57 protein-coding genes and 3 pseudogenes (1 of these 60 running past the window's edge) are annotated in these 56,221 nt (G+C 67.8%); 21 read left to right on the top strand and 39 right to left on the bottom strand.

Translation table 11 applies throughout. From position 1 onward, the window contains the following. Together QGN30_RS05540 and QGN30_RS05535 are read left to right on the top strand one after the other, a co-directional pair. Window positions 1–251: the 3' portion of an FAS1-like dehydratase domain-containing protein gene (locus QGN30_RS05540; protein WP_009955042.1), read on the top strand. Its footprint begins 271 nt before the window's first position; only the last 251 of its 522 coding nucleotides appear in the window; its start codon lies beyond the left edge, outside the window; its stop codon occupies window positions 249–251. Beyond that, window positions 252–1,178, top strand: coding sequence for a cyclopropane mycolic acid synthase family methyltransferase (locus QGN30_RS05535; RefSeq protein WP_008261174.1), 927 nt, complete (start codon window positions 252–254; stop codon window positions 1,176–1,178). Between the two features lie 79 nt (window positions 1,179–1,257). On the opposite strand, the gene QGN30_RS05530 is transcribed toward QGN30_RS05535, so the two are convergent. From QGN30_RS05530 to QGN30_RS05490, 9 genes are all read right to left on the bottom strand, one after another. After that, window positions 1,258–2,346, bottom strand: coding sequence for a lysophospholipid acyltransferase family protein (locus QGN30_RS05530; protein WP_172417540.1), 1,089 nt, complete (start codon window positions 2,344–2,346; stop codon window positions 1,258–1,260). Further along, complete coding sequence (locus QGN30_RS05525) at window positions 2,328–3,455, bottom strand: SDR family oxidoreductase (protein WP_014385867.1); 1,128 nt, start codon at window positions 3,453–3,455, stop codon at window positions 2,328–2,330. Before QGN30_RS05525 ends, QGN30_RS05530 begins: the two co-directional genes overlap by 19 nt. Window positions 3,456–3,562: 107 nt before the next feature. After that, entirely contained in the window at window positions 3,563–3,664 is a 102-nt protein-coding gene (locus QGN30_RS05520; RefSeq protein WP_003402602.1) for a 30S ribosomal protein bS22, read from the bottom strand. Window positions 3,665–3,810: 146 nt separating this feature from the next. Next, complete coding sequence (locus QGN30_RS05515) at window positions 3,811–4,068, bottom strand: cell division/environmental response transcriptional regulator (protein ID WP_026071177.1); 258 nt, start codon at window positions 4,066–4,068, stop codon at window positions 3,811–3,813. 139 nt (window positions 4,069–4,207) lie between these two features. After that, entirely contained in the window at window positions 4,208–5,083 is an 876-nt protein-coding gene (gene proC / locus QGN30_RS05510) for a pyrroline-5-carboxylate reductase (protein WP_172417541.1), read from the bottom strand. 27 nt (window positions 5,084–5,110) lie between these two features. Beyond that, the gene (locus QGN30_RS05505) at window positions 5,111–6,004 is read right to left on the bottom strand and encodes a thioesterase family protein (RefSeq protein WP_008261191.1); all 894 of its coding nucleotides are present in this window, start codon (window positions 6,002–6,004) and stop codon (window positions 5,111–5,113) included. Window positions 6,005–6,029: 25 nt separating this feature from the next. Continuing rightward, window positions 6,030–6,872, bottom strand: a complete 843-nt coding sequence (locus tag QGN30_RS05500) for a sugar phosphate isomerase/epimerase family protein (RefSeq protein ID WP_020188428.1) — start codon at window positions 6,870–6,872, stop codon at window positions 6,030–6,032. Between the two features lie 15 nt (window positions 6,873–6,887). Next, window positions 6,888–7,844 (bottom strand): hypothetical protein, encoded by a 957-nt coding sequence (locus QGN30_RS05495; protein ID WP_038537716.1) that lies wholly within the window; start codon window positions 7,842–7,844, stop codon window positions 6,888–6,890. Then, entirely contained in the window at window positions 7,841–8,857 is a 1,017-nt protein-coding gene (locus QGN30_RS05490) for a Ppx/GppA phosphatase family protein (protein ID WP_008261202.1), read from the bottom strand. Before QGN30_RS05490 ends, QGN30_RS05495 begins: the two co-directional genes overlap by 4 nt. 119 nt (window positions 8,858–8,976) lie before the next feature. On the opposite strand from QGN30_RS05490, the gene QGN30_RS05485 reads away from it, so the two are divergent. Next, window positions 8,977–9,780: a hypothetical protein gene (locus QGN30_RS05485; RefSeq protein ID WP_326566554.1), complete on the top strand. Its 804-nt coding sequence runs from the start codon at window positions 8,977–8,979 to the stop codon at window positions 9,778–9,780. Between the two features lie 3 nt (window positions 9,781–9,783). On the opposite strand, the gene regX is transcribed toward QGN30_RS05485, so the two are convergent. From regX to QGN30_RS05455, 6 genes and pseudogenes are all read right to left on the bottom strand, one after another. Next, the gene (regX, locus tag QGN30_RS05480) at window positions 9,784–10,467 is read right to left on the bottom strand and encodes a two-component sensory transduction protein RegX (RefSeq protein WP_008261205.1); all 684 of its coding nucleotides are present in this window, start codon (window positions 10,465–10,467) and stop codon (window positions 9,784–9,786) included. A 90-nt stretch (window positions 10,468–10,557) separates the two neighbouring features. Then, complete coding sequence (locus QGN30_RS05475) at window positions 10,558–11,787, bottom strand: sensor histidine kinase (RefSeq protein WP_008261206.1); 1,230 nt, start codon at window positions 11,785–11,787, stop codon at window positions 10,558–10,560. A gap of 153 nt (window positions 11,788–11,940) precedes the next feature. Further along, the gene (locus tag QGN30_RS05470) at window positions 11,941–12,690 is read right to left on the bottom strand and encodes a phosphoglyceromutase (protein WP_014942982.1); all 750 of its coding nucleotides are present in this window, start codon (window positions 12,688–12,690) and stop codon (window positions 11,941–11,943) included. 130 nt (window positions 12,691–12,820) lie between these two features. Beyond that, window positions 12,821–13,361, bottom strand: a pseudogene (locus QGN30_RS05465) (YbjN domain-containing protein); the annotation flags it as partial. Continuing rightward, a complete protein-coding gene (gene mshA / locus QGN30_RS05460) occupies window positions 13,358–14,632 on the bottom strand; it encodes a D-inositol-3-phosphate glycosyltransferase (protein WP_014383354.1) in 1,275 nt (424 codons plus the stop codon). The gene mshA and the pseudogene QGN30_RS05465, both read right to left, overlap by 4 nt. Window positions 14,633–14,654: 22 nt before the next feature. Beyond that, a complete protein-coding gene (locus QGN30_RS05455) occupies window positions 14,655–15,905 on the bottom strand; it encodes an ROK family transcriptional regulator (protein WP_196771132.1) in 1,251 nt (416 codons plus the stop codon). A 260-nt stretch (window positions 15,906–16,165) separates the two neighbouring features. On the opposite strand from QGN30_RS05455, the gene QGN30_RS05450 reads away from it, so the two are divergent. Continuing rightward, complete coding sequence (locus tag QGN30_RS05450) at window positions 16,166–16,915, top strand: SDR family oxidoreductase (protein ID WP_038537724.1); 750 nt, start codon at window positions 16,166–16,168, stop codon at window positions 16,913–16,915. Here the strand turns inward: QGN30_RS05450 and QGN30_RS05445 are convergent. Both QGN30_RS05445 and QGN30_RS05440 read right to left on the bottom strand, forming a co-directional pair. Further along, the gene (locus QGN30_RS05445) at window positions 16,899–18,272 is read right to left on the bottom strand and encodes a L,D-transpeptidase (RefSeq protein WP_170320630.1); all 1,374 of its coding nucleotides are present in this window, start codon (window positions 18,270–18,272) and stop codon (window positions 16,899–16,901) included. The genes QGN30_RS05450 and QGN30_RS05445 overlap by 17 nt on opposite strands. Window positions 18,273–18,304: 32 nt before the next feature. Next, the gene (locus QGN30_RS05440) at window positions 18,305–19,423 is read right to left on the bottom strand and encodes a UDP-N-acetylmuramate dehydrogenase (protein ID WP_038537727.1); all 1,119 of its coding nucleotides are present in this window, start codon (window positions 19,421–19,423) and stop codon (window positions 18,305–18,307) included. Between the two features lie 26 nt (window positions 19,424–19,449). Here QGN30_RS05440 and QGN30_RS05435 point away from each other — a divergent pair, with 26 nt between their 5' ends. From QGN30_RS05435 to QGN30_RS05425, 3 genes are read left to right on the top strand one after another with little or no spacing between them, the layout of a single operon-like run. After that, window positions 19,450–19,974 (top strand): DUF2505 domain-containing protein, encoded by a 525-nt coding sequence (locus QGN30_RS05435; protein WP_038537729.1) that lies wholly within the window; start codon window positions 19,450–19,452, stop codon window positions 19,972–19,974. A gap of 34 nt (window positions 19,975–20,008) precedes the next feature. Beyond that, complete coding sequence (locus QGN30_RS05430; protein ID WP_038537732.1) at window positions 20,009–20,836, top strand: carbon-nitrogen hydrolase family protein; 828 nt, start codon at window positions 20,009–20,011, stop codon at window positions 20,834–20,836. Then, complete coding sequence (locus QGN30_RS05425; protein ID WP_026071176.1) at window positions 20,833–21,888, top strand: LmeA family phospholipid-binding protein; 1,056 nt, start codon at window positions 20,833–20,835, stop codon at window positions 21,886–21,888. Before QGN30_RS05430 ends, QGN30_RS05425 begins: the two co-directional genes overlap by 4 nt. Before the next feature lie 19 nt (window positions 21,889–21,907). Here the strand turns inward: QGN30_RS05425 and deoC are convergent, their stop codons facing one another. The 6 genes and pseudogenes from deoC to QGN30_RS05395 all read right to left on the bottom strand — a co-directional run bounded on the left by deoC (window position 21,908) and on the right by QGN30_RS05395 (window position 26,076). After that, window positions 21,908–22,585, bottom strand: coding sequence for a deoxyribose-phosphate aldolase (gene deoC / locus QGN30_RS05420; protein ID WP_038537736.1), 678 nt, complete (start codon window positions 22,583–22,585; stop codon window positions 21,908–21,910). Beyond that, window positions 22,582–22,986 (bottom strand): DUF2599 domain-containing protein, encoded by a 405-nt coding sequence (locus QGN30_RS05415; RefSeq protein ID WP_009953534.1) that lies wholly within the window; start codon window positions 22,984–22,986, stop codon window positions 22,582–22,584. Before QGN30_RS05415 ends, deoC begins: the two co-directional genes overlap by 4 nt. A gap of 4 nt (window positions 22,987–22,990) precedes the next feature. Beyond that, complete coding sequence (locus QGN30_RS05410) at window positions 22,991–23,278, bottom strand: DUF2516 family protein (RefSeq protein ID WP_008261234.1); 288 nt, start codon at window positions 23,276–23,278, stop codon at window positions 22,991–22,993. A gap of 87 nt (window positions 23,279–23,365) precedes the next feature. Then, window positions 23,366–23,983 carry a heparin-binding hemagglutinin HbhA gene (gene hbhA, locus QGN30_RS05405; protein WP_008261246.1) on the bottom strand — a complete coding sequence of 206 codons (618 nt, stop codon included), beginning with the start codon at window positions 23,981–23,983 and terminating at the stop codon, window positions 23,366–23,368. A 189-nt stretch (window positions 23,984–24,172) separates the two neighbouring features. Then, a pseudogene (locus QGN30_RS05400) lies at window positions 24,173–24,611 on the bottom strand (helix-turn-helix domain-containing protein). An 82-nt stretch (window positions 24,612–24,693) separates the two neighbouring features. Beyond that, complete coding sequence (locus tag QGN30_RS05395; protein ID WP_089152225.1) at window positions 24,694–26,076, bottom strand: DUF445 domain-containing protein; 1,383 nt, start codon at window positions 26,074–26,076, stop codon at window positions 24,694–24,696. Between the two features lie 177 nt (window positions 26,077–26,253). On the opposite strand from QGN30_RS05395, the gene QGN30_RS05390 reads away from it, so the two are divergent. Further along, window positions 26,254–26,940 carry a TetR/AcrR family transcriptional regulator gene (locus QGN30_RS05390; RefSeq protein ID WP_026071174.1) on the top strand — a complete coding sequence of 229 codons (687 nt, stop codon included), beginning with the start codon at window positions 26,254–26,256 and terminating at the stop codon, window positions 26,938–26,940. A gap of 181 nt (window positions 26,941–27,121) precedes the next feature. Continuing rightward, complete coding sequence (pcaA, locus tag QGN30_RS05385) at window positions 27,122–27,988, top strand: cyclopropane mycolic acid synthase PcaA (RefSeq protein ID WP_008261257.1); 867 nt, start codon at window positions 27,122–27,124, stop codon at window positions 27,986–27,988. Window positions 27,989–28,048: 60 nt separating this feature from the next. On the opposite strand, the gene QGN30_RS05380 is transcribed toward pcaA, so the two are convergent. From QGN30_RS05380 to QGN30_RS05365, 4 genes are all read right to left on the bottom strand, one after another. Continuing rightward, complete coding sequence (locus QGN30_RS05380; RefSeq protein WP_038537744.1) at window positions 28,049–28,909, bottom strand: cyclopropane mycolic acid synthase family methyltransferase; 861 nt, start codon at window positions 28,907–28,909, stop codon at window positions 28,049–28,051. 99 nt (window positions 28,910–29,008) lie between these two features. After that, window positions 29,009–29,872, bottom strand: coding sequence for a 3-hydroxybutyryl-CoA dehydrogenase (locus QGN30_RS05375; protein ID WP_038537747.1), 864 nt, complete (start codon window positions 29,870–29,872; stop codon window positions 29,009–29,011). Between the two features lie 376 nt (window positions 29,873–30,248). After that, window positions 30,249–31,535, bottom strand: a complete 1,287-nt coding sequence (aceA, locus tag QGN30_RS05370) for an isocitrate lyase (protein WP_008261263.1) — start codon at window positions 31,533–31,535, stop codon at window positions 30,249–30,251. A gap of 268 nt (window positions 31,536–31,803) precedes the next feature. Continuing rightward, window positions 31,804–32,601, bottom strand: a complete 798-nt coding sequence (locus QGN30_RS05365; RefSeq protein WP_008261265.1) for an acyl-[acyl-carrier-protein] thioesterase — start codon at window positions 32,599–32,601, stop codon at window positions 31,804–31,806. A gap of 158 nt (window positions 32,602–32,759) precedes the next feature. Here QGN30_RS05365 and ramB point away from each other — a divergent pair, with 158 nt between their 5' ends. Both ramB and QGN30_RS05355 read left to right on the top strand, forming a co-directional pair. Next, on the top strand, window positions 32,760–34,175 hold the full coding sequence (ramB, locus tag QGN30_RS05360; protein ID WP_008261266.1) for an acetate metabolism transcriptional regulator RamB: 1,416 nt from the start codon (window positions 32,760–32,762) through the stop codon (window positions 34,173–34,175). Further along, on the top strand, window positions 34,172–34,732 hold the full coding sequence (locus tag QGN30_RS05355; protein WP_014383363.1) for a carboxymuconolactone decarboxylase family protein: 561 nt from the start codon (window positions 34,172–34,174) through the stop codon (window positions 34,730–34,732). Before ramB ends, QGN30_RS05355 begins: the two co-directional genes overlap by 4 nt. Here the strand turns inward: QGN30_RS05355 and QGN30_RS05350 are convergent. The 6 genes from QGN30_RS05350 to exaC all read right to left on the bottom strand — a co-directional run bounded on the left by QGN30_RS05350 (window position 34,727) and on the right by exaC (window position 39,479). Continuing rightward, window positions 34,727–35,008, bottom strand: coding sequence for a hypothetical protein (locus QGN30_RS05350; RefSeq protein ID WP_248923249.1), 282 nt, complete (start codon window positions 35,006–35,008; stop codon window positions 34,727–34,729). The genes QGN30_RS05355 and QGN30_RS05350 overlap by 6 nt on opposite strands. A gap of 7 nt (window positions 35,009–35,015) precedes the next feature. Next, on the bottom strand, window positions 35,016–36,413 hold the full coding sequence (gene lpdA / locus QGN30_RS05345; protein WP_014383364.1) for a dihydrolipoyl dehydrogenase: 1,398 nt from the start codon (window positions 36,411–36,413) through the stop codon (window positions 35,016–35,018). Between the two features lie 144 nt (window positions 36,414–36,557). After that, a complete protein-coding gene (locus tag QGN30_RS05340; RefSeq protein ID WP_038537751.1) occupies window positions 36,558–37,130 on the bottom strand; it encodes a hypothetical protein in 573 nt (190 codons plus the stop codon). Then, window positions 37,123–37,401 carry a putative holin gene (locus QGN30_RS05335; RefSeq protein ID WP_026071173.1) on the bottom strand — a complete coding sequence of 93 codons (279 nt, stop codon included), beginning with the start codon at window positions 37,399–37,401 and terminating at the stop codon, window positions 37,123–37,125. Before QGN30_RS05335 ends, QGN30_RS05340 begins: the two co-directional genes overlap by 8 nt. A 19-nt stretch (window positions 37,402–37,420) precedes the next feature. Further along, the gene (locus tag QGN30_RS05330; RefSeq protein WP_051475351.1) at window positions 37,421–37,927 is read right to left on the bottom strand and encodes a DUF779 domain-containing protein; all 507 of its coding nucleotides are present in this window, start codon (window positions 37,925–37,927) and stop codon (window positions 37,421–37,423) included. A 28-nt stretch (window positions 37,928–37,955) separates the two neighbouring features. Then, window positions 37,956–39,479 carry an acetaldehyde dehydrogenase ExaC gene (gene exaC, locus QGN30_RS05325; protein ID WP_038537753.1) on the bottom strand — a complete coding sequence of 508 codons (1,524 nt, stop codon included), beginning with the start codon at window positions 39,477–39,479 and terminating at the stop codon, window positions 37,956–37,958. A gap of 65 nt (window positions 39,480–39,544) precedes the next feature. Between exaC and QGN30_RS05320 the strand changes: the two genes are divergently transcribed. The 6 genes from QGN30_RS05320 to nrdF all read left to right on the top strand — a co-directional run bounded on the left by QGN30_RS05320 (window position 39,545) and on the right by nrdF (window position 45,359). After that, window positions 39,545–41,725, top strand: coding sequence for a prolyl oligopeptidase family serine peptidase (locus tag QGN30_RS05320; protein ID WP_248923250.1), 2,181 nt, complete (start codon window positions 39,545–39,547; stop codon window positions 41,723–41,725). 10 nt (window positions 41,726–41,735) lie between these two features. Continuing rightward, window positions 41,736–42,047 carry a hypothetical protein gene (locus tag QGN30_RS05315; RefSeq protein WP_008261279.1) on the top strand — a complete coding sequence of 104 codons (312 nt, stop codon included), beginning with the start codon at window positions 41,736–41,738 and terminating at the stop codon, window positions 42,045–42,047. 7 nt (window positions 42,048–42,054) lie between these two features. Continuing rightward, window positions 42,055–42,966 (top strand): crotonase/enoyl-CoA hydratase family protein, encoded by a 912-nt coding sequence (locus QGN30_RS05310; RefSeq protein WP_008261283.1) that lies wholly within the window; start codon window positions 42,055–42,057, stop codon window positions 42,964–42,966. Between the two features lie 79 nt (window positions 42,967–43,045). Continuing rightward, on the top strand, window positions 43,046–43,498 hold the full coding sequence (locus QGN30_RS05305) for a DUF5078 domain-containing protein (RefSeq protein WP_014383367.1): 453 nt from the start codon (window positions 43,046–43,048) through the stop codon (window positions 43,496–43,498). 248 nt (window positions 43,499–43,746) lie between these two features. Continuing rightward, a complete protein-coding gene (locus QGN30_RS05300; protein WP_009953519.1) occupies window positions 43,747–44,394 on the top strand; it encodes a superoxide dismutase in 648 nt (215 codons plus the stop codon). Beyond that, on the top strand, window positions 44,391–45,359 hold the full coding sequence (nrdF, locus tag QGN30_RS05295; protein WP_038537756.1) for a class 1b ribonucleoside-diphosphate reductase subunit beta: 969 nt from the start codon (window positions 44,391–44,393) through the stop codon (window positions 45,357–45,359). The genes QGN30_RS05300 and nrdF overlap by 4 nt, the downstream gene beginning before the upstream one ends. Window positions 45,360–45,392: 33 nt before the next feature. Here nrdF and QGN30_RS05290 read toward each other — a convergent pair whose 3' ends face one another. From QGN30_RS05290 to QGN30_RS05280, 3 genes are all read right to left on the bottom strand, one after another. Continuing rightward, window positions 45,393–48,323 carry an MMPL/RND family transporter gene (locus QGN30_RS05290; protein WP_009953516.1) on the bottom strand — a complete coding sequence of 977 codons (2,931 nt, stop codon included), beginning with the start codon at window positions 48,321–48,323 and terminating at the stop codon, window positions 45,393–45,395. Then, window positions 48,320–48,868 carry an MmpS family transport accessory protein gene (locus tag QGN30_RS05285; protein ID WP_008261293.1) on the bottom strand — a complete coding sequence of 183 codons (549 nt, stop codon included), beginning with the start codon at window positions 48,866–48,868 and terminating at the stop codon, window positions 48,320–48,322. Before QGN30_RS05285 ends, QGN30_RS05290 begins: the two co-directional genes overlap by 4 nt. A 77-nt stretch (window positions 48,869–48,945) precedes the next feature. Beyond that, window positions 48,946–49,632, bottom strand: coding sequence for a TetR family transcriptional regulator (locus tag QGN30_RS05280; RefSeq protein WP_085976859.1), 687 nt, complete (start codon window positions 49,630–49,632; stop codon window positions 48,946–48,948). 112 nt (window positions 49,633–49,744) lie between these two features. Here QGN30_RS05280 and QGN30_RS05275 point away from each other — a divergent pair, with 112 nt between their 5' ends. After that, on the top strand, window positions 49,745–51,487 hold the full coding sequence (locus tag QGN30_RS05275) for a cytochrome c biogenesis protein DipZ (RefSeq protein ID WP_038537759.1): 1,743 nt from the start codon (window positions 49,745–49,747) through the stop codon (window positions 51,485–51,487). 9 nt (window positions 51,488–51,496) lie between these two features. Here QGN30_RS05275 and QGN30_RS05270 read toward each other — a convergent pair whose 3' ends face one another. Genes QGN30_RS05270 through QGN30_RS05260 form a run of 3 tightly spaced genes read right to left on the bottom strand, consistent with a single transcriptional unit; the run spans window position 51,497 to window position 53,262 of the window. After that, entirely contained in the window at window positions 51,497–52,351 is an 855-nt protein-coding gene (locus tag QGN30_RS05270) for a hypothetical protein (RefSeq protein WP_248923251.1), read from the bottom strand. Window positions 52,352–52,361: 10 nt separating this feature from the next. Then, the gene (locus tag QGN30_RS05265) at window positions 52,362–52,880 is read right to left on the bottom strand and encodes a mycothiol transferase (RefSeq protein WP_009953511.1); all 519 of its coding nucleotides are present in this window, start codon (window positions 52,878–52,880) and stop codon (window positions 52,362–52,364) included. Between the two features lie 10 nt (window positions 52,881–52,890). Then, window positions 52,891–53,262, bottom strand: a complete 372-nt coding sequence (locus tag QGN30_RS05260; protein ID WP_008261301.1) for a VOC family protein — start codon at window positions 53,260–53,262, stop codon at window positions 52,891–52,893. A 47-nt stretch (window positions 53,263–53,309) separates the two neighbouring features. On the opposite strand from QGN30_RS05260, the gene QGN30_RS05255 reads away from it, so the two are divergent. The 3 genes and pseudogenes from QGN30_RS05255 (at window position 53,310) to QGN30_RS05245 (ending at window position 56,164) form a co-directional block, all read left to right on the top strand. Then, window positions 53,310–55,040 carry an N-acyl-D-amino-acid deacylase family protein gene (locus QGN30_RS05255; RefSeq protein WP_248923252.1) on the top strand — a complete coding sequence of 577 codons (1,731 nt, stop codon included), beginning with the start codon at window positions 53,310–53,312 and terminating at the stop codon, window positions 55,038–55,040. Between the two features lie 39 nt (window positions 55,041–55,079). After that, window positions 55,080–55,592, top strand: a pseudogene (locus tag QGN30_RS05250) (PPE family protein); the annotation flags it as partial. Between the two features lie 170 nt (window positions 55,593–55,762). Then, entirely contained in the window at window positions 55,763–56,164 is a 402-nt protein-coding gene (locus QGN30_RS05245; protein ID WP_008261307.1) for a hypothetical protein, read from the top strand. Window positions 56,165–56,221 lie beyond the last annotated feature (57 nt).

Raw genomic sequence — 56,221 nt, 5'->3', positions numbered from 1 at the left:
ACCAGAAGTTCAAGTTCCACCGCCCGATCCTGGCTCACGATAGGCTTTTCTTCGACACCTACCTAGACTCGGTGATCGAGTCCCACGGCACCGTGCTGGCGGAAATCCGCAGCGAAGTGACCGATGCCGATGGAAAGCCGATCGTCACCAGCGTTGTCACAATGCTGGGGGAAGCCGCAAGCCAAGCCGAGACCGAGGCAACCGCCGCGGCGGTCGCATCAATATCCGCAGGAAAGTTAGGGGCGTTGTAAATGTCACTACAGGGGGAAACCGGAACGCAGCTGCACCCGCCGGTCGAGGCGGTGCGATCGCACTACGACAAGTCGAACGAGTTCTTCAAGCTGTGGCTTGACCCGTCGATGACCTACAGCTGCGGTTACTTCGACGAAAACCCGGACCCACAGAATCTGACCAAGACGCTGGAAGAGGCGCAGTACGCCAAGCGCAAGCTCGCGCTGGACAAGCTGAACCTCGAGCCCGGCATGACGCTGCTCGACATCGGCAGCGGCTGGGGCTCGACGATGCGGCACGCGGTGGCGGAGTACGACGTCAACGTAATCGGGTTGACGCTGAGCGAGAACCAGTACGCCCACTGCGTGGCCGAGTTCGACAAGATGGACAGCCCCCGCCGTAAAGAGGTGCGGATCCAGGGCTGGGAGGAATTCCCCGGCGACGTGCCGATCGACCGGATCGTGTCGCTGGGCGCGTTCGAGCACTTCGCCGACGGCGCCGGTGACGCCGGGTACGAGCGCTACGCCACCTTCTTCAAGAAGTACTACGACCTGCTGCCCGACGACGGCCGCATGCTGCTGCACTCGATCGTGGTCCCCACCCGCGAAGAGGGCAACGCGATGGGCCTGAAGGTCAACATGACCCTGCTGCGGTTCATCAGCTTCATCCTGAAGGAGATCTACCCCGGCGGAAAGCTGCCCCAGGTCGACCTGGTTGACAAGTACGCGACGGACGCGGGTTTCAAGATCGAGCGACACCACTTCATCGGCAAGAACTACGTGCCGACCCTGACCGCCTGGGGCGATGCGCTCGAAGCGCACAAGGAAGAGGCGATCGCCCTCAAGGGGCAGGAGACCTACGACATCTACCTGAAGTACCTGAGGGGCTGCTCGGATCTGTTCCGCGACGGCTACACCAACGTCTGCCAGTTCACCATGGTGAAGTAGTCGACTACTTCAAAGGTCAACGCCGCCACGGGTTTCCGTGGTGGCGTTTCCTTTTGGGCGCGCCGCCGTTCAGCCGAAGTCAGCCGAAGAAGATGTTGCGACGGCCGGCCAGCAACCGGTAGAGCGTCTGCTGGATCGTCTCGCGCACCTGATCGGTCAGCTCAAAAGTGACCATCGGGTCGTCGGCGTCGGAGGCCGCGTAGTCGTCGGTGTAGATCGGCTCACCGAAGGCGATGTGCCATTTCGACGGCAGCGGCACCAGGCCCATGGGCCCGGCCAACGGGAACAGCGGAGTGATCGGGAAGTACGGCAGCCCGAACAGCCGTGCCAGCAACTTGACGTCGGTCAGCATCGGGTAGATCTCTTCGGAACCGATGATCGAGCAGGGGATGATCGGCGCCTTGGTCCGCAGCGCGGCGGTGACGAATCCGCCGCGGCCGAACCGCTGCAGCCGGTAGCGGTCCTCGAAGCGCTTCCCCAGCCCCTTGTAGCCCTCGGGGAACACGGCGGTGAGCTCGCCGGCGGCGAGCAGCCGGTGCGCGTCCGTCGTGCAGGCCATGGTGTGGCCGGCCTTGCGGGCCGCTTCGCCCACCACGGGCAGGTCGAACACCATGTCGGCGGCGAGCAGTCGCAGCTCGCGGTGCGCGGGGTGCTCGTCGTGCACGGCCACCGACAGCATCAGCCCGTCGAACGGCAGCACCCCGGCGTGATTGGCGACCACCAGCGCGGCGCCGTCAGCGGGCAGGTTCTCGATCCCGCTCACCTCGACCCGGAACCACGACCGGAAGAACACCCGCAACAACGGCCGGACGATCGCGCTGTTGAAGTGCGGATCGAAACCGAACTCGTCGACGCTGTAGTCACCCGTCAGCCGCTGGCGGAGGAATGCGGCCACCGACGCGACGCGCTGCGCCAGCTCATTCAGCGGCGCCTCGCCGGGCGATGCCCCCGTGGCACGGCGGTGCTCGTCGATTTCGCGAACCACCGCGGCGATCTGCTCCGCCGAGGCGCGGCCGCGCGGATCGGTCAGTAACGAGGGGTGCTGGCGGGCCGACTCTGCCCTCTGGTCGGCTCTCCGACGCGCTGCGACACGGCCCCGATTCGTATGCAGTGGAATGACATTCGCTCTGGTTTCACCCGCCACGATACCTACCTGACCCCACCCCACGGAATTGGATTTCGGCTACCCCAGCGCTGGGCTAGAGATATGGCGCGACTCTCCAAGGAGCGTACCCGATATGGGTCGATTATGGGAGTCAGGCCTCGGCCGCGAACATAGTCGTCAAAGGCCTCCGCCGTCGTCCATTTCGGCTGGTAGTTGAGTTCCGAGCGCATCCGGCTCGTGTCCATGACGCGGCCGTAACTCAAATAATCGAACTGATCGCGACTGATCTCGTTGTAGCGATTGGCGCGGCGCAACGAGTCCAGGGCCCAGACGCCGAAACCCGGTACGGGCAAAGGGATTCGGCCCGCCCGACGGATCGCCTGCGACAGCATGATGATCCCGTCGGCGCCGATGTTGAAGGTTCCCGCCTTGCCGGCCATGGCCGCGCGCTCCAGCGCGCCGAGGGCGTCCTGCTCGTGCAACAACTGCAGCCGGGCGTCGCGGCCGAACATCGTCGGCACCAAAGGCCCGGCGAGATAACGCGACAGCGTGGTGTCCATCGCCGGGCCGATCATGTTGGCCAGCCGCAAGATCGTCACGGCGATGTCGGGCCGGCGCCGCCCCAATCCGCGCGCATAGGCCTCGATGTCGAGGCTGTCCTTGGCGAAACCGTCGCGGAACAGACGACGGCTGGTGCTGTCCTCGGTGAACATCACCGGATCGTGGGCGCTCGAGCCGTACACCTCCGACGTCGACTTGAGCACCACGCGGCGCACCGAGGGCGCCTTTTGACAGGCCGCGAACAGCTGCATCGCGCCCATCACGTTGATTTCTTTCAACGCCGCGGTGCCGCCGGACCGCGGAGCGTACGACGCGGCCGCCGCGTGCACCACCGTGTCGACGTCGCCGTTGCGAATCACCTTGGCAATGAAGGGGTTACGGATGTCGGCGCGGACGAACTCGGCGCGCCCCATCCGGCGCAGCATGTCCTTGCTGGGGGCGATCGCGTCCACCGCGATGACCCCTTTGATCATCGGGTTCTGCGCGAGCCGAGCCGTCAGGTAGCCGCCCAGAAACCGGCAGGCACCGGTGACCAGCACGATTTTGGGGTAATGCGCCGCGTTGCCGGCGGTGTCGTCCGGCCCGGTGTTCTCCCCATTCGACCCATCCACCCGGTCAGCCTAGCGGTCGGCGGGACGGCGGCACTATGGCGCGAAGCGACCAGTTAGGGCCTTTTTACGGTGACCTTATGGCGGCCTTAGGAAGGCCGCCGCGGGAGTTACTTGCCGAGTTTTCTGCGCTGCACCCGGGTGCGACGCAGCAGCTTGCGGTGCTTCTTCTTCGACATACGCTTGCGCCGCTTCTTGATTACTGAACCCATGAACTCCGCTATCTAGACCGAGACCTGCTTCAAAGATTGGACCCGGACACTTTACCCAGCCGGACGCACCCAACGCCAAACCGCGTCGCGTGATCGCCGCCGAGCCGCGAAGCCAGGTGCCGCCCGCGAGCGGCCACCGGTTCGGGTCAGCCCGCGTCGAAGTAGGACGTCTCCAGCATGTCGTGGACGGCCTTGGCGTGCACCCGGAAGGACCGACCCACCCGGACCGCGGGTAGTTCGCCGTTGTGCACCAACCGGTAGACCGTCATCTTGGAGACCCGCATCAACGCGGCCACCTCGGCGACGGTGAGAAATTGCGTCCTGCCCTGCTGGCCATCGACGGAACCGGTGTCCCGCGGCTTACCTGCAGAATCTCGCGTTGATGGCCCATTCGTAGACGTCATCGCTACCCAATCGTGTCAGGCACGCGCATGCCAGCGGCTTCCCCTCCGCTGGCACCGACACGTGCTTACAAAGAGGAGAATAGCGGGACTGATGGGGTTACTGGTACTGGTGGGGGACAATCAGTTCAAAAATCTTGGATTACTCTGATGTAATTCTTAGCTGCTCAGAGCGCATTTTGGCGGCCTGAACCGCCGCATCCACGGCCGCTCGCAGGCCTCCCCGTTCCAGCTCACGCAGGGCCGCCGCGGTGGTGCCGCCGGGGGACGTCACGGTCGCCCGCAGCTGCGTCGCGGTGGCGTCCACCCGCATCCCGGGCGCCTCGGCCTCGGAAAGCCGGCGATCGGCGTCCATCCGTTCCAGCAGCATCGCCGCCGCGCCTGCCATGGTCTGCGCGGTCAGATCGCCCGCCACCTCGCGGCTCAGCCCCGCCGCAACGCCGGCGTCGATGAGCGCCTCGACCATCAGGAAGAAATACGCGGGACCCGAGCCCGACAGCGCGGTGACGGCGTCCATTTGGCCCTCGGGGACGCTCAGCACCCCGCCGACGGAATCGAACAGGGCCGAGACGCCCTCCAGCTGCGGCGGGGTGACGAACCTGCCCTTGGCCAGGGCCGTGACGCCCGCGCCGACCAGCGCCGCGGTGTTGGGCATTGCCCGCACCACCGGCGTCCCGGCCGGAAGTTTGGCTTCGAAGTAGGCGATGGTGACGCCGGCCGCGACCGTGACGAAGACCTGCTCGGCGGTATCGCTCTCCGCCTCGGCGGCCGCCCGGGCGACCTCCGACATCACCGACTCCACGTCGGCGGGCTTCACCGCGACCACGACGAACGACGCGTTTTCCACCGCCTCGGCCACCGAGGTGATCAGCACTGAATAGGTGTCGGCCAGATACTTGGCGCGCTCGGGCACCCGCTCGACCACCACCAGGTCCTTGACCTGCCGGCCCGCGCGCAGCAGACCCGACAGCAGTGCCTCCCCGATGCTGCCGCCACCGATGATCGCGATTCTTGCCATGCCGGACAGCATCGCAGACACCGCCGGCTAGCGAGCGGCAGGGACCAACGCCAGCTGGCGGGCCTGCACCACCAGGCGCCCGAGGCTGTCGACGACCGTGTGGTCCTCGTCGAACCAGTCGTGCCCGATCTCGGTGCAGGTCGCGATGATGCGCAGCCAGCCGTCGGCGGGCAGCCCCCGCAGGAAGGCGGTGAGCTGGATGGTGGGCGCCCAACCGGTGCGGTCCACGGCGAAGGTCACCGGCGCCGACAGGTCGCCGCACATGAGAGCGAACAGCGCGTCCGGGGCCACGCCGCGGGGGCGTGCCCACATCTGGATCACCGGCGGGCGCCCGTCGTCGCGGACCTGCATCGTCGACAACACCGGCCGCACGTCGCAACCCTCGCCCAGGTGCACCAGGCCGGCCAGCGGATGCCCGGGGCCGATCGGCTCGATGTCGTCGGGTGGTTCGGGCGTCATCAGGTCGGCCACCGGGTTGGCCGACAGCAACGGCTTCACGGCGCCGTCGACCGGCCTGCTCGATGACCCGGCTCCTCCTCGGGCCGCTTCACGGCCCGCATCGTCGACCGGGTAATGCTCGGGCTCGCCGAGGTTGACCACGGCGTGCACCGCGGTGCGGTCACCCTGGGTGAGCTCGACGTCCACGACGCTGATCCGGCGGCCGCGCTTGCGGATCGACGTGACCAACTGCACCGGCCCCGGATCGGGCGCCCACAGGAAGCTCGCGGACACGGCGACCGGTTGCAGGTCCGGTCCGGCCGGCTGTCCGCCGCAGGCGGTGCGCGCGGCGTTGGCGCACAGGGCCAGCATCGCGCCGCCGTGCACCTTGGGACCGATGGTCCAGCGCTTGTCGAGCTCTCCTTCGTAAACGCCGGAACCGGCCTCCCGCAACGACATTGCGGTGGTGAATAACGCGTTCATGGACTTTTGCGGGTCTCCTGAATCATCAGCGCAGCAGATGCGTGCGGGCGAACTGCAGCGACTCGGCGAGCATGGCTTCGCGCTCATTGGCTGAGCGCGCGCTGGACGTCGACACCTCCAGGATGACGTGCCCGGCGAACTGGCCGCCGGCCAGCATCTGGCACACCTCGGCGGTGGGTTGGGTGCCGCGCCCGGGCACCAGGTGCTCGTCGGCGGGCAGACCGTTACCGTCGCACAGGTGCAGGTGGACCAGGCCGGCACCCATCCGCTGGGCCATGTCCAGCGAGTCGGTGCCCGCCGTCGCGGTGTGGGACAGGTCCAGCGTGTAGTGCGCGTGGTTGCCGTCGAGCGGGTCGTAGGAGGGCGCGAACGCCGAAATCGCCGGGCCGGGGCCGCCCCCGCGCCGGCGCATCCGTTCCAGCGACTGGCCGGCCCCGAAGAGCCGGTCCGCCCGGAACGGGAACATGTTCTCCACCGCGACCATCACGTCGCTCGAGGCTTCCAGCTTCGCCACCTGCTCGCTGAACCCCTCGGCGTAGCGCCGCTGCCAGCGAAACGGCGGATGCACGACGACGGTCTGCGCGCCCAGCTGTTCGGCGACGCGCACGCTGCGGTCCAGCTTGGGGATCGGGTTGGGGCCCCACACCCGTTGCGAGATCAGCAGGCACGGCGCGTGCACCGACAGCACCGGCACGCGATAGCGCCTGGACAGCTTCTTGACCGCCGCGACGTCCTGGCTCGCCGATTCGGCCCAGACCATCAGCTCGACGCCGTCGTAGCCGAGCCGGGCCGCGTACTCGAAGGCGGCCTCGGCCCGCAACGGGTACACCGAAGCCGTGGAGAGGCCGACTTTGATGGCTGGGCGCACTGGATGTGGGCGCCGCTAGCCCGACTGCAACGACAGCGCCAGGGGCCCCAGGGTGATCAGCGCACCCACCGCGACCGCGATCAACGTGCTGGCGATGTCCTCGGTTTTGCGGACCACCCGAACCCCGACCACCAGGCCGAGGATGACCAGCACCGAGAGCACCAGCGCCACGATGCTGTTCCAGCGCCACAGTTGGTCGAAGGCCACGAACAGCCCGCCGCCGAACGCGACCGCCAGGATCGACTGCAGCACAACCACGGCGCTGCGCCACAGCGCGTCGAGCCTGCCCTCCGCCGGGTGAGCGTCGGCGCCCTCCGCATGAGCGTCCTCGTCCTCGAGGCCGAGCAATCCGGTGTCGAGCGACCCCGCGCGCGCGGCGTCCCCGTCCTCGTCCAGATCCTCGTCCAGCGAGCCCGAGGACCGCAGGTAGGAGCGCACGTAGGCGGAGTCCTCCAGCGCGGGTTCGGCTTCACGCACGTCGGAATCCATCACGTCGACGGGGATGTCGGCGTAATGGTCCATCGGATCAGGACTCATGTCCTCGGCGCCGGAGGGCTCCTCGGGCCGGGCGGTCCCGTTGGCCAAGGGCCGCGGGTATGCGCTGCGCTCGGGGCCCGGCACCCGCTTGGGCTGCGGCGGCGACTTGGGCCAGCGCGGCTCGGGCTCGGACCAGTAGGCGGTCTTGGGCTTGTCTTCTGTCACCGGCTCGGCGGCGACGTCCTCGGTGGGCGAATCGGCGGGTTCGACGGCCTCGATGGTGTCGGTAGCGCCGTGTTCGGCGTCGTCGTCGTCGCGGACCACCGGGATTTCGCCGGTGAGCTCGGCGACGGTCACCGCGTCGCTGTCACCGCGGCGACGGCGGCGCCGCCGGGTGACCGCCGGGGCACCGATGGTTCCGTTTCTGGCCAGCAATTCGGCCACCGAGATCGGCCGAGTGCCCGGGCTCTCGGTCTCGGAGTGCGGTCCGGTCATGGTTTGTCGCCTCTCGATCGGTGCTGATTCCGATCAACTACCTGACCTCCAGCATTACGCACCGACGGGCCCATGAGGGCGGTTCCGTCGGCTTCACTGTCGAGTTTGCGCAGAATGAGACCTTCCCGTAATGCCCACGGGCAAATATCCACCACTTCGATCGACAGCGCTCGCATGCTCGCCTCCGCCACCAGCGCACCCGCCACGATCTGCGGGGCGCGCTCGGCGCTCACTCCTTCCAGTTCCGCCCGGTCGGCGGTCGTCATCCTAGAGATGAAAGATATGAGTTGCCTGAGGCCGTTTGCTGTCAGCGTCCTCTTGACCCGCGGTCCGGCGCCCGACGGGGCCGCGCCGGTGAGCCGCGCCAGCGAGCGGAACGTCTTCGACGACGCCACCGCCAGGTCGGGACTGCCGGCGTCGAGGATCTTCGCGCTGGCCTCGGCGAGTTCGGCGTCCAGCCAATCCCGCAGCATCGCCACCCGGCGCCGCCCGGGCGGATCGTCGGGCAACCACTCGCGGGTCAGCCGGCCGGCGCCCAGCGGCAGCGACATCGCGACTTCGGGCTCCTCGTCCAGGCCGCTGGACATCTCCAGCGAGCCGCCACCGATGTCGAGGTTGATGATCCGCCCCGCGCTCCACCCGTACCAGCGGCGCACCGCCAAAAAGGTCAGCCGCGACTCGTCGACTCCGGTCAGCACCCGCAACTCGACGCCGGTCTCCTTGCGCACCCGGCTCAGCACGTCGTCGGAGTTGCCGGCATCACGGACCGCCGAGGTGGCGAAGGCCATCAGCTCCTCGCAGCCCGAACTGTCGGCGATCTTGGCGAATTCGTCGATTGTGGAGATCAGCTTCTCGGCACCACGTTTGGTGATCTTGCCGGCGCTGTCGGTGGCCTCGGCCAGCCGCAGGGTGGCCTTCGTCGAACTCATCGGCGTCGGATGACCGCCCCGGTGGGCATCGACCACCAGGAGATGCACCGTGTTGCTGCCCACGTCGAGAACGCCCAATCGCACGTAGACAACCTAACGGGGCGTCGCCGGCAGGCTTTTGCGCGACCCGGTTAACCCACCGTGATCACGGCCATACGGGCCGCGAGTGTCAGCGGCGCGGCCGCGCCGAAATGTGGTCTAACGTGGACTTCGTGGCGAATTCGCACCCAGAACCCGGACAGCCGGGCCACGAGGTCGAACTGGATTTCGCCCGCGAATGGGTGGAGTTCTACGACCCCGACAACCCCGAGCACCTGATCGCCGCCGACCTGACCTGGCTGCTCTCGCGGTGGACGTGTGTCTTCGGCACACCCGCCTGCCAGGGCACGGTGGAGGGCCGCCCCGACGACGGATGTTGCTCACACGGCGCGTTCTTGTCCGACGACGACGACCGCGCCCGCCTCGACGACGCGGTGAAAAAGCTGACCGCCGCCGACTGGCAGTATCGCGAAAAAGGCTTGGGCCGCAAGGGATATCTGGAGCTCGACGAGCATGAGGGCCAGCCCCAGTACCGCACCCGCAAGCACAAGGACGCGTGCATTTTCCTCAACCGGCCCGGCTTCGCGGGCGGCGTCGGCTGCGCGCTGCACAGCAAGGCCCTCAAGCTCGGTGTGCCGCCGCTGACCATGAAGCCGGATGTCTGCTGGCAGTTGCCGATCCGTCGCAGCCAGGAGTGGGTGACCCGGCCCGACGGCACCGAGATCCTCAAGACCTGGGTCACCGAATACGACCGCCGCGGCTGGGGTTCCGGGGGCGCCGACCTGCACTGGTACTGCACCGGCGACCCAGCCGCCCACGTCGGCGCCAAGCAGGTGTGGGAAAGCCTGGCCGACGAACTCACCGAACTGCTGGGCGGCAAGGCCTACGCGGAGCTGGCCGCAATGTGCAAGCGCCGCAGCAAGTTAGGACTCATCGCGGTGCACCCGGCGACTCGCATCGCCGAGTAGCCGCTAGCCCTCCAGCTTGTAGCCCAGGCCCCGCACCGTCACCAGGTGCACCGGGTTGGCCGGGTCGGCTTCGATCTTGGACCGCAGGCGCTTGACGTGGACGTCGAGCGTCTTGGTGTCGCCGACGTAGTCCGCGCCCCATACCCGGTCGATCAGCTGCCCGCGGGTCAGCACCCGGCCACTGTTGCGCATCAGGTACTCGAGCAGGTCGAATTCCTTGAGCGGCAAGGTGATCGTGTCGCCGTTGACCGACACGACGTGGCGTTCGACGTCCATCCGCACCGGGCCCGACTCGAGCACGCCATCGCTGATCTCGGAGTCGTCCTCGCCGCCGCGGCGCAACACCGCCCGGATCCGCGCGATCAGCTCGCGCGCCGAATAGGGCTTGGTCACATAGTCATCCGCGCCCAGCTCGAGACCCACGACCTTGTCGATCTCGCTATCGCGGGCGGTCACCATGATCACCGGCACGCTGGAACGCGCCCGCAGTTGCTTGCAGACGTCGGTGCCAGACATTCCGGGCAGCATCAGGTCAAGTAGGACGATGTCGGCGCCGGCGCGGTCAAACTCGGCGAGCGCCGCCGACCCGTCGGTCACCACGGTGGCCTCAAAGCCTTCCTTGCGGAGCAGGAACGCCAGCGGATCGGCCAGCGACTCCTCGTCCTCCACGATCAGCACACTGGTCATCAGCGCGATTCCTCCTCATCGCTACGCTCTGCATCGTCATACGCGCGGGTCATCAGCGCGATTCCTCCTCGGCATCGTCGTACGCGCGGGTCATCGACTTAGTTCTTCCTCTCGTTGGGACCTGTCGGGCCGCACGTCGCGACCCTGCGCTTGCTCGGATTCGCCCTCGTCTCGAGGAGACGGCTTGGCCGCGGGAATGGACAGCGTGAATGTCGATCCGGTTCCCGGCTTGCTCCACACGCCGATGGTGCCGTTGTGGTTAGCCGCGACGTGTTTGACGATGGCCAGGCCCAGCCCGCTGCCGCCGGTGGCCCGCGAACGCGCCTTGTCGCCCCGGAAGAAACGCTCGAAGACCCGCTCCTGGTCTTCCAGGGCGATCCCGATCCCGCGATCCGTGACGGCGATCTCGACGTTCTCGCCGCGGCGGCGACGGCTGATCGACACCGGCGAACCCGGCGGCGAATAGGCGATCGCGTTGGAAACCAGGTTGGCCAGCGCGGTGGTCAACAGCGTTTCGTCGCCGAGCACCCGCAACCCGCTGGGGGCGTCGGTGCGGACCGCGATCTTGGTGTTCTCCGCGGCCACCTTGTGACGCGAAATCGCTTCGCTCACAACCTTATCGACGTCGACGTCGACGACGTTGGGCAGCGGTTCGGCGCCCTGCAGCCGGGACAGCTCGATCAGTTCGGCGACCATGTCCCCCAAACGGTTGGCTTCGACGAGCACCTTCTCGGCGAACCGCCGCACGGTTTCGGAGTCGTCGGCCGAGGCCAGCAGGGCCTCGGCGAGCAGGGCCATCGCACCCACCGGGGTCTTGAGCTCGTGGCTGACGTTGGCGACGAAGTCGCGCCGGGTCGCTTCCATCCGCGCGTAGTCGGACTGGTCGTGGGCGAAGACCACGGCGAACCGGCGGTCCTCTTCGCTGAGCAACCGGGCCTGCCCGTGCACCGATAGCCCGGACCGGGCGCCCGTCCGTTTCGAGGGCTGCAGGTCGAACTCGACATCGACACCGGTCAGCGCCTGCTGCGCCGCCTCCCAGGCCTGGTCATCGAGCTGACGATCGCGCACCAGGCCGAGCTCCTTGGCCCGGTCGTTGAGGTAGACGACGTCGCGGTGGACGTCCACCACCGCCGCGCCCACCGGCATCAGCGCCACGATGCATTCCAGCATCTGCCCGACGGTGATCCCGGTCCATTCGGTGCTCACCCGCTGCCGGCGCTGCATCGCGCGCGGCGACAGTCGGACCCCGACCGCCACTCCTGCGGCCAGCGCCAGCACGGACAACACCCCGGCCAGCAACAGCGCCGAGAACACAGTCACATAGCAAATCCTACAAATCTTCCTGAACGCTGCCCTAGCAGAACGAGGCCAAAATCGGACAAGTCACACCTTGCGTCACAGGTGTTCCGCTCCCGTTCACGTGATGTTTGGCTAACGGGGCGTTCGCGCGACGGATTGCGCCGGGCGCAAAGGTCAGCCGCGGCCCTGGCCGGCGACCGCGGCGGCACCGGCGGCGGCCGCCTCGGGGTCCAGATAGGTGCCGCCGGGCACCACCGGGCGCAGGTCGGCGTCCAGGTCGTAGCGCAGCGGGATGCCGGTCGGGATGTTCAGGCCCACGATGTCGTCGTCGGACATCCGATCGAGGTGCTTGACCAGGGCCCGCAGCGAGTTGCCGTGCGCGACGATCAGCACCGTCTTGCCGCTGCGCAGGTCCGGGACGATGACGTCGGTGAAATACGGCAGGAAACGGACGACCACGTCGGCGAGGCACTCGGTCAGCGGCCCGCCGCCGATGTCGGCGTAGCGGGGATCGGTGTCCTGGCTGTAGGTGCTGCCCTTCTCGATCGGCGGGGGCGGCGTGTCGTAGCTGCGTCGCCAGGCCATGAACTGGTCGTCGCCGTAGCGCGCCTTGGTCTCGGCCTTGTCCAGGCCCTGCAGCGCCCCGTAATGGCGTTCGTTGAGCCGCCAGGTGCGCCGCACCGGGATCCACAGCCGGTCGGCGGCGTCCAGCGCCAGGTGCGCGGTGGAGATGGCCCGGCGCAGCAGCGACGTGTAGAGGACGTCGGGCAACAGATTGTGTTCGGCCAGCAGCTCGCCGCTGCGCACCGCCTCGGTGCGGCCCCTGTCGGTCAGCCCGACGTCCACCCAACCGGTGAACAGGTTCAGCGAATTCCATTCGCTTTCACCGTGGCGGAGCAGGATCAGCGTGGCGGAGTCACCCATGCCGGTTAGTCTCTCACGCGCTCATTCAGCGGTCGTCGTCGTCCGCATCGTCGTCTTCGCGGCTCAAAGCTCGACTCCTCCTCATCGCGCTTCGCGCTCTGCATCGTCGTCTTCGCGGCTCAAAGCTCGACTCCTCCTCATCGCGCTTCGCGCTCTGCATCGTCGTCTTCGTCGATCAGGTGGGCGAACGCCTGCAGGTTCTTCAGCGACTCGCCGCGCGATACGCGCCACTCCCACTCTTTCTGGATCGACGAGCGAAAACCCAACTCCAGCAACGTATTAAAGTCCGAGTCCACCGCTTCGAGCACCTGGCCGAGCACCCGGTCGATCTCGTCGGCGTCCACCGACGGCAGCGACATGCGGCCCACCAGGTAGATGTCGCCGACGTTGTCCAGCGTGTAGGCCACGCCGTAGAGCCGGCGATTGCGCTTGAGCAGGAACCGGTACACGCCCTCGTGGTTCTCGTCCGGCTTGCGGCACACGAACGCCTCGACCCGCACCGAATGCTCGCCCACGCTCAGGATGGTGTTGGTCTTGAGCTTGCGCTCACCGGGCAGTTCCACCACCAACCCCGACGGACCGCCATGCGCGCCAGCGTGTTTCGAGTAGTTCAGCCCGCTTGCCCGCAGGGCATCCTCGATCACCCGTGACACATCGGTAGAGGAACTCATGCGCCCACCTCGCGGCGCTCGGCGGTGTACTCGCGGATCGCGCGGCGATAGCTGGCCAGCAGCGCATCGGTGGTGTGATCCCAGGAGAAGGTCGCCGCGTGGGCGGCGGCCGCGCGGCCCATCTCCCCGGCCGCCGGCGCCGGCCTGCGCAGCAGCCCGTCCAGGGCGGCCGCCCATCGATCGACGTCGTGCCCGGCGACCAGCGTGCCGGTGACCCCGTCGCGCACGGCCACCGGCAGCCCGCCGACCGCGGCCGCCGCCACCGGGGTGCCGCAGGCCTGCGCCTCGAGGGCGACCAGGCCGAAGGACTCCGAATAACTCGGCACCGCAACGACATTGGCGGCCTGGAACAAGGTGGCCAGGTTCGACCGCGACTGCGGGGGCAAAAAAGTCACCCGCGCGGTGATGCCCAGCTCGTCGGCCAGGCGGGCCAATCCGTCCGGGGAAGCCAGGCCGCTGCCCGACGGTCCGCCGGCCACGACGATCCGCACCCCGGGCAGTTTCGCCGCGGCACGCAACACGATGTCGGGGGCCTTCAGCGGCTGGATCCGGCCGACGAACGCCACGATGGGTTCGTCGGGTGGCAGGCCCAGCGCGGCCCGGGCGGCCCGACGATCGCCGGGCCGGAACACGTCGAGGTCCACGCCGGGATGGACGACGTCGATCCGCGCCGGGTCGGCGTGGTGAATCGTGATCAGCTGCCTGGCCTCGTCGTCGGTGTTGACGATCAGCCGGTCGGCCTCGTCGACCACCTGCTGCTCCCCCACCGTGCGCAGCGGCGGCTCGGGCGAGTCCCCCTCGGCCAGCGCCGCGTTCTTGACCGCGGCGAGGGTGTGTGCGGTGTGCACCAACGGCACCGCCCAGCGGTCACGCGCCAGCCACCCCACCTGCCCGGACAGCCAATAATGCGAGTGCACGATGTCGTAGTAACCGGGCTCGTGGGATGCCTCGGCGCGCAATACGCCGGCCGCGAACGCGCACAGCTGGGTGGGCAGATCGTATTTGTCCAGCCCTTCGAACGGCCCCGCCACCACGTTGCGGACCAGCACTCCCGGCGCCACCCGCGCGACCGGCGGGTCGGCGGACGCGGTCGCCCGGGTGAAGATCTCCACCTCGATGCCCCGGCGCGCCAGATGCAACGCGGTCTGCAGCACGTAGACGTTCATGCCGCCTGCGTCGCCGGTGCCGGGCTGGGCCAGCGGGGAGGTGTGGACCGCCAACACTGCGACCCGGCGCGGTTCGTTCAGCCGGAAAACGTCATCGTGGCGCACCCTGTCATCTTTACAGGACGGCTCAGGCGGACGACTCGTCCCGGGTGACCTCGTGCAGCCGGGCGTCGAGCGCCCCCGCCCGCCGCATCGCGCCCAGCGGGTCGGCGTACAGCCCGGACAGCGACACGGTCCCCGCGCCGGCCTCCTGCACCCGGTTGCCGAACGCGGTGAGGCGGATGTCGCGCGGCCCCAGCACCGAGCGTGCGGCGAACGCCGCCTCCACCTGCTCCATCGCCTCGGGGTATTCGGTGAACGCCTGGCCGCCGACGACCAGTTCGTCGGGGTTGAGCATGTCGCGCAGCAACGCCACCGCCTCCCCGAGCACCCGGCCCCGCTCGGCGAGCAGATCCTTGGCCTGCTGGTTGCCGGCGCGCGCCACCCGCAACAGGTCGGCGATGCCGGTGGCGGGCCCGTTGGCGCGGTTCGCCGGGGCGAACGGCAGGATGCGCTGCTGGCGGGCGACGGCCACCACGGCCTCGTCACTGACGGTGGATTCCAGCTGACCGGTGCCGCCGAGCAGCTCGGACTGGGCCGGCAGGCTCGCGATGGTGCCCGGCCCGCTGGACGGGCAGTGCACCCGCCCGCCGATCACCAGCGCGTAGCCCACGGTCTCGCGGGCGTAGACGTACAGGCTGGTCGGCGAGCTGGGCAGGAACCGGCGCATGCCCAGCAGCAGCTCGGCTCCGGCCATGGCGTCGACGTGCGAGGCCACCGAAACCGGCAGGCCCAGCGCGTCGGCCAGCACCTGGCCGACCGGCGCCTGCCGCCAGCCCAGCCGCGGGTGGTCCACCTGGCCGGTGGCGCCGTCGACGGTGCCGCCGATGGCGACGCCGACCCACAGCGGCCGCCGCCGATGCCAACGCCGCAGGTATCGCCGGGCGCTGTCGGCCAGCGACGCCAGCGCGGGCCCGGCCGGGTTGCGCGGCGTCGGGGTCTCGACGGTGTCGAGGGTGCGGCCGAACAGGTCGGTGGCCACGATGCTGGTGGTGCGCGCACCGATGTGGATGCCCAGCGTCACGAACGGCTCGTGGTTGACCTCGACCGGCACGCGCGGGCGGCCGATCGCGCCCGAGACGGCCAGGTCGGCGCGCTCGCGCAGCAGGCCCGCCTCCAGCAGGGCGATGACCTGACGGTTGACCGTCGCGATGCTCAGCGAGGTGACGCCGGCGATGACGTCACGGCCGACGGGACCGCGCAGCCGGACGGCCCGGAAGACGGAGGCCGCCGCGGAGTCGGGGATGTGCAAGGCCGGCGGCACGATCTGCCGGCGCACCGAGCGGTGGCCCTTCTGGCCGGAATAGCCGACGACGCGGCCGGCCGAAAGATGGGTATGGGTGAGGGTATTGGTGGGCACGAGCGTCCTTTTGTCCGAATTTTGCTGGCCATCTTGGCCACACCTGGCATGGGGTCAGGAGCGGCAAAGTGCGCAGCAACAACACGCACCCGCCGCGCACAGACACGCGGCGGTGGTGATGTCGGACAGGGCGCTGTGAAGCACACGGAAAATTTAGCACGTTCACTAAGGTTGTTTCGATGGTTGAAACTGGCAGGAATGAACGCGTCGCGGTGATCACGGGAGCCAGCTCCGGAATCGGCGCGGCGACCGCTCGAACCCTGGCTGCGCAGGGCTTTCACATCGTCGCGGTGGCGCGCCGCGCCGACCGGATCCGCGACCTGGCCGAGGAGATCGGCGGCACCGCGATTGTGGCCGATGTCACAGACGATGCGTCCGTCGACGCGCTGGCGAGCAAACTGAGCCGCGTCGACGTGCTGGTCAACAACGCCGGCGGCGCCCGCGGACTGGAACCCGTCGCCGATGCCGACCTCGACCACTGGCGGTGGATGTGGGAGACCAACGTGATCGGCACGCTGCGGGTCACCCGCGCGTTGCTGCCCAAGCTGATCGAGTCCGGTGACGGGCTGATCGTCACCGTCACTTCCGTTGCGGCACTTGAGGTTTACGACGGCGGCGCCGGCTATACGGCGGCCAAACACGGCCAGGGCGCGCTGCACCGCACGCTGCGGGGCGAGCTACTGGGCAAACCGGTGCGGCTGACCGAAATCGCCCCGGGGGCCGTCGAAACGGAATTCTCGCTGGTGCGCTTCGACGGCGACCAACAGCGCGCGGATGCCGTCTACACCGGCATCACCCCGTTGGTGGCGGCCGACGTGGCCGAGGTGATCGGATTCGTCGCCTCGCGCCCGGCCCACGTCGATCTGGACCTGATCGTGATGAAGCCGCGCGACCAGGCGTCGGCCAGTCGCTTTAACCGCCGGGGGTAGCCGGACCGGTGGTGGCGGGCGTCGTCGTGGTCGGGGTGCCCGACAGGGTCGGCGCGTTGGACGGCGTGACGGGCGCGGTGACCGGGATCTGCGTCGACGGCGGGTGCGCGGTGGGCGGCGGCAGCGCCGACATCGCCACCCAGGTGTCCCAGTCCACGGCCCAGTCCCAGATGTCGCCGTCGGAGTAGGACAGCTGGATCGAGCTCCCGGTCACTTCGACCGGGTCGCCGTACATCGCCGACTGGTAGTACTGCTCGGCGTCGCCCGTGGACAGGTTGATGCAGCCGTTGGTGACGTTGGTGTTGCCCTGCGCGCCGGCGCTCGCCGGGTTGGCGTGGATGAACTCGCCGTTGTTGGAGATCCGCACCGCCCAGCGTTCGTGGATGTGGTTGTAGCCGGCCGCCGGGTTGGACATGTAGAAGTCGGCGTACTTCTCGCTGACCACGTGGATGCCGTTGCGGGTGACGTTGCGCGCCTTGTCGGCCTCGCCGTAGCTGCACGGGAAGTCCATGACGACGCCCTCGTCGCGGACCACCTGGATGCGGTGCGACGAGACTTCGGCCTTGACCACCTGCCGGCGGCCGATCTGGATGTTCAGCGAGATGTCCTCGGCGCCGTACGCGCTGTCGCCGAAGGGCAGGCCGTACAGCTTGGCCTCGACGCTGACGGTGGTGCCCGCCGGGTAGTACTCGCGGGTGCGCCAGTGCGCGCGGGCGCCCTGCGCCTCGTCGGGCAGCCAGGCCCAGCTGCCCTCGACGGGCGGGTTCGTCGTGACGGTCAGCGCCTTTTCGACGGCGGCCTTGTCGGTGATCGGGGCGTCGAACTGCAGGATGATCGGCGCCGCGACGCCGACGGTCTGGCCGTCGGCCAGCTGGAACGCCCCGCCAATCTTCTTGCTGGGCGAGACCGTGGTGAACTTCCCCGCAACCGGGACCGCCTTGCCGTCGTGCCCGACGGCCGAGCCGCTCCACGTGTAGGTCATGTCGTAGCCCAGGGGTTCGGAGGTCGTGTAGACGGTCCGGTCCTGGTTGAACGTTCCGGCGACGGCCTTGCCCGACGAATTCGACAGCGTGACGTGCTGGAACCACCCGTCGCTCACCTGGACGCTGACCGGGGCGATCGGCACCACGTTCTGGGTGGCGTCGGCGGGCTGGTACTTCAGCTGCAGCGCCGGCTGCTCCTTCTTCTCGGCTTGTTTCGCGGACGTGCCACCGCATGCGGCCAGCGCATTGGGGGCGAGCACGCCGAGCCCGAGGGTCGCCAAAGCAACGCGCCGGTTGAACGGCCGCGGGGCGCGGGACGGGGTCACGAAAATCAAAGATACCGGGGAAAATCCGCCGACCCGCCCGCGACAAATCGGGGTCTAGCCCGCGTCGGCAAATTTTGCGGCTACAGCCTGCACCCCAGCAGGACGGGCTCGGGGATCAGTGTGACACCAAACACGTCCGCGACGCCGTCGCGGACGGCGCGGGCCAGTGCGATCACGTCGTCGGCGCGGGCGCCCCCGCGGTTGGTCAGCGCCAACGCGTGCTTGGTGGACAGCCGGCAGGGCGCTTCGCGTCCGCCCGGTCCGGGCTCCGGATAGCCCTTGGGGAAGCCGGCCCGCTCCACCAGCCAGCCGGCGGCCAGCTTCACGCCGTCGGGCGCCGGGTAGTTCGGGACGGGCCCGTCGACGGTCGCCGCCAGCCGCTCGTAGACCTCGGGGGCGACGACCGGGTTGGTGAAGAACGAGCCCACGCTCCAGGTGTCGTGGTCGGCCGGGTCGAGCACCATGCCCTTGCGCGCCCGCAGGGCCAGCACGGCTTCGCGGACCGCCCGCGGCTCGGCACGCTCCCCGACGCCGACGTTCAGCGCCGCCGCCAACTCCGCGTAGCGCAGCGGCGCGCTGCGCCCCGATGCGTCCAGCGCGAACTCCACTTCCAGTACGACGGAAGGGATTTCGAAGCCGCCGGCGCCACCGCGTTTGAACACGCTGGTGCGGTAGCCGAAGCCCAGCTCGCCGCCCGGCACCCAGCGCACCTCGCCGGTGCCGCGGTCGAGCACCTTTACCCGCGTGATGGTGTCGGACACCTCCGCGCCGTAGGCACCCACGTTCTGCACCGGGGTGGCCCCGGCCGAGCCGGGGATGCCGGACAGGCATTCCAGCCCGCCGAGGCCGTGCTCGATGGCGGCGAGCACGACGTCGTCCCACTCCGCGCCCGCCTGGGCGCGGATCAGGTTGCCGTCGACCGTGATGCCGTCGTTGGCCAGCTTCACGGCGGTCAGGTCGGCGCACGTGTCGGAGATCACCAGGTTGGAGCCGCCGGCGAACACCAGCACCGGGCCGCCTTGTCCCGCACGCGATTCCGCGTCCAGGTGCCCCAGCGCGGCGACGACCTGGTCGCTGTTGGTGCACGTGACGAGGCGCCGTGCGATCGGCCCGATCCGCAGGGTCGTCAGCGGCGCCAGTGGCGCCGAGTCGGCCACCGACGCGCCGGCGAACGCCGAACCGGCACCGCTGGATTTCATGGCCCGTAACGGTAGCCTGACCTGCTATGCCGCGTTCATTCGACTTGTCGGCCGACTACGACGGCAGTGTTGACGAGGTGCACCGGGCCTTCACCGATCCGAACTACTGGCGGGCCAGGCTGGCCGAATCCGGGGCCGACGTCGCCACGCTGGAGTCGATGCGGGTCGGCGGGCAGTCCGGCGACGACGACACCGTCGAGGTCGTCACCCTGCAGGTGATCAGCAGCGACAAGCTGCCCGGGATGGTCACGCAGTTGCACAGCGGCGACCTGCGCATCCGGCGCGAGGAGACGTGGGGGCCGGTGACCGATGGGGCCGCGGCGGGGTCGGTCGTGGGCTCGATCGTGGGTGCGCCCGTGAGCCTGGAGGGCACCGCGGTGCTGGAACCGATCGGACGGACCGGGGGCTCCCGGCTGGCGTTCCGGGCCACCGTCCACGTGCGCGTCCCGATCATCGGCGGCAAGTTGGAGAACATCATCGGCGCGCGCCTGGCCGAGCTGATCGCCGCCGAACAGCGCTTCACCACGGAGTGGATCGCCAAAACGGCCTGAGCCCTCACCGTGACTTCGCTCTAAGCTGGCCTTCATGCGAATCGCCCTGGCGCAGATCCTCAGCGGCACCGATCCCGCAGCAAATTTGCAGCTGGTGCGCGACTACAGCCGCCGGGCCGCCGATGCGGGCGCGAAGCTGGTGGTGTTCCCGGAGGCCACCATGTGCCGGTTCGGCGTCCCGCTCGGCCCGGTCGCGCAGCCGCTCGACGGCCCCTGGGCCGACGGGGTGCGCAGCGTCGCGGCCGAATCGAAGATCACCGTCGTCGCCGGCATGTTCACCCCGGCCGGCGACGGGCGGGTGAAAAACACGCTGCTCGCGGCGGCACCCGATCAGCCGGGCGCCCACTACGACAAGATCCACCTCTACGACGCGTTCGGCTTCACCGAATCGCGCACGGTCGCGCCGGGACACGAACCCGTGGTGATCACGGTCGACGGCGTCGACGTCGGGTTGACCGTTTGCTACGACATCCGTTTCCCGGAGCTCTACACCGAGCTGGCCCGCCGCGGCGCCCAGGTGATCGCCGTGTGCGCGTCCTGGGGCGCGGGCCCGGGCAAACTCGACCAGTGGACGCTGCTGGCCCGCGCCCGCGCGCTCGACTCGATGAGCTACGTCGCCGCCGCCGGTCAGGCGGACCCCGGTGCCGCGCAGGCGGAATCCGGATCGGGCGCACCCACCGGGGTCGGCGGCAGTCTGGTCGTTTCGCCGCTGGGCGAGGTCGTCGCGTCGGCCGGTGCGGAGCCGCAGCTCGTGGTCGCCGACGTCGACGTCGACAGGGTCGCCGAGGCGCGCAAAGCCATCGCAGTCCTCAGCAACCGCTCGGCCTTTGCTCAGGTGGATAGGGCAGAATCGGTACGGTGACGAACCCACAAGGACCCCCGAACCAGGACCCGTCGAAGTGGGCCCGTCCCTCCAACCAGGGACCGTTCGGGCAGCCTCCCACGGAACGGCCAACCGAGCGGATCAGCACAGGCGGCCCAGGTCACGTGCCCCCGCCGGCACCGCCACCGCCGCCCGCTCAGGGTCCCCCGCCGGGCCAGACGGAGCGGTTCGGGACGCCCCAGCCCAACATGCAGCAGCGCGGCTACCCGCCGCCGCCCACCCCGCCCGCCGGCCCGACCGAGCGGCTGGCCACTGCGCCCGGCGATGACGCCACGCCGGGGAAGAAGAAGCGCCGCTTCGGTCGTGATCCGGTCTCGGTCCTGCTGATCTTCATCATCGTTTTCGCGCTGATCATCGCCGGGCTCATCGGGGCCGAGCTGTACGTGCGCCACGTCGCGGACACCAAGGTCGCCGAGGCAGTGGCCTGCGAGGTCAAGGACCAGGCCACCGCGTCCTTCGGGGTGACGCCCCTGATGCTGTGGCAGCAGGCGACCAAGCACTACACCAACATCTCGGTGCAGACTGCCGGCAACAACATCCGCGACGCCAAGGGCATGAAGCTCTCGCTCAACATCAACGACGTCCGGATCAAGGACACGGCCAACTCGAAGGGCACCATCGGCTCGCTGGACGCGACCATCAGCTGGACGAGTGACGGCATCAAGGAATCGGTGCAGAACGCGATCCCGGTGCTGGGGCCCTTCGTCACCAACACCGTGACCACGCATCCCGCTGACGGCACGATCGAGCTCAAGGGCATGTTGGACAACATCACCGCCAAGCCGGTGGTGGAGGGCACCGGGCTGAAGCTGCAGATCGTCAGCTTCAACGCGCTCGGCTTCACGATGCCCAAGGAATCCGTGCAGTCGACCCTGGACGACTTCACCTCGAACCTGACCAAGAACTACCCGCTGGGCATTCACGCCGACAGCGTGCAGGTCACCGACAAGGGTGTGACCAGCCACTTCTCGACACGCAACGCCAGCATTCCCGCCGGCGACAACAACAACCCCTGCTTCGCCAACCTCTGACGGCCGGGCTCGGGCGGTTTCAGCCGAGCCCGTCGAGCACTCCCCGGGTTCCCGAGAGGCCCAGCCGGGTCGCGCCGGCATCCAGCATCGCGAGCGCATCCGCGGCGGTGCGGATGCCGCCGCTGGCCTTCACGCCCAGCCGGCCACCGACCGTCTCGGCCATCAGCGCAACGGCCCGCGCGGACGCGCCGCCGGTCGGATGAAACCCGGTCGAGGTCTTGACGAAGTCGGCGCCGGCGTCTTCGGCCGCGCGGCACACCCGCGCCAGCGTGTGCTCGTCGGCCAGCGCCAGCAGCGCTGAGGATTCCACGATCACCTTGAGCACCGCGCCGCCGACGGCGTCGCGCACGGCCTGAATGTCGGAGCGCACCGCATCGACGTCGCCCGCCAGCGCCGCGCCGACGTCGATGACCATGTCGACCTCGCAGGCGCCGGACGCCACGGCCAGCGCGGCCTCGTGCGCCTTGACCGCCGAAACATGCTTGCCTGACGGGAATCCCGCGACGCTGGCCACCCGCACGCCGGCGCCGGCGTGCACGGCGACGGGAACCATCGAGGGCGAGACGCAGACCGCGTACACGCCCAGTTCGGCCGCTTCGGCGACCAGGGCGGTCACGTCGGCGGCGGTGGCTTCGGGTTTGAGCAGGGTGTGGTCGACGAACGCCGCCAACTCCGCCCGCGTGGGGTGGCCGGTCATCCGAACGATTCTTCCCCACCGCCCGGATTGCAGTCGGAGGCAACCATTTCGGCGTCGTCGACGACCGGCCGCCAGGGCTCGAGGTTCCAGCTGGTCTTGCCGGGCCGCGCCAGTTCGGCGAACTGCCAGTGGCACAGGAACTGCGCACGCATCCCGGGGGTGTCGGCGTCGGGCGCCAGGGCGAGCACCTCGGACCAGGCCTCGTCGGCCCAGGCCATGCTCGTGGGCGTGCGGGAGGCGGTCCGGCCGGCCGGCGTGGGGAAGACCCGCAGGCTGCTACGGCCCTGCCACTGCGCCCATTCGGTGTGGTCGACCAAGGGTTCGGGCGCGGCGATCGCATGCGGGGGCGGGCAGCACAGCGCGACGAGCGCGGCGGCCGGCGCCGTCAGCAGCAGCCTCATCCCGCTAGCGCGACTTGCCCTGAATTTCCAGGAGTTTGGGCCGCACGTCGACCAGGTACACGCCGGCCGCGCAGGCCGCGATCGCCATGCCCAGCACCCCGAAGACGAAGCCAAGGATGGATGTCAGGGCCACGGCCCCGGCCAGAATCAGCAACCACACGGGCTTGGTCAGCTTGTCGGCGGCGGTGTAGGCGTCGGGTCGCTGCAGCGCGGCGTGCACGAATGCGTAGATCGCCGTGACCAAGACGGCGATCTGCAAAACCAGCATGACGGTACCCACGAGGTGGTTCACGCCTCAAGCGTAGGCGGGCACCCTCCAAAACGTCGACTCCGAGTCACCCGGGGGCGACTCGGAGCCGAACGTCGTGCGAGCGTCGTACTACTTCTGGGTGACCTTCTTGGCCGCCGCCTTCTTGGCGGGAGCCTTCTTGGCCGGAGCCTTCTTGGCGGGCGCCTTCTTCGCGGGCGCCTTGCCGACGGCCTTCTGGGCCTTCTTGGCGGTCGCTTCGGTCTTGCCGGGCAGCTCGATGCCGACCAGCTTCGCGGCGCGCTCGCCGACCGCGCGGGTCTGCGACGCGACGGTGCCCAGCGCCTCCTGGGTCAGCTCGACGGCCTGGTCGACGTAGCCCTCCGCACGCGCGGAGGCGTCCTCGAACGCCGTCTGGCTGCGCAGCCGCTGCAGGGCCGCCTCGCCGCGCTCGACGAGCTCGTTGTACCGGCTGGTCGCCGCCTCCAGGTAGCCCTCGGCGGCCTTGCGCAGCTCGTCGGCGGTGAACCGGTCGCGCAGCTCGGTGAACTGCTCGGGCAGGTCCTCCTGCAGCTTGGTCAGGCGCGCGCGGCGCTCTTCCACCCGGGTGCGGGTTTCGACGCGGGTCTCTTCGGCGCGCTCGCGCAGGCTGGCGATCAGGTCGTTAACCGTGGCCAGGGCCAGGTCGGCCGCGCCCAGGGCCGCGAGCAAAGGAGCCCGCAAGTCTTCGATGTTCGAGTTTTCCGCCATGGTTTTTCCTTTCATGGTGTGGTTTGGCATTTGGTGTTTTCCGTTGTCAGGTGTCTGGTCGGGAAGTTAGGTGCAAACGTCTCCTTCGCAACTGGGGCCGCCAGAACCCGGGGTAGTTCGCCCAGCACGTGGGCTGGAATCAATAAATCCCTCCCTGTGGGGTAACCCCGGCGGCCGGTCGTCTATACATCACCGACCCGAGAGCGACTGTTCACTCGGTGTCGGATTGGGTCGAACACTCCTCATCGGTGGATTCGTTTTGCTGGGTGAACGATGCGTAGATGTCGAGCAGGATCTGCTTTTGGCGCTCGGTGATCGCAGTGTCGGTGACGATCGCGTCCCGCACCTGACTCTTGTCGGTGGGCTCGAGAATCCCGGCGCGCACATAGAGAACCTCCGCGGAAACCCGGAGGGCCTTCGCGATCTGGTTCAGGACGTCGGCGGAGGGTTTGCGCAATCCACGCTCCACCTGGCTCAAATATGGATTGCTGACCCCGGACTTCTCGGCGAGTTGCCGCACCGAAACCTGCGCGAGTTCACGCTGGCTGCGGATGAAGCTGCCGATGTCGGAGGCCATGTCGGAGGCAGCGTTGGACACCTTGGCGGAGAGCTTCTCCTCGGGCGCCATGCGTGCTCCTGGGTCGGGCGGTTGATCTTGACGACACCAGGGTACAACAAGTGCTTGCTATTGCAAGCACTTGTTAGCACTACTAGAAAAGCAGCTGCGCGACGGCGTAGATCACCAGGCCGGCCAGCGAGCCGACCACCGTTCCGTTGATCCTGATGAATTGCAGGTCACGGCCCACGTGGAGTTCGATGCGCCGGCTGGCCTCCTCGGCATCCCAGCGTTCGATGGTGTCGGTGATGATCGCTGTGATCTCCACCCCATATTGCGAGACCAGGTGCTGGGCCGCCCGCACGAGCCAGTTGTCGACCTTGTCCCGCAGGTCGACGTCGTCGCGCAGCGACTCCCCGATGCGCACGACCGTGTCGGCGATCCGCGTGCGCAGCGTGCTGGACGGGTCGTCCACGCCCTCGAGCACCAGGCGTTTGAGCGTCGTCCACGCCGTCGCGGCGGCGTTGGCGATCTCGTCGCGCGCCATGAGCTGCTCTTTGATGGCGTCGGCCCGCGCGATGGTGTCCGGGTCGTGCTGCAGGTCGTCGGCGAATTCGAACAGGAAGCGGGTCGCCGACCGGCGCAGCTCGTGGTCGGGGTTGCGGCGCACCTTGTCGGTGAAGTCCATCAGCTCGCGGTGGATGCGATCGCCGACCAGATGGTCGACGAACCGCGGCGACCAGGTCGGCGAGTCGCGCTCGACCACCCGCTGGATGACCTCGCCGGCGTTCAGCGACCACTGGAAGGCCCGGTCGGCCAGCAACTGGATCAGCGCCTCCTGCCGGTTCTCGGCCAGCAGCGTCGCCAGCACCCGGCCGACGGGCGGGCCCCATTGCGGCTCGGCGATGCGGCGCACGATCATCCGGTCGATCACCTGCTGGACGTCCTCGTCGCGCAGCAGCTCGACCAGCACCCGCAGCACCGTGGCCGTCTCGCTCGCCACCCGCTCGGCGTGCGCGGCCTCCGACAGCCATTTCCCGAGCCGGCCGGACACCTCGGCGTCGCGCAGCTTGGTTTCCACGACCTCCGGCGACAGGAAGTTCTCCCGCACGAACGCGCCCAGGCCCTCGCCCAGCTGGTCTTTCTTGCGTTTGATGATCGCGGTGTGCGGGATCGGTATGCCCAGCGGGTGCCTGAACAGCGCGGTCACGGCGAACCAGTCCGCCAGGGCGCCCACCATCCCGGCCTCCGCGGCGGCACCGACATAACCCACCCAGACGCCCGCGCCGGCATGCGCCTGGGCCCACCGGCAGGCGAGGAACACGCCGGTGGCACCGATCAAAAAGCTCAGCGCGACCATCTTCATCCGGCGCAGCGCCACCCGTCGCTGCGCGTCAGCCTCACGATCGGCGCCCGCGAAGGACTCGGCCAACGAGGTGCGTCCCCGGGCCGCGGCCGTCAACGGCGTCGCCGAACTCGGCCTCGCCGTCGGCGGGCCGGATGCGTCGCCTCGCACCGAGGCTCTGTGTGCCACCACTTCATCATCTATGTTCCCGGCGATTGGTGTGACGACACTGGTTGCCGAGCCCCTCGAACGCCGCTACATGCCCGGCCAGCGCCACAAACCGACCTGTCCACGCCGTAGTATCGAGAGCGTCTAGGGAATGGGAACTCGGCGACAGTGACAGAACAAATCACGGTTGTGCGCGTCAAAATGGATGGGCGCAAGCGGCGCTGGCATCAGCACAAGGTGGAGCGTCGTAACGAACTCGTTGACGGCACGATCGACGCGATTCGCCGCCTCGGCGGCGCCCTGAGCATGGATGAGATCGCCGCCGAGATCGGCGTCTCGAAGACGGTGCTCTACCGCTATTTCGTCGACAAGAACGACCTCACCACCGCCGTGATGATGCGGTTCACCCAGACCACGCTGATCCCGAATATGGCTGCGGCGCTGACGTCTAACCTCGACGGCTTCGACCTGACCCGCGAGGTCATCCGGGTATACGTCGAAACGGTCGCGAACGAACCCGAGCCCTATCGCTTCGTGATGGCCAACAGTTCCGCCAGCAAGAGCAAGGTCATCGCCGACTCCGAGCGGATCATCGCCCGCATGCTCGCGGTGCTGATGCGCCGGCGCATGCAACAGGCGGGCATGGACACCGGGGGCGCGGAGCCGTGGGCGTACCTGATCGTCGGCGGCGTGCAGCTGGCCACCCACTCCTGGATGTCCTATCCGCGGATGACTCGCGACGAGTTGATCGACTACCTGACGATGCTGAGCTGGAACGCGCTGAAGGGGATCGTCGAGGTCGGCGGGTCGCTGGAGAAATTCCGCGAGGAGCCGCACCCGTCGCCGATCGTCCCGCCCCGGGACGACGACGACGCGGCCGCCGGCTGAGACGGCCCGGCCGGCGCTTTTGGAATCCTGTCGGTCTCATGTGAGGCTGGGACGCAACCCCTGGGTAGGACGACTTCACCTGCCTCAGGGATTAGCATGCAGGAAGCGTCGGGGGACATAGCGGGGTTCTTGTTCGGCTGTGCGCCCCTGCCCCTCCGCGAAAAGAAAGGCTCGTGTCGACATGTCTGTGCAGCTCACGCCGCATTTCGGAAACGTGCAAGCCCATTACGACTTGTCTGACGACTTCTTCCGGCTGTTCCTGGACCCCACCCAGACCTACAGCTGCGCCTACTTCGAGCGCGACGACATGACCCTGGAACAGGCGCAGCTCGCCAAGATCGATTTGGCGCTGGGGAAACTCAAGCTCGAGCCGGGAATGACGCTGCTGGACATCGGTTGCGGCTGGGGTGCCACCATGCGGCGAGCCATCGAGCGCTACGACGTCAACGTCGTGGGCCTGACGCTGTCGGAGAATCAGGCCGAGCACGTGCAGAAATCCTTCGACCAGATGGACACCACCCGCACCCGCCGGGTGCTGCTGGAGGGCTGGGAGAAGTTCCACGAACCGGTGGACCGCATCGTCTCGATCGGCGCGTTCGAGCACTTCGGCCGCCAGCGCTACGGGCGCTTCTTCAAGATGGCCTACAACGCGCTTCCGCCCGGCGGAATCATGTTGCTGCACACCATCGTTCGGCCGTCGTTCAAGGACGCCCGGGCCAAGGGCCTGAGCCTGACCCACGAGATCGTCGAGTTCTCGAAATTCATCCTGGCCGAGATCTTCCCGGGTGGCTGGCTTCCGACGCCCCAGACCGTCGGCGAGTACGGGGTCACGGTGGGCTTCGAGCTCACCCGCGTCCAGTCGCTGCGGCTGCACTACGCGAGGACGCTGGACCTGTGGGCGGAGGCGCTCGAAGCCAACCGCGAGGAGGCCCTCGCCATCCAGTCCCAAGAGGTCTACGACCGGTACATGAAGTACCTGACCGGCTGCGCCGAGCTGTTCCGGGATGGGTACACCGACGTCAACCAGTTCACGATGGAGAAGAAGTAACCCCCTCCACGGAAACAATCAGCCCCGAACGGATCACCGTTCGGGGCTGACTCGACTGGGCTATTTGACCAACGTGAATTGCCCCACGTTGCTGATGCCCTTGCGGAAGAAATTCTCGCACCCGGTCAGATAGTGCATGTACTTGTCGTAGACCTCTTGGGATTGGACGGCGATCGCCTTTTCCTTGTTGGCTTCCAGATTCGCCGCCCAGATGTTGAGGGTCCGCGCGTAATGCTCCTGCAGCAACTGCACCCGCTCGACCGAGAATCCGGCGGCCTCGCCGAACTTGAAAATGTCCTCCTGCGCCGGCAGTTGGCCACCCGGGAAAATCTCCTGGCCGATGAATCGCGCGAACCGGATATCGCTCATCGTCAATGTGACGCCGAGAGCGGGATATTCCTGCCACTGATACATCAAAATGGTGTGCAAAAGCATCCGGCCGTCGTCGGGAAGGATGTCATAGGCGAGATCGAAAAATGCGGGATAGCGCTCCATCTTGAAGGCCTCGAAGGCGCCGATCGTCACGATCCGGTCGACCTTGTCCTCGAACTCTTCCCAGCCCTGCAGGCGCACTTCGATGTTGCGGTCCGTCGGCAATCCGGCCAGCATCTTCTTGCTGTACTCGAATTGGTTGCGGCTCAGCGTGATTCCGATGACGTTGACGTCGTAGCGCTCGACGGCCCGTTTGAGCGCGCCGCCCCAGCCGCAGCCGATGTCCAGCAGGGTCATCCCAGGCTCGAGGTTCAGCTTTCCCAGCGCCAGGTCGAATTTCGCATTCTGGGCCTCTTCGAGGGTCATGTCGTCGCGCTCGAAATAGGCGCACGTGTAGGCCATCGTCGGGTCGAGAAACAATGCGAAGAATTCGTCCGAGACGTCGTAGATGGACTGCGACTCCTCGTAATACGGCTCAAGCCTCGTCATCCGCGGTACATACCTTTCGTCGTATTAAACGCACGCATACTAGCCGACGGCATAGCGGCCAGCGTGTCATGCGCCCCGCGGTATGTCACCCGCGAGTGGTCAGTACTTGTAGAAGCCCTGGCCGGTCTTCTTGCCGAGCCGGCCGGCCTCCACCATGCGCAGCAGCAGCGGCGGCGGCCCGTACTGCGGCTCCTTGAACTCCTCGAACATCTTGTCCGCGATCAACTTCAAGGTGTCCAGGCCGACCAGGTCGGACAGGCGCAGCGGGCCCATCGGGTGCGACAGCCCGGCCACCACAGCCTTGTCCACATCCTCGACCGTGGCAAATCCGGCCTCCACCATGCGGATCGCCGATAGCAGGTAGGGCACCAGCAACGCGTTCACCACGAAGCCGGACCGGTCCGAGCAGCGCACTACCTGCTTGCCCAGGACCGCGCTCGCGAACTCCTCGGTGCGCGCGGCGGCGGCCTCGTCGGTGACCAGCGTGCTGACCAACTCGACCAGCGGCAACACCGGCACCGGGTTGAAGAAGTGCAGACCCAGCACGCGTTGCGGGTTCTTGGTGGCCGCGGCGATCTTCATGATCGGGATGCTGGAGGTGTTGGACGCCAGCACCGCGTCGGGATCGGTGATCACCCGGTCGAGTTCGGCGAAGACCTGTGCCTTGACGGCGTCGTCCTCGATGATCGCCTCGATGACCAGTTGGCGGTCGGCGAGGTCGTTCAGGTCCGTGGTGAAGGTGAGCTTTCTCAGCGCGCGGTCGCGTTCGCGCTCGGTGACCTTGCCCGCGCTGACGCCGCGCTCCAGCGACTTGACGATGCGGTTGCGTCCCGCCGCGATGAGGGCCTCGGTGGTCTCGAACACCGTCACGTCGACGTCGGCGCGGACCGAGACCTCGGCGATGCCGGATCCCATCTGGCCGGCCCCGACTACGCCTACTCGCTGAATCGCTGCGTCACTCACTTCAATTCTCTCCGGTTCTCTGCGGTGACCGTATCGTCTTGCACCGCAATAGGCCCCGCCCAGGGTTGGCCTGGGCGGGGCCTACGCTACTTCATCTCATTTTCGGTGCGACGAGCGTGTACTCAGGGCGAAAGTTCGGCCGAATTCTCACCACCGATGCACGCTCGGCGCGCTTGCGGCATGCGCCGCTCGCGGCCTGCGCCGCTCGGGCTCAGTGACTCAAGCCGTCGGTTTCACTTCGTCCTCGCGGCCTGCACCGCTCGGGCTCAGTGACTCAAGCCGTCGGTTTCACTTCGTCCTCGCGGCCTGCGCCGCTCGGGCTCAGTGACTCAAGCCGTCGGTTTCACTTCGTCCTCGCGGCCTGCGCCGCTCGGGCTCAGTGAAACTGCCCCTCTTCGGTGGAGCCGGTCAGCGCGGTGGTCGACGAGCTCGGGTCGACCGTGGTGGCGATGCGGTCGAAGTAACCGGCACCCACCTCACGCTGGTGCTTGGTGGCGGTGTAGCCACGCTCCTCGGCGGCGAACTCGCGCTCCTGCAGCTCGACGTAGGCGCTCATCTGGTTGCGGGCGTAGCCGTAGGCCAGGTCGAACATCGAGTAGTTCAGGGCGTGGAAGCCAGCCAGGGTGATGAACTGGAACTTGAATCCCATTGCGCCGAGCTCCTTTTGGAACTTCGCGATGGTGGAGTCGTCAAGGTGCTTCTTCCAGTTGAACGACGGCGAGCAGTTGTAGGCCAGCATCTGGTCGGGGAACTCGGACTTGACGCCCTCGGCGAACTTCGCGGCGAGTTCGAGGTCCGGAGTGCCGGTCTCCATCCAGATCAGGTCGGAGTACGGCGCGTACGCCTTGGCCCGGGCGATGCAGGGCTCCAGGCCGTTGCGGACCCGGTAGAAGCCCTCCTTGGTGCGCTCACCGGTGATGAACGGCTGGTCACGCTCGTCGACGTCCGAGGTGATCAGGGTGGCCGCCTCGGCGTCGGTCCGGGCGATGACGACGGTCGGCACGTCGCACACGTCGGCTGCCAGCCGGGCCGAGGTCAGGGTGCGGATGTGCTGCTGGGTCGGGATCAGCACCTTGCCGCCCAGGTGACCACACTTCTTCTCCGAAGCCAGCTGGTCCTCCCAGTGCGAGCCCGCCACACCGGCCGCGATCATGGCCTTCTGCAGCTCGTAGACGTTGAGCGCGCCACCGAAACCGGCCTCACCGTCGGCGACGATGGGGGCCAGCCAGTTCTTCACCGAGGTGTCGCCCTCGACCTTGGCGATCTCGTCGGCGCGCAGCAGCGCGTTGTTGATCCGGCGGACCACCTGGGGCACCGAGTTGGCCGGGTAGAGGCTCTGGTCGGGGTAGGTGTGCCCGGACAGGTTCGCGTCCCCGGCGACCTGCCACCCGGACAGGTAGATGGCCTTGAGGCCGGCGCGCACCTGCTGGACGGCCATGTTCCCGGTCAGCGCGCCGAGCGCGTTGATGTACTCGAGGTCGTGGAGCTGCTCCCACAGCACCTCGGCGCCGCGGCGGGCCAGGGTGGCCTCCTCGACGACGGTGCCCTGCAGGGCGACGACGTCCTTGGCGCTGTAGGTGCGGGTGACGTCCTTCCACCGCGGGTTGGTGTCCCAGTCCTTCTGAATCTGTTCGGCGCTCTTGGGGGTGCCAACGACAGACATGGGCATGCTCCTTCACGATCTTCACTACTGGGTTGCTGAACGCCTCACCGGCGGTAGCTAGCGGCTCAACTTCACTGGTGTGCTAACTCGAAGATGGCACAGCTCAGGGGGGCCGGTCCACCCGTTTCAATTGCCAATTTCAGCAACGGGAACGGGCGAATTTGCGAATCTTGTTAAGTTGCTAACTTGCTTGACCGTTTCAGAAGCTACCCGTCAGTAACCCCAAAGCCGCAGGTCAGAGGGCAATTTAACCGGGACGCTTGTCCTGTTACCTAGCAAAGATCGACGCGACGGCTTTCGTCTCGTCGCCGACGGCGTATGTGAGCGTTGTAACAGTGCGATCGGCCAGGTCGGGACCGAATTGCTCGGTCGATCCGGCGGGGTGGATGTGCGAGATGATCTCCAGCTTGTCCCCCAGCGCCACCGGCGCCTCGTGCTCGATCGTGATGCGCAACGGCGCCTGCATCAGCTCGGTGTGCGAGGCCAGGTAGTCCTCGACCACGCTCCAGTACACCGAGTTGTTCATGTGGTCGAACAGGTCGATGTCGGTGACCCGGACGGGAAACTCGTGGATCTCGACCGCGTCGTCCCGGCTGCCCGGCTTCAGATAGGACTTCCATCGCAGCCGGTCGACCGACGTGGTCTTGTGGAGGCCCGCCAGGAAGTCGTCGGCGATGCGCGAGGGCATCTGGGTCTCCCGGTTGATGTTGATCCAGAAGGCCTCGGACTCGATGAGCCCGCCCTTGCGCTTGCCGTCGATGCGGACCCGCATCTCGCACCAGCGATTGGAGGTGCCCGAGCACCATCTGCGCATCCGCAGCATGTCGCTGAATTCGACCGGTCGGATCAGGTCGATCATGGTGCGCCGGACGATCCACAGCGGATGGGTCTCCTCGAAACCCATCTCGCGTAGCTGGTCCTGGCCGATGTCCTGGATGTGCCGGCACGCGGCGTCCAGTCGCAGCCGGCCCGTGCGGTCGATATCCCCGACCCGCAACGGCCACTGGCGGTCGAAAACGTCCGGGTGACCGTCGGGCACCGGCATCAGTTGTTTATCCAGGCTCACGGTGCGCTCCCCGTTTCCTCCTCGCGGTTACCCCAGGTTAAGGCCCGAGGCCCCGGTCGAATAATGCCAACGAGGGCCATCGAACACCAATCGCGACGCGCGAGACCCGGTGCCAACTCTGCGAACCAAAGCTTCGCAAGGCCGGTAACCTCGGTGAGGTGTCCAAGACGTTCGTCGGCTCGCGGGTCCGCCAGCTGCGCAACGAGCGCGGGTTTTCCCAGGCCGCGCTGGCTCAGATGCTGGAAATCTCCCCGAGCTACCTCAACCAGATCGAGCACGACGTTCGCCCCCTGACGGTGGCCGTGCTGCTGCGCATCACCGAGGTGTTCGGGGTGGACGCCACGTTCTTCTCCTCACAGGACGACACCCGTCTGGTCGCCGAGCTGCGCGAGGTCACCCTCGACCGCGACCTCGACATCGACGTCGACCCGACCGAGGTCGCCGAGATGGTCAGCGCTCATCCCGGGTTGGCGCGGGCGGTGGTCAACCTGCACCGCCGTTACCGGATCACCACCGCGCAGCTGGCGGCCGCCACCGAGGAGCGGTTCTCCGACGGCAGCGGCAGCGGATCGATCACCATGCCGCACGAGGAGGTGCGCGACTACTTCTACCAACGGCAGAACTACCTGCACGAGCTGGACACCGCCGCCGAGGAGCTCACCATCAAGATGCGGTTGCACCACGGCGATCTGGCCCGGGAGTTGACGCGCCGGCTCACCGAGGTGCACGGGGTGCACATCAACCGCCGCATCGATCTCGGCGACACCGTGCTGCACCGCTACGACCCCGCCACCAAGACGCTGGAGATCAGCAATCACCTCTCGCTGGGGCAGCAGGTGTTCAAGATGGCCGCCGAACTGGCCTACCTCGAGTTCGGGGACCTGATCGATGACCTGGTCGCGCAGGGCAAGTTCACCAGCGACGAGTCGCATACGCTGGCCCGGCTCGGTCTGGCCAACTACTTCGCCGCGGCCGCCGTGCTCCCCTACCGCCAATTCCACGACGTCGCAGAGAATTTCCGCTACGACGTCGAACGGTTGTCCTCGTTCTACTCGATCAGCTACGAGACCATCGCGCACCGGCTCTCGACGATGCAGCGCCCGTCGATGCGCGGGGTGCCGTTCTCCTTCGTCCGGGTCGACCGCGCCGGCAACATGTCAAAACGCCAGTCCGCCACCGGTTTTCATTTCTCCTCCAGCGGAGGCACCTGCCCGCTGTGGAACGTCTACGAAACCTTCGCCAACCCGGGCAAGATCCTGGTCCAGATCGCGCAGATGCCCGACGGCCGCAACTACATGTGGGTGGCCCGCACCGTGGAACGACGCGCGGCCCGGTATGGTCAGCCCGGTAAGACCTTCGCGATCGGCCTGGGGTGCGAGCTTCGCCACGCGCACCGGCTCGTCTACTCGGAAGGACTCGACTTGTCGGGGGAAATCTCCACACCGATCGGCGCGGGATGCCGGGTCTGTGAGCGCGACAACTGTCCGCAGCGCGCCTTCCCGGCGCTCGGGCGCGCGCTCGATCTCGACGAGCATCGCAGCACGGTGTCCCCGTACCTGGTGACGCAACCGTGAGTCCCGACGGCCGCATCCCGCCGGGGCGATTCCGCCAACTGGGACCGATCAATTGGGTGATCGCGAAGCTGGGCGCGCGCACCGTGCGCGCACCGGAGATGCACCTGTTCACGACCCTGGGCCAGCGCCAGTTGCTGTTTTGGACGTGGCTGGCCTACGGGGGCCGGCTGCTGCGCGGGAAGCTCCCGACCATCGACACCGAGCTGGTGATCCTGCGGGTCGGACACCTGCGGGCGTGCGAATACGAACTGCAGCACCATCGCCGGATGGCGCGCAAGGCCGGGCTCGACGCCGGCGTGCAGGCCGCGATCTTCGCGTGGCCGGAACGGCTGGACCCGGTCGAGGGGCGCCTGACCGTGCGTCAGCAGGCGCTGCTGGCGGCGACCGACGAGTTCGTCAACGACCGCACCGTCACCGACGCCACCTGGCGCGAGCTGGCGACTCACCTGGACCGGCGGCAGCTGATCGAATTCTGCTTGCTGGCAAGCCAATACGACGGGCTGGCCGCGACGATGGCCACGCTCGAGATTCCGCTGGACAACCCGCAGCAGCTATAGGTAGACGTCGGCCAAAATGGCCAGCGTCAGGACCACGGGAAGTACCGGCAGGCCGAAGGCGAACGCCGCCCAGCCCAGCTTCCCGCGTCGTCGCTGCCAGGCACCCCAGATCGCGGCGCCGATTCCCAGCACCACCGAGGCCAGCAAGACCAGCGGACCCCACTGGCCCGCCGTCGCGTTGTCCCCGGTCGAAATGCCCGGCAGCCACACGACATAACCGGTCGCCAGGCCGGCGACGGCGCCCGCGATCGTCTGGGGCGTGACGGTGCGAATCATGCGCGGCTCAGAAATTGATCATGTGTCCGGTCAGCCCGTGGAAGCATTCCTGCAGCGCCTCGGACATGGTCGGGTGGGTGTGCACGTTGCGGGCCAGCTCGGTGGCGGTCAGATCCCACTTCTGCGCTAGCGTCAGCTCCGGAAGCAGCTCCGAGACATCGTGCCCCACCAGGTGACCGCCCAGCAGCTCACCGTATTTCGAGTCGGCGATCAACTTGACGAACCCGCTCGGGTCGCCGACACCGTGGGCCTTGCCGTTCGCGGTGAACGGGAACTTCGCCACCACCACGTCGTGGCCTTCCTCGCGGGCCTGCTCCTCGGTGAGGCCGAAGCTGGCCACCTGAGGCTGGCAGAAGGTCGCGCGCGGCATCATCCGGTAGTCACCGAGCGCCAAAGTCTCTGCGCCGGCGATGGTTTCGGCCGCCACGACGCCCTGGGCCTCAGCGACGTGGGCGAGCTGCAGCTTCCCGGTGACATCGCCGATGGCGTAGATGTGCTCGATGTTGGTGCGCATGTAGTCGGTGATGCCGATGGCCTTGCGGTCGGTCAGCGCGACCCCGGCGGCCTCGAGGCCGTAGCCCTCGACGTTGGGCGCAAAACCGATGGCCTGCAACACTTTCGCGGCCTTGAGCTCCTGGGTGTTGCCGTCCTTGCTGACGGCCACCGTCACCTCGGCACCGTTGTCGGAGATCGACTCGACCTTGGTGCCGGTGAGGATTTTGACGCCCAGCTTCTTGAACTGCCTCTCGACCTCCTTGGACACCTCGGCGTCCTCGTTGGGCAGCGCGCGCGCCAAGAACTCCACGACGGTCACGTCGACCCCGTAGTTGCGCAGCACGTAGCCGAACTCCATGCCGATCGCTCCGCAACCGGCGATGATGATCGACTCAGGCAGCTCGCGGGACAGGATCAGTTCCTCGTAGGTGACCACGTTGGCCGACAGCGAGGTGCCCGGAACCAGCCGGGTGCTGCTGCCGGTGGCGATGATGGCGTTGTCGAACGTGACCGTCTCGGTCCCGCCGTCGTTGAGTTCGACCGAGATGGTGTTCGCGTCGGTGAACCGGCCGTAGCCGTGGATCTCGGTGATCTTGTTCTTCTTCATCAGGAAGTGCACGCCCGCGACGCGGCCCTCTGCCACCTTACGGCTGCGGTCGAAGGCGACGCCGTAGTCGAAGGTCGCCTCTCCGCTGATGCCAAAGGTCTTGGCCTCTTTGGTGAAGATGTGCGCGAGTTCGGCGTTGCGCAGCAGCGCCTTGGACGGAATGCAGCCGACATTGAGGCAAACCCCGCCCCAGTACTTCGGCTCGACGACCGCGGTGGAAAGGCCGAGTTGTGCGGCGCGAATGGCCGCGACATATCCGCCGGGGCCGGCCCCGAGGACGACGACGTCATAGTGAGAAGTCACGTGCCCACCCTAGTGGGCGCCGGCTCGCAGCGGACAACGCCGTGAGTCGCGCCGCTTCCAACGCGCCGAGCGTGGGCGCTACGTACCGGAAACGCCGGAAATTCGTCCCTCACCTCCACACTCGCGGGGCGCCTCGGAATCATGTCAATACGGAATGACGCCGACCAGGCAGTGGCCCACTCGCTCGCAGTAGTAGTAGCCGTACAGGGGTGCCGCGCCGGCCACGGCGGCGAACGGCCCCGACATCAGCGCCACCGACAGCGCGGAAACCAGCGGCCTGCCGTGCACCATCGCGAGCATCACGCCGCCGACCACGCACACCGCCACGTAGACCAGCACCGCGAACAGCGCCGGGGTCTTGTCGATCGAGCCGTACCACCACGAGAACAAACCCAGCCCGACCACGGCCGCGGCGGCCCACACGCCCAGCAGCATCAGGGCCAACTTCCACCACTTGACGTAGAAGTAGCGACCGGGGACGGTGACCGACTGCACCGGGACGACGGATCCGGCGGCGACCTCCGGTTCGGGCTCGCCGGGTTCGGGCTCGGTGGCCGCCGGCCGCTCGCCGGTGTCCGCGATCTCGGAGTCGGAGTCGTCGTCGAAATCGGGGACCCAGGACTGGGTCCCGGTGTCCTCGGTCTCGCGTTCATCGTCGGAGAAGTCCGGCACGAAGGCCTCGGTCCCGGGGCTCGCGGCGTCCTTGTCGTCAGGCACCGGCGGTCACCCGCAACGCGACGAGCACACCGAACCAGCCCGGCGCCGCCGCCAGGATGAACGCGCCCAGCGCGGTGACCCAGCGGCGCCCGGAGAACAGGATCATCGTCAGCCCGACGACGCTGGGGATGCCGACCACCGACGCGATCGCGATGTCCGGGCGGACGCTGGCGTGGACCACGACGGTGTACGCCACGCACGCCAGGGCCCCGACCGCGCTTCCGATCAGCATGGCGCCGGCCAGTAACCAGGGACGGGGCAGGGGAATCACTTTCTCGACTGTACTGCGGTCACCGAGGCGCAGGGCATGTCTGCGCGCCCGCGTCGGCCACCACCGGACCGCGTGTCGCGGGCCGTTCACCCTGCTCGTAACCGGCGCCCGTGATGACCGGCGCGCCGGCCAAAGACGCCTGTTCTTCGGCGGTGAAGACGCGACCGCGGGACAGGAACCGGACGCCGTCGGGTGCCTCCAGGCTGAACCCGCCGCCGCGGCCGGGCACCACGTCGATCACCAACTGGGTGTGCTTGTCGCGATAGTGGGCCGCGTACTGTGGGCCCGAAATCCACACCGGCACCCCGTCGGGTCCGACGTCGAGCACCCCGAGCAGGACGTCGCGATCGCCGACCAGGAAGTCGCCGAGCGGGTAGCACATCGGCGACGAGCCGTCGCAGCAGCCGCCGGACTGGTGGAACATCACCGGGCCGTGCGCCGCCTGCAGCCGCGTCAGCACCTCGGCGGCCGGGGCGGTGATGGCCACTCCGGCGGGCGCGAGACCCTTGGCGCCGCTCCCCCTCATCGCTTCGCTCTGCATCGTCGCCGGCGCGTCAGAAGAACCCTTGCGCCTTCTCGGAGTAGGACACCAGCATGTTCTTGGTCTGCTGATAGTGGTCCAGCATCATCTTGTGGTTCTCCCGGCCGATGCCGGACTGCTTGTAGCCGCCGAACGCCGCGTGGGCGGGATAGACGTGGTAGCAGTTCACCCACACCCGGCCGGCCTGGATGTCGCGCCCGGCACGGTAGGCGGTGTTGCCGTCGCGGCTCCACACCCCCGCCCCCAGGCCGTAGAGGGTGTCGTTGGCGATCGACATGGCGTCGTCGTAATCGGAGAACGACGTCACCGCCACCACCGGCCCGAAGATCTCCTCCTGGAAGACCCGCATCGAGTTGTCGCCGCCCAGGATGGTGGGCTGCATGTAGAAGCCGCCGGACAGGTCGCCGCCGAGCTCGGCGCGTTCGCCTCCGGTGATCACCTTGGCGCCCTCGTCCTTGCCGATTTCGATGTAGGACAACACCTTTTCCAGCTGGTCGTTGGACGCCTGCGACCCCAGCATGGTCTCAGAGTCCAGCGGGTCGCCCTGCCGGACCGCCTTGGTGCGGATCGCGGCCAGCTCCAGGAACTCGTCGTAGATGTCGGCCTGGACCAGGCTGCGCGACGGGCAGGTGCACACCTCGCCCTGGTTGAGGGCGAACATCGTGAAGCCCTCCAGCGCCTTGTCCTGATAGTCGTCGGCCTTGGCCATCACATCGGAGAAGAAGATGTTGGGGCTCTTGCCCCCGAGTTCGAGGGTGACCGGGATCAGGTTCTGCGACGCGTACTGCATGATCAGTCGCCCCGTGGTGGTCTCGCCGGTGAACGCGATCTTGGCGATCCGGTTGCTCGATGCCAGCGGCTTACCGGCCTCGACACCGAACCCGCTGACGACGTTGATCACCCCGGGCGGCAGCAGGTCGCCGATCAGCGACATCAGGTAGAGCACCGAAACCGGCGTCTGCTCAGCGGGTTTGAGCACCACCGCGTTGCCGGCGGCCAACGCGGGCGCCAGCTTCCAGGCGCCCATCAGGATGGGGAAGTTCCACGGGATGATCTGCCCGACCACGCCGAGCGGCTCGTGGAAGTGGTAGGCGACGGTGTCGTCGTCGATCTGGCTCAGCGAGCCCTCCTGGGCGCGCAGCGCCGCGGCGAAGTACCGGAAGTGGTCGGCCGCCAAGGGGATGTCGGCGGCCAGCGCCTCGCGGATCGGCTTGCCGTTGTCCCAGACCTCGGCCACCGCCAGTGCGGCGGTGTGTTCGTCGATGCGGTCGGCGATCTTGTTCAGGATCGCGGCCCGCTCGGCCGGCGCCGTCTTGCCCCACGCCGGCGCGGCCGCGTGGGCGGCGTCGAGCGCCTTGTCGACGTCGGCCTCATCCGAACGGGCCACCTCGCAGAACGTCTGGCCGATGACCGGTGTCGGGTTCTCGAAGTAGCGCCCCCGCGCCGGCGGAACCCACTGCCCCCCGATGAAGTTCTCGTAGCGAGACTCATACGACATCAACGCCCCGGCGGCACCTGGACGTGCGAAAACGGTCACTGCTCTCACTCCTCGTTCAGCCGTGTAATACACCTCACAGTACCGCCGTGGCCACAATGGCTTCCATGGCTTCCAACGCTTCCACGACGCCGCACGCGCGCACCGACCCGCAGGACAGTGAAGACCCCTACCTCTGGCTCGAGGACGTCACCGGTGACGAGGCGCTGGATTGGGTGCGGGAGCGCAACGAGCCGACGCTGGCGCGCTTCCGCGACACCGATTTCGAGCGGATGCGCACCGAGGCGCTCGAGGTGCTCGACACCGACGCCCGCATCCCCTACGTGGTACGCCGCGGCGAATACCTCTACAACTTCTGGCGTGACGCGGCCAACCCCCGCGGGCTGTGGCGGCGCACCACGCTGGACAGCTACCGCACCGATACCCCCGAGTGGGACGTGCTGATCGACGTCGACGAACTGGGCCGGGCCGACGGCGAGAAATGGGTGTGGGCCGGCGCCGCCGTCATCTACCCCGAGTACACCCGCGCGCTGGTCAGCCTCTCCCGCGGCGGCTCGGACGCCTCGATCGTGCGCGAATTCGACATGCTGACAAGGGAATTCGTCACCGACGGATTCGAACTTCCGGAAGCCAAGTCGCAGGTCAGCTGGGAAGACCCCGACACCGTCCTGGTCGGCACCGACTTCGGGCCCGACACGCTCACCGATTCGGGCTACCCGCGGGTGGTCAAGCGGTGGCGCCGGGGCACACCCCTGGCCGAGGCCGAGACCGTCTTCGAGGGCGCCCGTTCCGACGTGAACGTGGCGGCCAGCGCCAGCCGGATCCCCGGGTACGAGCGCACCCTGATCGGGCGGGCGCTGGACTTCTGGAACGAAGAACTCTACGAGCTGCGCGGGCCGGAACTCATCCGCATCGACACCCCCACCGACGCCAGCGTGAGCCTGCACCGCGAATGGCTGCTGGTCGAGCTGCGCAGCGATTGGTTCTTCGGCGGCACTACCTATGGCGCCGGGTCGCTACTGGCCGCCGACTACGAGGAATTCCTCGGCGGCACAGCGCAATTGCAGGTGGTCTTCGAACCCGACGAACACACGGCGCTCAACCACTACGCGTGGACCCGCGACCGGCTGGTGATCGTCTCGCTGGTGGACGTGGCCAGTCGCGTCGAGATCGTCACCCCGTCACGGCCATCGGGTGACGACCCGCTGCGCCCGGCTCCGCCGCGCTTGCGATCGTCACGGGCATCGGGTGACGACCCGCTGCGCCCGGCTCCGCCGCGCTTGCGATCGTCACGGGCATCCTGGCGCCGCGAACCCGTGGCCGGGATCCCGGCCGCCACCAACACCGTCGTCGTCTCCGCCGACGACACCGGCGACGAGTTCTTCCTGGATTCCAGTGGATTCGACACACCGTCCCGGCTGATGCGGGGCACCGACGACGGGGCCCTCGAACAGCTCAAGTCCGCCCCGGCGTTCTTCGATGCCGAAAACATCTCCGTGACACAGAACTTCGTGAAGTCGAAGGACGGCACGCCGATCCCCTACTTCGTGGTGCGGCCCACCGGCCCGGCGTCCGACGGACCGGCGCCCACCCTGCTCTACGGCTACGGCGGATTCGAATCGTCGAACACGCCCGGTTACAGCGGCGTGCTGGGGCGGCTGTGGCTGGCCCGCGGCGGCACGTACGTGTTGGCCAACATCCGCGGCGGCGGCGAATACGGTCCCGAGTGGCACACCCAGGCGATACGCGAGGGCCGGCACAAGGTCGCCGAGGACTTCGCCGCCGTGGCAACCGATTTGGTGGTCCGCGGCATCACACGCGTCGAGCAGCTCGGCGCGCAGGGCGGCAGCAACGGCGGCCTGCTGATGGGCATCATGCTGACCCAGTACCCGGAGAAATTCGGCGCGCTGGTGTGCAGCGTCCCGCTGCTGGACATGAAGCGCTACCACCTGCTGCTGGCCGGCGCGTCGTGGGTGGCCGAGTACGGTGACCCGGACAACCCCGACGATTGGAAATTCATCGCCGAATACTCGCCCTACCAAAACATTTCGGCGACGCGCCGGTACCCGCCGGTGCTGATGACCACGTCCACCCGCGACGACCGGGTGCATCCGGGGCACGCCCGCAAGATGACCGCGGCCCTCGAGGCCGCCGGCCACCCGGTGTTCTACTACGAGAACATCGAGGGCGGCCACGCCGGTGCGGCCGACAACGAGCAGGTCGCCTTCAAGTCGGCGCTGACCTACTCGTTCCTATGGCAGATGCTGGGCGGGCGCACGCAGTCATAGGATCGACGACGTGTCAGCGGCGCAGCGCATCGAACTCACCCTGTTGGCGACCGGGCTGATCTTCATCCTGGCGTCGGCGGCCCAGGCACGGTACCGCTTCATCAACGACCGTCGCGCGGGCCGGCGGTTCTACTGGGCGACCGCGATCATCGGCATCGCCTGCTTCGCGGTGGGGACCGGCCAGCTGTGGCCCAACGGGGTCGTCGTGGCGGCGATCTTTTCGGCCATCGTCGCCTTCTCGGCCTACCTCACCACGCCGTATCTGAAGATCGCCGGGCGGATCTACGCCTCGTCACCGGAAAACCGGCAGCCCGACCCCTAAGGACGCCATGCCAAGCAGCGACTTCCAGACCCTGCTCTACCGCACGGCCGGCCCGGTGGCCACCATCACGCTGAACCGGCCCGAGCAGCTGAACACGATCGTGCCGCCCATGCCCGACGAGATCGAGGCCGCGGTCGGCCTGGCCGAGCGCGACCCGGCCGTCAAGGTCATCGTGCTGCGCGGGGCGGGCCGGGCGTTCTCCGGCGGCTACGACTTCGGCGGCGGTTTCCAGCACTGGGGCGAATCCATGATGAGCGACGGAAAGTGGGATCCCGGCAAGGACTTCGCGATGGTCAGCGCCCGCGAGACCGGGCCGACGCAAAAGTTCATGGCCATCTGGCGGGCGTCCAAACCGGTGATCGCCCAGGTGCACGGCTGGTGCGTGGGCGGTGCCAGCGACTACGCGCTGTGCGCCGATCTCGTCATCGCCAGCGAGGACGCCGTGATCGGCACCCCCTACAGCAGGATGTGGGGCGCGTACCTGACCGGGATGTGGCTCTACCGGCTGAGCCTGGCCAAGGTGAAGTGGCACTCGCTGACCGGGCGTCCCCTGACCGGCGTGCAGGCCGCGGAGATCGAGCTGATCAACGAGGCGGTGCCCTTCGAGCGCCTCGAAGCGCGGGTGGCCGAGATCGCGGCCGAACTGGCGCAGATCCCCTTGTCGCAGTTGCAGGCGCAAAAGCTGATCGTCAACCAGGCCTACGAGAACATGGGCCTGGCCTCCACCCAGACGCTGGGCGGCATCCTCGACGGCCTGATGCGCAATACGCCCGACGCCCTGGGCTTCATCAAGATCGCGGAGGACGAGGGCGTGCGCGCCGCCGTCGAGCGCCGCGACGGCCCGTTCGGGGACTACAGCCAGGCCCCGCCGGAGCTGCGGCCGGACCCGTCACACGTCATCGTCCCTGATCGGGACTGATACTGAGACAGGCTAGAGATCCCCTGGCAGTCAGCTGGGAAATATCCGCGTCCGGCCAAAAAGTGCTACCGTAACTGCTATGTCTCGGCTGAGTACCGGCCTGCGTGCAGGCGCTGCGTTCCTTGCTCTGGGTGTTACCGCTGCGATCTTCCCGTCGACCGCGGTAGCCGACTCCACGGAGGACTTCCCGATCCCCCGCCGGATGATCAACACCACATGTGATGCCGAGCAGATCCTGGCGGCAACCCGGGACACCAGCCCGGTGTACTACCAGCGGTACATGATCGACTTCAACAACCACCCCAACGTGAACCAGGCCGCCATCGACAAGGCCCACTGGTTCTATGCGTTGTCGCCGGCCGACCGCCGGAACTACTCCGAGAACTTCTATGCGCCACAGGCCGATCCGTTGTGGTTGGCCTGGCCCAACCACATGAAGATCTTCTGGAACAACAAGGGCGTGGTCGCCAAGGCCACCGACATCTGCAACACCTACCCGCCCGGCGACATGTCGGTCTGGAACTGGTCGTAATCCTCACGGCATAAGCGGTATTCACCCACCCAGCGCCCAGGAATCTCCTCCTGGGCGCTGAGTCTTTTGGTGTGCCCTCCTGCCGTTTCCACCACTGAAAGGTACGGCCCGCACCGGAGAACCGGTGCGGGCCGCGTGGCTGTCGGTACACCCACCGACACGAATTACGGTACCTCGGAACAAATTATTTGGCTACCCGAAATCTCGCGGTATGTTCGGACGACAGCCCACACCGACGAGGGAGAGCCATGCCCCACTACGTCCTGCCCGACCTGACCTATGACTACGGTGCGCTCGAGCCCGCGATCAGCGGCGAGATCATGCAGCTGCACCACGACGCGCATCACGCCGCCTACGTCAAGGGCGCCAACTCGACCGTCGACCAGCTCGCCGAGGCGCGTGCCGAGCGCAACCTCGCCCACTTGCCGGGCCTGGAGCGGACGCTGGCGTTTCACCTCGCCGGCCATGCCTTGCACTCGATCTTTTGGACGAATCTCTCGCCGGAGGCCGCCGAAAGGCCCGAGGGGGAACTGGCCGCCGCCATCGACGAGTTCTTCGGCGGATTCGAGGCGTTCCGCGCCGAGATGACCGGGGCCACCTCCAGCGTGCAGGGCTCGGGGTGGGGCGCGCTGGCGTGGGACCCGATCGGGCGTCGTCTGGTCGTGCACCAGATTCACGATCACCACATCAGCGTGGCGATCACCAGCACTCCGCTGCTGGTGTTCGACGCCTGGGAGCACGCGTTCTACCTGCAGTACCGCAACGTCAAGGCCGACTACGTCGACAGGCTGTGGTCCATCGTGAATTGGGCCGACGTCGCCGTCCGCTTCGAGGCCGCTCGCCGCGGCGACCTGTCCGGGCTACGCAGCAGCGACGAGATCGGCGGCGCGCGATGAGCATCCGATCGGTGGATCGAATGCGGGCGGTCAACTGGAATCGCCTGCCCGACCCCAAGGACGCGCAGGTATGGGATCGGCTGACGGGCAACTTCTGGCTGCCGGAGAAGGTGCCGCTGTCCAACGACTCGGCGTCATGGCAGACGCTGACCGCGCAGGAGCAGCAGACGACCGTGCGAGTGTTCACCGGGCTCACGTTGCTCGATACGACGCAGGCCACCGTCGGCGCGGTGTCGATGATCGCCGATGCGGTCACGCCCCACGAGGAGGCGGTGCTGACCAACATCGCGTTCATGGAATCGGTCCACGCCAAGAGCTACAGTTCGATCTTTTCGACGCTGTGCTCCACCCGCCAGATCGACGACGCCTTCGACTGGTCCGAGCGCAATCCGCACCTGCAGCGCAAGGCTCAGATCGTCGTCGACTATTACCGCGGGGACGACGCCCTCAAACGCAAGGCGGCGTCGGTCATGCTGGAATCGTTTCTGTTCTACTCCGGTTTCTACCTGCCGATGTACTGGTCCTCGCGCGGCAAGCTCACCAACACCGCCGACATCATCCGGCTAATCATCCGCGACGAAGCCGTGCACGGCTTCTACATCGGCTACAAGTGTCAGCGCGGACTCGCCGAGCTTTCGGAATCAGAGCGGTCCGGCCACCGCGAGTACACCTACGAGCTGCTGAATGCGTTGTACACCAACGAGATTGATTATGCCCACGATCTGTACGACGGCCTGGGCTGGACCGACGACGTACTGCCCTACATGCGGTTCAACGCGAACCGGGCCCTGGCCAACCTCGGGTACGAGCCGATGTTCGGGCCCTCGGACTGCCGGGTGAACCCAGCGGTGCTCTCGGCGCTCGATCCCGGCGCCGGCGAGAACCATGACTTCTTCTCCGGGTCGGGCAGCTCCTATGTCATCGGCTCCCACCAGGCCACCGAGGACGCGGACTGGGACTTCTGACCACCCGCGGCGGGCTGCTCACGCTTCGTAGGATCAGCGCGGCTGTACCAATCCGCCCGGCGGGTGCTCCTCGACGTCGTTGAGGATCAGCTCGCGCACCGCGGGACGCGGTCCGTACGGTCGCAGCATGGTGCTGGCCGGCCGTGGCCGCACGTGCTGCGGCCACCAGAACCAGCGCCCGAGCAAGGTGGCCAGCGACGGTGTCATGAACGACCGCACGATCAAGGTGTCGAACAGCAGACCCAGCGCGATCGTCGTACCGACCTGGGCCATCACCAGCAGCGGGCTGAACATGAACGTGGCCATCGTCGCGGCGAACACCAGACCGGCGGAGGTGACCACCGAGCCCGAACCGGCCATCGCGCGGATCGTCCCGGTCTTGAGCCCGGCGTGGATTTCCTCTTTGAACCGCGATATCAGCAGCAGGTTGTAGTCCGAGCCGACCGCCAGCAGCAGGATGACCGCCATCGCCAGCACCATCCAGTGCAACTTCAAACCCAGGATGTACTGCCATAAGAGCACGGAGAGTCCGAACGAGGCGCCCAGCGACAGCAACACCGTGCCGACGATCACGACGGCCGCCACGACGCTTCGGGTGATCACCAGCATGATGACGAAAATCAAAGTGGCCGCGGCGATTCCGGCGATGATCAGGTCGATGTCGGAGCCGTCGTGCATGTCCTTGTACGTCGCCGCGGTGCCGCCGAGGTAGACCTTGGCGCCCTCCCAGGGGGTGCCCTTGATCGCCTCGTGCACGGCCTGCTTGATCGGCTCGATGTGGTTGATGCCTTCGGGGGTCGCCGGGTCGCCTTCGTGGGAAATGATCAGCCGGACGGCGTGCCCGTTCGGCGATATGAACTGCTTGAGACCCCGCGCGAAATCCGGGCTCTTGAACGCCTCCGGCGGAAGGTAGAACGTGTCGTCGTTCTTCGCCTTGTCGAAGGCATCGCCCTGCGCGGTGGCGTTGTCGGCCTGCGCTTTCGCCTGTTCGTTAAGTCCCTGTGTGATCGCGTAATTCGACATGATGGTGTCGAGGTTGCGCTGCTGGCTCTCGATCTGCGGGGGGATCAGCGCCACCAGCTTGGGCTGGATCCGATCCAGCTTGTCCAGGTTCGCGCTCAGGTTCACGATGTTCTCGGCCACCTGGTCGATGCCGTCGAGCGCGTTGAAGACCGACCGGAGTGCCCAGCAGGCCGGGATGTCGTAGCAGTGCTTCTCCCAGTAGAAGTAGCTGCGGATCGGCCGGAGGAAGTCGTCGAAGTTGGCGATGTCGTCGCGCAACCTCTCGGTGATCTGCACGGTTTCCTTGGTGAGCCTGGTGGTTTCGTGCGTGGTGTTGCTCAGATCCTGGGTCACCTGCATCTGCTCGTGCAGCGTTGCCATCGTCTTGTGCAGCTCGTCGGCCTGCTTGAGCAGATTGTTCGCCTGCTCCTCTTGGTAGTGCTGGGTCTGGATCCGCCCCGCGGCTTGCGCGCCCATCTGAAACCCGAGGGTGCTGTGGTCGAGCGGCGTGCCCAACGGCCGGGTGATGGTCTGCACGCGGCCGATACCCGGGATGTGGAAGACCGCCTTGGCGACCTTGTCCAGGACCAGGAAGTCGGCCGGGTTACGCAGGTCGTGATCGGTCTCGATCATCAACAGCTCGGGATTGAGCCGAGCCTGGTCGAAGTGCCGATCCGCGGCGGCATAACCGACATTGGCCGGGGTGTCCGCCGGCAGGAAGTGGCGGTTGTCGTAGTCCGTCTTGTAACCGGGCAGGGCGAGCAGACCGACCAACGCGACCGCGATGGTCACCGCGAGAACGGGTGCGGGCCAGCGGACCACCGCGGTGCCCATGCGACGCCAGCCCCGGGTCTGCAGCTTGCGCTTCGGGTCCATGAGCTTGAAGAACGACGCCACCGTCAACACCGCCGGGCCCAGCGTCAACGCCGCGAGAACCGCCACCAGCATGCCGACCGCGCACGGCACGCCCAGCGTCTGGAAGTACGGCAGCCGGCAGAAGCTCAGGCAGTACATCGCGCCGGCGATGGTCAATCCCGACCCGAGCACGACATGCGCGGTGCTGTGGAACATGGTGTAGAACGCTTTTTCGCGCGACTCGCCCAGACCACGGGCCTCGTGGTAGCGGCCGACCACGAAGATCGCGTAGTCGGTCCCGGCGGCGATCGCCATCAGCACCAGCATGTTGTTGGCGAAGGTGGAAAGCCCGATGATCCCGTAGTTTCCCAGGACCGCGACGACGCCACGGGCCGCCGCCAGTTCGATGAACACCATGACGAGCATGATCAGCATGGTGATCGCCGACCGATAGACGAACAGCAGCATCAAGATGATCACCAAGAACGTGACGAGCGTGACCTTCGCTACGCCCTTCTCACCCGCGTGGGATTGATCGGCGAACAGCGGACCCGCGCCGGTGACGTATGCCTTGATTCCCGGCGGCGCGGGTACCGAGTCCACGATCTTGCGGACGGCCGCGGCGGACTCGTTCGCCAGGCCGCCGCCCATGTTGCCGGCGAGGTAAACCTGGACGTACGCGGCCTTTTGGTCGTGGCTCTGGGAACCCGCCGCCGTGAGCGGATCGCTCCAGAAATCCTGGACGTGCTGGACGTGTTTCTTGTCTTGCTCGACGCGCCTGACGATCTCGTCGTAGTAGCGGTGCGCTTCGGCCCCGAGTGGCTTGTCGCCCTCCAGCAGGATCATGGCCGAGTTGTCGGAGTTGAACTCTTTGAACGTCGACCCGACCTTCATCATCGACTGGAATGACGCCGCGTCGGTCGGACTCATCGACACCGAGTGGGTTTTGGCGACGACCTCCAGCTGCGGGGCCACGGTGTTGGTGACGAACACGATGCCCAACCACACCAGGACGATCGGCAGGGCCAGCTTGTGGATCATCCGCGGCAGGAACGGCGGGATCAGCGGCTGATCGACGCGCGGCGGAACCTCGCCCGGCTCGCTCATGCGGACTTGTCCAGGCAATAGACGAAGGCGTTCACGGTTTGGTTGGGATCCGAGCGATTCGGCGTCTTGATGACGTCACCGCTTCCGTCGTGCTTGTTCACCACGAACTGGCAGGCGATCCAACTGCCGTCGCCTTGCGCCACCAGGTTTGCCGGGATGCCGGGCTTCGTTGAACTCAATACTTTGCTCCAGGGCAAGGGCACGTTGAGGGCCTGCTGCGGATGGGAGTTTTCGTCGAGGTAGTTGATGGTCGCCGTGCTGCCCGGCGGGCCCCAGACCTGGAGCGTGATCGTCTTGGCGTTGAACTCGTCGAGGACCTCTCCCGAGGTGCCACCACCGAACGAACCGCGGTGAACGCCGAAGACGCCGTGCAACCGGTACACGACGAAACCCGACAGCGCGACGACAGCCGCGATCGTGAGCACCAGCCAGAAACGCCCCAAAACCCCCTTTTTCTTGGCGCGCTGCGGAGCGGCCTTTTCGCCCTCCCCGCCGGCGGAGCCCTGCTGCTGCAGCGGCTCGGTCCTTGGCTCAGTCGTCGTCATGGGCGCTCCAAGTCCCTTCCCGTGTTCACCGGTTGAAGATCGCCAAGCCACAGCGTTACCGGCCTCCCTCCCTGAGTTCATGCGGCTTCCGCGATGAGCCCGATGCACGTGGCAGTCAGCAGGCGCGTCAGCGCGGTCGCGAAGTCCAGATTCCACTCCGGCGGAGCCACTTCCGGCTCCTCGGCGTAGACGTCGGTGAGATCCGCCGGCGGGTTCGCGACCTGCCACAGGGTGGCCGCCAGCGAGTACGCGGCCAGCAGGATGTCGAGCGACCCCGACCGCCCGAGCTCGGGCAGCGCCCTCTCGATGGCATCGGCGAGCGAGCGCGTGGCGGCGGTGCTGATGCGCCTGACCTCGATGACCCGCTCCGCGTCCACCTCGTGCTCCAGGTGCAGGTGCAGGTTGGCCAGCAGGTCGCAGAACAGCGGATCGTCGGCCAGCGCCTCGGCCAGCGTCCCGGCGATGCGCGACGGCGATTTGGCGCCGGGCTCGGCCAGCTTGTCCGACACGGTGTTCGACCACCGCACCCACCCCTCGGCGGACAGGCGCAGCAGCACTTCCTTGTGCGAGGTGAAGTAGCGGCGCACCGCCGAGTAGTGAATTCCGGCGCGGCTCGCCACCGCGGTCAGGGTGACCGACGCGACGCCCGTCTCCATCGCCAGCGAGCGTGCGGCTTCCACGAGGGCCTCCGCACGTTGGCGCTTCTTTTCCTCGGTGCGGGCACGCTGGAATGTCAGTTGCGCCACCGGAAGAGCGTAACGCACGTCGTGTGATTTGTATAACGCACGTTGCGTGATTTGTGCGAGGTCACTCTCGTCGGCGGCGCGAACGGGTAAAGGTGGAACCATGCTCCCGTCGCGTCCTTGGAAATAGCGCGTGCAGACCATCGCCCTGATCGGGTTTCTCGGCGGGCTGATCACCGGCATCTCGCCGTGCATCCTGCCGGTGCTCCCGGTGATCCTGCTGTCCGGTGCGGGCGGTACCCGAGCCGACTCCCGCCGCGTGAGTTCGGTGTCCCGCCCGTATCTGGTGATCGCGGGGCTGGTGTGCAGCTTCAGCCTGGCCACCCTGCTCGGCTCCGCGCTGCTGACGGCGCTGCACCTGCCGCAGGACGCGATCCGGTGGGCCGCCCTGGTGGTGTTGACCCTCATCGGCCTGGGGCTGATCTTCCCGCCGGTGCAGCACCTGATCGAACGGCCGTTCGCCTACCTCCCGCAGCGCCAAATCGGCGCCAACGCAGACGGTTTCGGCCTCGGTCTGACGTTGGGCGCCCTCTACGTGCCGTGCGCCGGTCCGGTGCTCGCGGCGATCGTGGTCGCCGGCGGAACCTCGTCGATCGGTCCGGGCGCGCTGGTGTTGACCGCGACCTTCGCCCTCGGAAATGCCGTGCCGCTGTTGGCCTTCGCGCTGGCCGGGCGGCGCGTCGCCGAGCGCGTCGCCGCGTTCCGCCGACGGCAGCGTGCGATTCAGATCGCCGGCGGGATCGCGATGATCGTGCTGGCCGCGGCGCTGGTGTTCAACCTGCCGGCGATGCTGCAGCGAGCCGTCCCCGACTACACGACGGCGATGCAGAACAAGCTGGGCGCCAACGACATCGGGCACAGCCTGAACCCCACCCCCGCGCAGCAGCCGAACCGCGGCACCGGGCTGGCGCTGAGCCCGCCCAGCGTCACCGTCGAGGGGGCGCTCAGCGACTGCTCCAGCGGTTCGGACGAGCTGCAACAGTGCGGGCCCGCGCCCGCCCTGACCGGCGTCACCGGGTGGCTCAACACCCCGGACGGCAAGCCGCTGGACCCCGCCGAGGTGCGCGGCAAGGTCGTGTTGATCGACTTCTGGGCCTACTCGTGTATCAACTGCCAGCGCGCGATCCCACACGTAATCGATTGGTACAACAGGTATCACGACGCGGGATTCGTCGTCATCGGGGTGCACACGCCGGAGTACGCGTTCGAGCGGGTCCCCGAGAACGTGGCCAGCGGCGCCGCCGACCTGCACATCCCCTACCCCATCGCCCTGGACAACGACTACGCGACGTGGAACAACTTCCACAACGTGTACTGGCCGGCCGAATACCTGATCGACGCGAACGGGCAAGTGCGGCACACGAAGTTCGGGGAGGGCGACTACGACGGCACCGAAAAACTGATCCGCCAACTGCTCGCGGACGCCCACCCCGGCGCGCCGCTGCCCGCGCCGACGAGTTCGGCCGACACCACCCCGCAGACCCGGCTCACGCCCGAAACCTACCTCGGTGTCGAAAGGTCCGGAAACTACGGCGGCACCGGCGATTACACGTCGGGCACCGTCACGCTGAGCTTTCCGCCGACCCTGGCCGACGACACGTTCGCCCTGCGCGGGCGCTGGACCCTGGACGATCAGGGCGCCACCGCCGAGGGCGACGACGCCACCGTCCGGCTGAACTACACCGCGAAGGACGTCTACGCCGTCATCGGCGGCACCGGCACGCTCACCGTGACCCGGGACGGCACGACCACCACCACACCGATCGGCGGGGCGCCCACGTTGCACCGGATCGTCGCCGACGACTCCGCGCACCGCGACCAGCTGGACATGCGGGTCAGCAAGGGCCTGCAGGTCTTCTCGTTCACGTTCGGGTAGCAGGGCGGCTCACGACTTCTTCCACAGACTGCCGACCATCGCGACGACCACGCCGAGTCCCACCAGGGCGGCGCCGGCCAGCAGCGTGACGTTGAGCCATTGGTGCACACCGGCTTCGGCGTGTCCGACCATCGCCTCGGCGACGCGCCGGATGTCGCCGGTGGTGCGGTTGAGCGCCTTGTCGACGTAGCGGCCGGCGACCTCGAGGCCGGCCCACCCGGCCGCGCCGACGAGCAGGGCGGACACCCCCAGGCTGCTGAGCGCCTTGCCGCGCCGGCGCGCGGCGGCCAGCGTGAGCAGCGCGCAGACCCCGCACAACGCCGCCGCCCCCACGCTCACCCACGGTCCCCAGGTGGACAGCCGGCTCAGCCGCCCCTGACGCATCGCTTGTGGCATCGAAACCGTCAGCGGGACAGCCAGTTTCGCGGGAACAGTCACGTTGTAACGGCTGAGCAGCGGCCGGATCGAGTCGTCGCCCAGCATCGGGGCGACGTCGACCGCCCACTGATCGCCGTTCTCGCCGCTCGCCGGGTCACCGAACAGCCAGCCGTGCGCCGCGCGGTTGGCCTGGGCGAACAGCGGCGGGAAGGTTGGCCCGGCGGTGAAAGCGCTGGCGGCATCGTGCACGTCGTAGCTCTCGACGGGATAACGGCCCCCGCCGTGTTCGGCGATGAGAGCCATTGCCCGCGTGGTTAGTTCGGCCGCCATGGCGGACTGCAGGTCCGGGTCGGCCGCCGCCCCGCGCGCCAGCGCGGCGTAGCCGTCGGCGTCGACGACGTGCAGCTGCGTCCACGCCGCGGGGATGGCCACCGCCAGCGCCAGCGTGGTGATGAGCCACAACAGCACGCTCGCCGCGAATCGCACGCCTGCGAATCTACGCAATCCCCCGCACGTACGCGGCCTGCCCGAGGTGCTGGGCGCAGTCGTCGATGATGCTGACCAACCGGGCGCTGGCCGTCACCGGCGGATCCCAGTTGGTGTCCACGACGCGGGCCAGCTCCTCGGCGGTGATCCCGCCGAGGTATTCGAGGGTGAGCTCGTGCACCGCGTGGTAGTAGCCGGACAGCAGGTCCGCGGGCGCCTTCACCTTGGCGACGTCGTCGGGCGAATGCCCGTAGCCCATGTCGCCCTGTGGCAGGTCCAGTCCGAACCGGTCCACCCACCCGTCGCGCAGCCAGACCTGCTCGACCCCGGCCACGTCGGCCAGCTGGAGGTCCTGCACCCGCGCGCTGTGCCAGAGCAGCCACGCGATGCTGTTGGCGTCCGGGGTCGGCCGATAGGACGACACCTCCTCGGTCAATCCCTCGGTGATCTCGTCGACGTGTTCGATCAACCGGGTGAAGGCGTCGCGCAGGAGGTCTTGGATTACGGCGGCATCGTCGGTGCGGGCCATACTCGCGACACTACGGGAGCGCGCCGTGGAAGACAGCCTCGACGTTGTTGCCGTCGGGGTCGCGCACGAACGCGCCAAAGTAGCCGGGGTGGTATTCCGGCCAGAGCCTCGGCTCGTGCAGCGGTTCGGCGCCCAACTCCACGGCCACCCGGTAGAAGGCGCGCACGGCGTCCTCGTCGGGCGCCTCGAACGCCAGGTGAACCTCGCGATTGGGTCCGGCCAGCGCCCCGGAGATCCAGAAGGTCGGCTTGCCCCCGCGGCCATACCCGATGGCGGGGCCCACATCCAGCTGCCGGGAGAAGCCCAGCGTCTCCAGCACCGCGTCGTAGAACCGCTGGGACTTTGCGTAGTCGGCGCAGTTGATGCCCACGTGGTCGATCACGGAAAAGATCCTGGCACGAGCCGCCGCCACGGTCGTAGATTGTTTGGATGACTTACGACCTCATCATCCGCAACGGCACCATCGTCGACGGGCTGGGGGGTGAGCCGTACGTCGGTGACGTGGCGGTGACCGACAACGTCATCAAGGCGGTCGGCGACGTGAACGGCGCCGCGGCGAACCGCGAGATCGACGCCACCGGGCTGTTGGTCACGCCCGGCTTCGTCGACCTGCACACCCACTACGACGGCCAGTCCATCTGGTCGGAGCGCCTGACGCCGTCGTCGGCGCACGGGGTGACGACGGTGGTGATGGGCAACTGCGGGGTCGGCTTCGCGCCGTGCCGCCAGTCCGACCACGACGTCCTGGTCGACGTGATGGCCGGCGTCGAAGACATCCCGGGCGTCGTGATGACCGACGGCCTGCCGTGGACGTGGGAAACCTTCCCCGAATACATGGACGCCCTCGATTCCGGCAAGCGTGACATCGATGTGGCCGCGTACCTGCCGCACTCGCCGCTGCGCGTGTACGTGATGGGGCAGCGCGGCGCCGACCGCGAGCCGGCCACCGAGGACGACCTGGCGAAGATGCGGGCGTTGGCCAAGGAGGCGATCGAGGCCGGCGCGCTGGGCTTCGCCTCGTCGCGGTTGACCATCCACAAGACCGAAAGTGGTTCGCCCATACCGAGTTACGACGCCGCCCGCGAGGAGATCGAGCAGATCGCCCGCGGCGTCGTGGACGGCGGCGGCGGCCTGCTGCAGTTCGTCCCCGACATCCCGGCCGGCGGCTACCAGCCCGTGCTGCAGACGGTGTTCGACGTTGCCGAGGACGTCGGGCTGCCGCTGACCTTCACCCTCGTCGTCGCCAATTCGGGTGACCCGTCGTGGCCGGACGCCATCACCATGATCGAGAAGGCCAACGCCGCGGGCGGGGACATCACCGCGCAGCTGTTGCCGCGGCCCATCGGGTTGATCATCGGGCTGCAGCTGTCGGCGAACCCCTTCGTGCTCTACCCCAGCTACCGCGAAATCGCGCACCTGCCGCTGGCCGAGCGGGTCGCCGAGATGCGCAAGCCCGAGGTCCGCGCCCGCATCCTGGCCGACAAGCCGGGGCAGGGCCACCCGATCCTGTACGTCGCCCAGATGTGGGACTGGATCTACCCGCTGGGCGAGGACCCCGACTACGAGCCCGACCCGTCGACCAGCATCGGTGCCCGCGCCCGCGCCAAGGGCGTGGAGCCGATGGAGGAGGCCTACGACAGGCTGCTCGACGACGACGGCAAAGCCATGCTGCTGGTCGCGACCAGCAACCTGCAGGGCAACTCGCTGGACACCGTCGGGGAGCTGTTGCACCGCGACGACGTGGTGCTCGGCCTCGGCGACGGCGGCGCGCACTACGGCATGATCTGCGACGCCAGCTACTCGACGTACTTCCTGACCCACTGGGCGCGGGACCGCAAGGCCGGACGGTTCACGGTGCCCGAGGCGGTTCGCGAGCTCACCTCGGTGCCGGCGCGCATCGCCGGGCTGAGCGATCGCGGCCGTATCGCCGTGGGCTACAAGGCCGATCTCAACGTCATCGACCACGCCGCCCTGCGCCTGCACAAGCCGGTCATCACCTACGACCTGCCCGCCGGCGGGCGACGCCTGGACCAGACGGCGGACGGGTATGTCGCCACGATCGTGTCCGGGGAAATCATCGCTGAACACGGCGTCCCCACCGCCGCCCGTCCGGGCAAGTTGGTGCGGGGCCGTCAGCCCGCTCCGGCGCCCTTGCAATAACGCCACCAAAAGTGGCATATACCAGCTAAGTTGGGTCCCGTGACGAACCCGCATTTTGCGTGGTTGCCGCCGGAAGTCAACTCGGCACTAATTTTCTCCGGTCCTGGTCCCGGGCCGCTGCTTGCTGCCGCGGCGGCGTGGGACGGGCTCGCCGGGGAGTTGGCGTCGTCGGCGTCGTCCTTTTCTTCGGTGACGTCGGATCTGGCCAGCGGGTCGTGGCAGGGCGCGTCGTCGGCGGCCATGATGACGGTCGCCAGCCAATACGTGAGTTGGCTTTCCGCGGCGGCCGCGCAGGCGGAAGAGGTGTCCCACCAGGCCTCGGCCATCGCCACCGCGTTCGAGGTGGCGCTGGCGGCCACGGTGCAGCCCGCGGTGGTGGCGGCCAACCGGGCCCTGGTGCGGGCGTTGGCGGCCAACAATCATCTGGGCCAGAACACCCCGGCGATCGCCGACATCGAGGCGGCCTACGACCAGATGTGGGCCTCGGACGTGGCGGCGATGTTCGGGTATCACGCCGACGCGTCGGCGGCCGTGGCGAAGTTGCCGCCCTGGAACGAGGTACTGCAAAACCTCGGGTTCTCCAACACCACCACCGCGGTCACGCGGCCCGCCAGTTCCGGCGCCGTCGCCCGCGGCTACACGTCGCGCATCGCCGGGTTCCTCACGCCCCCGGCGCCGCAGTAGCGCGGGGCCGCATCGGTTCGCGCCTATCCTGGGACATCATGCGCAGCAAGAAGAAAGTCGATTTCGCGGCGCTCGCCGACGCGCTCGTCGATTACCCGTACGCGTACCTGATCACCGTCGACGACGAATACCGCTCGCACACCGTGACGGTCGAACCCGAGTTGCGCGGACAGACCCTCGAGGTCGGTCTCATCGGCGGCCGCACGCAGCAGAACCTGGCCCGGCGCCGCGACGTCACCCTGCTGTGGCCCCCGGCCGAACCGGGCGGCTACTCGCTGATCGTCGACGGCGCGGCCGAGGTGTCGCCCGAAGGCGGAGCCGGTGACGCGGTGCGGCTCACGGTGACCCCCACCCGCGCGCTGCTGCACCGCGACGCCGACTCCCCCGATGCGGCCCGGGGCTGCCTGCACGACTGTGTGGTGTTCTCGCTGCCGGCCTAGCGGCGATTGCCGCCATCGGCCTAGCCGGGCGCAGCGGGTCGCCGCCATCGGCCTAGC

Origin of the sequence: Mycobacterium sp. 3-98, from assembly GCF_035918355.1 — a bacterium.
In the GTDB taxonomy this organism is placed as follows: Bacteria; Actinomycetota; Actinomycetes; order Mycobacteriales; family Mycobacteriaceae; genus Mycobacterium; species Mycobacterium intracellulare.
The sequence above is the reverse complement of the archived record's forward strand: the minus strand, read 5'-3'. Positions and strand labels throughout refer to the sequence as shown.

Coding starts and splice junctions, on each gene's coding strand:
- QGN30_RS05535 (WP_008261174.1), top strand. CDS start 252: ATGTCACTACAGGGGGAAACCGGAACGCAGCTGCACCCGCCGGTCGAG.
- QGN30_RS05520 (WP_003402602.1), bottom strand. CDS start 3,664: ATGGGTTCAGTAATCAAGAAGCGGCGCAAGCGTATGTCGAAGAAGAAG.
- QGN30_RS05515 (WP_026071177.1), bottom strand. CDS start 4,068: ATGACGTCTACGAATGGGCCATCAACGCGAGATTCTGCAGGTAAGCCG.
- proC (WP_172417541.1), bottom strand. CDS start 5,083: ATGGCAAGAATCGCGATCATCGGTGGCGGCAGCATCGGGGAGGCACTG.
- QGN30_RS05505 (WP_008261191.1), bottom strand. CDS start 6,004: ATGAACGCGTTATTCACCACCGCAATGTCGTTGCGGGAGGCCGGTTCC.
- QGN30_RS05495 (WP_038537716.1), bottom strand. CDS start 7,844: ATGACCGGACCGCACTCCGAGACCGAGAGCCCGGGCACTCGGCCGATC.
- regX (WP_008261205.1), bottom strand. CDS start 10,467: ATGACCAGTGTGCTGATCGTGGAGGACGAGGAGTCGCTGGCCGATCCG.
- QGN30_RS05470 (WP_014942982.1), bottom strand. CDS start 12,690: ATGGGTGACTCCGCCACGCTGATCCTGCTCCGCCACGGTGAAAGCGAA.
- QGN30_RS05450 (WP_038537724.1), top strand. CDS start 16,166: ATGGTTGAAACTGGCAGGAATGAACGCGTCGCGGTGATCACGGGAGCC.
- QGN30_RS05440 (WP_038537727.1), bottom strand. CDS start 19,423: ATGAAATCCAGCGGTGCCGGTTCGGCGTTCGCCGGCGCGTCGGTGGCC.
- QGN30_RS05435 (WP_038537729.1), top strand. CDS start 19,450: ATGCCGCGTTCATTCGACTTGTCGGCCGACTACGACGGCAGTGTTGAC.
- QGN30_RS05430 (WP_038537732.1), top strand. CDS start 20,009: ATGCGAATCGCCCTGGCGCAGATCCTCAGCGGCACCGATCCCGCAGCA.
- deoC (WP_038537736.1), bottom strand. CDS start 22,585: ATGACCGGCCACCCCACGCGGGCGGAGTTGGCGGCGTTCGTCGACCAC.
- QGN30_RS05415 (WP_009953534.1), bottom strand. CDS start 22,986: ATGAGGCTGCTGCTGACGGCGCCGGCCGCCGCGCTCGTCGCGCTGTGC.
- hbhA (WP_008261246.1), bottom strand. CDS start 23,983: ATGGCGGAAAACTCGAACATCGAAGACTTGCGGGCTCCTTTGCTCGCG.
- QGN30_RS05390 (WP_026071174.1), top strand. CDS start 26,254: ATGGATGGGCGCAAGCGGCGCTGGCATCAGCACAAGGTGGAGCGTCGT.
- pcaA (WP_008261257.1), top strand. CDS start 27,122: ATGTCTGTGCAGCTCACGCCGCATTTCGGAAACGTGCAAGCCCATTAC.
- QGN30_RS05380 (WP_038537744.1), bottom strand. CDS start 28,909: ATGACGAGGCTTGAGCCGTATTACGAGGAGTCGCAGTCCATCTACGAC.
- aceA (WP_008261263.1), bottom strand. CDS start 31,535: ATGTCTGTCGTTGGCACCCCCAAGAGCGCCGAACAGATTCAGAAGGAC.
- QGN30_RS05350 (WP_248923249.1), bottom strand. CDS start 35,008: ATGATTCGCACCGTCACGCCCCAGACGATCGCGGGCGCCGTCGCCGGC.
- QGN30_RS05330 (WP_051475351.1), bottom strand. CDS start 37,927: ATGAGGGGGAGCGGCGCCAAGGGTCTCGCGCCCGCCGGAGTGGCCATC.
- QGN30_RS05320 (WP_248923250.1), top strand. CDS start 39,545: ATGGCTTCCAACGCTTCCACGACGCCGCACGCGCGCACCGACCCGCAG.
- QGN30_RS05310 (WP_008261283.1), top strand. CDS start 42,055: ATGCCAAGCAGCGACTTCCAGACCCTGCTCTACCGCACGGCCGGCCCG.
- QGN30_RS05305 (WP_014383367.1), top strand. CDS start 43,046: ATGTCTCGGCTGAGTACCGGCCTGCGTGCAGGCGCTGCGTTCCTTGCT.
- QGN30_RS05300 (WP_009953519.1), top strand. CDS start 43,747: ATGCCCCACTACGTCCTGCCCGACCTGACCTATGACTACGGTGCGCTC.
- nrdF (WP_038537756.1), top strand. CDS start 44,391: ATGAGCATCCGATCGGTGGATCGAATGCGGGCGGTCAACTGGAATCGC.
- QGN30_RS05290 (WP_009953516.1), bottom strand. CDS start 48,323: ATGAGCGAGCCGGGCGAGGTTCCGCCGCGCGTCGATCAGCCGCTGATC.
- QGN30_RS05285 (WP_008261293.1), bottom strand. CDS start 48,868: ATGACGACGACTGAGCCAAGGACCGAGCCGCTGCAGCAGCAGGGCTCC.
- QGN30_RS05265 (WP_009953511.1), bottom strand. CDS start 52,880: ATGGCCCGCACCGACGATGCCGCCGTAATCCAAGACCTCCTGCGCGAC.
- QGN30_RS05255 (WP_248923252.1), top strand. CDS start 53,310: ATGACTTACGACCTCATCATCCGCAACGGCACCATCGTCGACGGGCTG.
- QGN30_RS05245 (WP_008261307.1), top strand. CDS start 55,763: ATGCGCAGCAAGAAGAAAGTCGATTTCGCGGCGCTCGCCGACGCGCTC.